We start from the raw sequence: 57239 nt of genomic DNA, 5'->3' as shown, positions 1-57239 counted from the left end.
GGCTCGGATCCACGCGCACGCCGCTCCCCCGTCCTGACCGGGAGCGGCCGGACCGCCGTTATGCTCGGGCCCGATGGACATCCGCGTGCTGGGCCCGGTCGAGGTCTACGACGGCGACGTCGAGATCCCGATCGACGGAGCGCAGCAGCAGTGCGTGCTCGGCCTGCTCGCCGCGCACCTCGGCGCGTACGTGCCGGTGGACCGGCTGATCGAGGCGCTGTGGGAGCGCGACCCGCCCAAGACCGCCAGGACCATCGTCCAGCTCAAGGTGTCGCAGCTGCGCAAGACCCTGGGCGGGCGCATCGCGAGCACCACGGCGGGCTACGCGCTCGCCGTACCGGAGGAAGAGGTCGATCTCGGGCGATTCCGCACGCTCGCCGCGCAGGGGCGAGCAGCACAGCCGCGGGACGCCGCCGGCGCGTGGGAGCGGGCGCTGGGGCTGTGGCGCGGGCAGCCGCTGCAAGGGCTCGGCACCGACTGGGTCGAGCGGCGGGTGCGCCGCCCGCTGCTGCGCGAGCGGTGGGACCTGCTGGAGGAGCACGCCGCCGCGCTGATCGAGCTGGGCCGGCACCGCGAGGTGCCCGCGCTGCTGCAGGAGCTCAGGGACGAGGAGCCGCTCAGGGAGACGCCGCACGCGCTGGCCATGACAGCGCTGTGGCACGACGGGCGGCCGGCGGAGGCGCTGGAGCTGTTCCACGACGTGCAGCGGCTGCTGGCGGGCGAGCTGGGCGTCGATCCCGGGCCGCGGCTGCGGGACCTGCACCAGCGCATCGTCGAGGGCCACCGGCCCGTGGTGCCGCGCCAGCTCCCCAGGGACGTCCCCTGCTTCGTCGGCAGGCAGGCCGAGGCCGAGCGCCTGAGGCATCTGCTGCACGGCGGCCGCGTGGCCGTGGTGACCGGCGCGGCCGGCATCGGGAAGTCGGCGCTGGCCGTGCACGTCGGCCACCAGGTGGCCGCCGAGTACCCCGACGGCCGGCTTCACGTCGACCTCAACGGCTATGGCCAGGGCGAGCCGCTGCCGCCCGAGCGGGTGCTGCCCCGCCTGCTCGGAGCCCTCGGCGTGCCCGCCCCCAGCGGCGCCGCCGAGCAGCTCGACCTCTACCGCTCGACGACGGCCACCAGGCGCGTGCTGGTCGTCCTCGACAACGCCGCCCACGCCGAGCACGTACGCCCGCTGCTGCCCGGCGGCTCCTCCAGCGCGGTCATCGTCACCAGCCGCGACACACTGCGCGGCCTGGCCCTGCAGGGCGCGCAGACCGTACGGCTGGGCACGCTCACCCCTGGCGAGTCCCGCGACCTGCTGGCCGACCTCGTCGGCCCGGACCTGATCCAGGCCGACCCGGCGGCGGCCACCGAGCTGGCCGAGCTCTGCGGCCACCTGCCGCTGGCGCTGGCCATCGCGGGTGCGAACCTCATCGGCCGGGCCGGCCTGCGCGAATACCTCGCGGAGCTCCTCGACGACCGCCTGAACACGCTGGCCGTCGAAGGCGACGCGCAGGCGACCGTGGCCACGGCCTTCGCCGGCTCGTACGCGGCGCTGACGCCGGACGCCCAGGTGCTGTTCCGGCGGTTCGGGCTGGTCCCCGGCTGCGACTTCACCGCGAGTTCGGCCGCCAGGCTCGCCGGTACGGACCCCGGCACGGCCAAGCGGCTCCTGGCCAGGCTCGCCTCGGCCCACCTGGTCGAGGAGCACGCGCCGGGCCGCTACCGCCTGCACGACCTGGTCCGCCTCTACGCCCGCGAACACTGCACGGACGCCGCCGACGACCCGGCCCCGTTGCACGCGTACTACCTGCACACCGCGCGGGCCGTCGCGCCGCTGCTGGCGCCCTCCATCGAGCTGCTCCCGCTGACGGGCGAGGACCCGCCGCGCGACGCGGAGGAGTTCGCCGACGCCGACGCGGCGCGCGCCTGGTTCCAGGCCGAGCAGCACAACCTGCTCACCGTGATCGACCACGCCCGCGGCAGGCTGCTCTGGCGGCTGGCCGAGACCCTGCGCGCCTTCATGTACGGCGCCTACCAGCCCGACGTGATCATCACCGCGGCCCGCCGCGGCCTGGCCGCCGCCGAGCGGGCGGACGACCGCGCCGGCCAGGCCAGCATGCACCACACGCTGGCCAACGCCATGTTCGCGCTGAACGAGCCGCGGCCGGCCGTCCGGCACTACGAGATCGCCTCCGACCTCTATGAGGAGGTCGGCTGGGGTACCGGCACGCTGCTCACGCTGACCAACCTCGCGGTGGCACGCTCCAGCCTCGGGGATCTCCAGCAGAGCCTGGAGAGCCAGGAGCGGATCATCCGGCTGTGGGAGAAGTTCGAGCCGTCCACGAAGCTGGCCGTGACCCTGGAGAACTACGCCATCAAGCTCCTGTGGGCCGGGCGTCCCCGCGAGGCGCTGGACCGGCAGCTCCGGGCCGTCCGGATCAGGGAGGAGCTCGGCGGGCAGCCGCCCTGGCAGGCCAGGGCGTACACCATCCTCGGCGACATCCGCGTGGCGCTGGGCGAGCTCGCGCCGGCTGTCGAGGACTTCGAGCGGGCGCTGGCCGTCGCCAAGGACCTCCAGCTCGCCGCGACGCTGTCCAGCGTGGCCTTCGCGCACCACCTGCGCGGCGACGGCGCCCGTGCCGCCGAACTGGCGCGGCGGGCCGTGGACATAACCCGGGCGCGCCCGCCGGCCCACGAGCACGAGGAGGCGCGCAGCACGCTCGCCCGCGTGGACGAGTCGCTCGACCTCGGCGAGCGCGTCGGCATGCTCAACGAGGTGCTGGCCGTCTACCGGGACCGCACCTACCCCTACCTGGAGTCCCGGGCCCGGGTGTGGCTGGCCGAGGTGCTGGTGGACGGCGGCCGGTGGGACGAGGCCGCCACCGTGGCCGGGCAGGCGCGCGAGGCGGCCGTGCGGTACGGGCTGCGGCTGCTCGAAGGCCAGGCGCTCACGCTGCTCGCCCGGCTCCACGTACGGGATGGCTCGGCGGGCGAGGGGCGCGACTGCGCCAGGCGGGCTCTGGAGGTGCACCGGGAGTTCGGCCACCGCCTCGACGAGGCCGCAGCCCTGGCGGTGCTCGACGAGGCCTGACCCGCCTCACCGGCGACCGGCGATGGCCCGCGGCTCTGCGCCAGGCCTGACCCGGCTCACGGGCGGGGCGGCCCCGCAGCTCCGCACTAGGCCTGACCCGGGTCAGGGTGGGCCGGCCAGCAGGGTCGCGAACGTGGCCTGAAGCTCCGCTCCGGGATCCACGCCGAGCTGGTCGGCCAGCAGCCGGCGGGTGCGTTCGTACAGCTCGAGGGCCTCGGCCTGCCTCCCGAGCCGGTAGAAGGCCGTCATCAGCAGCGACACCAGCCGTTCCCGCTGCGGATCGGCCGTCACGCTCGCGCGCAGCGGCGCCACCGCGAGCTCCGGCCGACCAGTCCTGAGCCGCCTGCGGGCCAGCTCCTCGACGGCGGCCAGCCGCGCCTCGTCCAGCTCGACCGCCGCCACCTCCAGCGCCTTGCCGCCCCCCGAGCCACCCAGCGCCGGGCCGCGCCACAGAGCCAGCGCCTTGTCCAGCAGATCGGCCCCGGCCTCGTCGCCGAGGCCCGCCGCCTCGGCGGCCAGGCGGCGAAAGCGCAGCGCGTCGACGCGCTCGGGGTCGGCACGCAGCACGTACCCCGAGGCGTCCCGTTCCAGGCGCACGCCCGGCAACGTCCGGCGCAGCCGGTAGACGTGTCCCTGCACGGTCATCCGCGCGCTGTCCGGGGGAGTTCCCTCCCATACGGCGTCGACCAGCCGCTCCACCGGGACCGGACGGTTCAGGTCCAGCAGCAGCGCGGCCAGTACGTAACGACGCTTACGCGGCCCGATCTCCAGGCGGCGTCCCCCGACACAGGCGTCGATGGACCCGAGCAGGCAGTACTCCAAGTGATCCATCTGTCCCAGGATGCCCGGAACCGCTAAAACCCCGCTAAAGACGGCGGCGGCGTACTCGCACCAACAGAACGCCAACGGGCTCTGCCAGGGTCTTTCACTCACGATCCACGCCTACACAGGAAGAGACCCAAGTTGATCACGAAGAAGGCCGCGATCGCCGTGCTGGCCGGCTCGCTCCTGGCGGGCCCGGTGGCCGCCGTCGCCCTGACGCAGCCGGGCGCGGCCACCATCACCGGCGCCATCACCGGCACCCACACCGCAGCCGCGAAGGACCGGCTCGGGCCCGGCGAGTGGCTGCTGCCCGGGCAGTCGCTGACCTCGGAGGGCGGCCGGTTCAAGCTCGTCCAGCAGGCGGAGGGGAACCTGGTGTTCTACGAGGGCACCAAGGCGCTGTGGACCTCGCCCACCTCGGGCAAGCCCGGCGCCCGCGCGACCATGCAGAAGGAGGGCAACCTCGTCGTCTACGGCGCCGACAACAAGCCGCTGTGGTCCACGCCGACCGCCGGCAACCCCGGCGCGTACCTGCTGCTGCCCAAGGAGAGCGGCAACCTGGTGATCTACAGCCGGGACAACCGGCCGCTGTGGTCGTCCAAGGCGTACATCGGCAAGCTGCCCTCGGGGCACGTGCTCCGGCCGGGGCAGGCGGTGCAGTCGAGCAACGGCCGCTACCGGCTGATCCAGCAGGACGAGGGCAACGCGGTGCTGTACGACGGGCAGCGCAGCCTGTTCACCACGCCGACGGCCGGTCACCCCGGCGCCCGGTCGATCATGCAGGCGGAGGGCAACTGGGTGGTGGTGGACAGCGGCAACAAGGCCCTGTGGACCACCAAGACGGCCGGCAACCCGGGGGCTTGGCTGGCGGTCAGCGATGACGGGCGGATCATCATCTACTCCCGCGACAACAGGCCTCTCTGGACCAGCCGCTGACCTGATCCCGGTCTCGCCGCCTTCTGGGGGTCTGTCCGGCGGTCACGGGTTTTCCCATCCGATGGCCCAGAAGGCGGCGTAACGGCGCCCGGCCCCGCACACCTCGTGACCGTCTCCCTGGACAGGGCCCGGCCACGTGCGGGGGGTGGGTTGCCCGCCGTAAGCGTAAAGGCTGGAGGAGAGCACCACGTGCGGCGGGTGGACGGGCCGCCGTGAGCGGAGAAGCTGGAGGAGAGCACCACGTGCGGCGGGTCGGTGGCCCGCCGTGAGTGGGAAAGCCGGATCTCCGGAAGAGTGGCAGGCTGGAAGGATGCGCCTAGCCACGTGGAACGTGAACTCCGTCAAGGCCCGGCTGCCCCGCCTGCTCGAATGGCTCGCCGAGGCGAAACCCGACATCCTCTGCCTCCAGGAGACCAAATGCTCCGCGCAGGCGTTCCCCACGGCGGAGGTAGCAGAGCTGGGGTACGCCGCCGCGGCCCACGGCGACGGCCGGTGGAACGGCGTGGCGCTCCTCTCCAGGGTCGGCCTCGACGACGTGACCCGCGGCTTCCCCGGCGAGCTGAACGGCGTGGAAGCCGTGGCCCCGGAGGCCCGCGCCATCGCCGCCACCTGCGCGGGGCTGCGCGTCTGGTCCCTGTACGCGCCGAACGGCCGCACCGTGGACTCCCCGCACTACGCGTACAAGCTCGCCTGGTTCGCGGCGCTCCGGGACGCGCTGGCGGCCGAGACGGCCATGCCGCTGGCGGTGTGCGGCGACTACAACGTCGCCCCCACGGACGCCGACGTCTGGGACCCGGCGCTGTTCGTCGGCGCGACCCACGTCACCCCCGCCGAACGCCGGGCCCTCGCCGACCTGCGAGCCCTGGGGCTGCACGACGTGGTGCCGACGCCGATGAAGGGCCCGCACCCGTTCACGTACTGGGATTACCGGGCCGGGATGTTCCACCAGAACATGGGCATGCGCATCGACCTGGTCTACGCGAGCGCGGACGTCGCCGGGCGGGTGCGGTCGGCGTACGTCGACCGCGAGGCCCGCAAGGGCAAGGGCCCTTCCGACCACGCCCCGATCGTCGTTGATCTCGGACCATAATTCAAATCACAAACCGCGTCCGTCCGAGTATCCTGTTTTCTCAAATGTCTCGGGGGATTGAGTAGCTTCACGGCCCACAGGGGGGATCTCCGTGGAACCTGCAGACGGTCGCGTCATTCTATTCATCATCATCGCTCTCGCCGTGTTCGCCCTCGGCCGCCGCTTCCAGACGATGATCATCATGCGTCAGGTGTGGAAGCAGAGCGCCAAGCAGGTCACAGCCAGGAAGGCGGTCGCGAACAGCGCCGCCAAGGCCATGATCGGCATCAGTTTGCTCGCGATATTCGTGGTCTGGCTGGTGCTCAACCTCAACCGCGTAATGTGAAAAGCAATCAATGGCTGATTACCGCGCAATTGCGCGGCCGTCCGCAATCCTCCCGATGGCCTATTTGCGGCGATTTCGCAGGGCCCAAGCCGTCAGCACGGCCGCTCCGGCGGCGGCCAGGCTGACGGCGCGCGTAAGACGTACCGCACGGCGGATGTCCTTGACGTCGGGCTCGGGCCCGTCACCCATGGTGGGCCGGTGCTCGGTCCTGCCCTGGTAGACGTTCGTGCCGCCCAGGGTGACGCCGAGCGCTCCGGCGAAGGCGGCCTCGCACCTGCCGGCGTTCGGGCTGGGGTGCCGGTGGCCGTCCCGCCTGAGCACCGCCAGCGCGCGGCCGGGGTCCGGCCCGGTCAGGACCGTGAGCAGCCCCGTCACCCTGGCCGGTACGTAGTTCGCCACGTCGTCGAGCCTGGCCGCCGCCCAGCCGAACCGTTCGTAGCGGGGGGAGTGGTGGCCGACCATGGCGTCCAGCGTGTTGATCGCCCGGTACGCCAGCAGCCCCGGCACGCCCGCCACCGCACCCCAGAGGAGCGGGGCCACGACGGCGTCGGAGGTGTTCTCGGCCAGCGACTCGACCGTGGCCCTGGCGAGTTCCTTGGCCTCGAGGTGGGAGGGGTCGCGGCCGCAGAGGTGGGGGAGGCGGGCCCTGGCCCGTTCCAGGTCGCCGCCTTCGAGGGCGTCCGCCATGTACTCGCCCTCGCGGGCGAGCGTGGTGCCGCCGAGCACGGCCCAGGTGGCGACGGCTGTGACGGCCGTACGGGCGTGGGGGATCCGCTGGGCGAGCACTCCGAGCGCGGTCGCGCCGCCGACGCAGATGGCGACATGTGCGACTCCGTGCGCCTTCTTGTCCGCGTACAGGGACTTCTCCACCCTCGCGGCGACACGCCCGAAGACCGCGACCGGATGGGCGGCGCTCCGCGGGTCGGCGATCAGCCGGTCGAGGGCCACCCCGAGGGCGATCCCCAGCGGGTCACACCAGATGGGCATGGAGCTCGTCTTCGTGTACGTCCAGCCAGGCCGCCGCGCGGCGGATGCGCTCGCCAGCGCCGCCCGCCCACATCTTCGCCCAGTTGCCGCCCGCCGAGGCGCGGGTGCGCATGACGTCGTAGGAGCGGTGGAAGCGGAGCCTGGCCAGTTCGAGGAGGCGGCGGCGGTCGCGGGGCGGCACGCCGTACGCGTCGCAGAACAGCCTCAGCCGCTCGCCCACGTCGAGGTTGCGGAGCAGCGGGGACCGGTCCACGGGGTCGGCGATGGGAGCCCAGTGGCGGAGCGTGGTGACGATGTCGAACAGCCGCGTGGTGGGGCGGGCCAGATCGAAGTCGATCAGCGCGTGGGGCCTGCCCTCGCGAAATATCACGTTGGCTGGCGTTAAATCACAATGTCCGATGATTTCTGGCGCTTTGTCATCATTCGATCCGCCTTCCCACCCCTCCAGGGACAGCGGGAACCCGACGGTCGCGTCATGAAATTCCCGAAGCAACACCGCAAGCCCGGCCAGCGCCTCATCACTCACGCACTCAAGCCGCAACCCGGTCGTACCGGGCAGATACGTCAGGATCTCCCGCCCGAGCCCGTCCATCCCCACCACCCGCGGCGCCCCTCCGAACCCACGGGCCTCGAGGTGCCGGAGCAGGGCGTGCACGGCGGGTGTCGACGTACTGGCCGGTCTACGCACGGTGTCACCGACCCGCACCACCCCGTCAGTCACGTCCCCGCCCTGCAACGGAATCTCATGCAGGAGCGTCGCGACCATGCCACGAGAGCTTAGACCCTTTTGCCCCACCCCCGCCCACCCTTTCCTCCAGCTCCAACCTTCCACCCACCCTCCACAACAATCTCCCCCACCCCTCCCCACCAGGCGCCCCCTCTTGCCCCTCCACCCACCGCACCAACCACCCGCCCCATCCCCACAGCCACCTGCTCCTGCGCCGCGGGCTCCTGCGCCGCGGGGTGCTGCGCGGCTGGGCGCCGTGCTGTGGGGACCTGTGCTGCAGGGGCCCTGTGCGGCCAGGCGCTATCGCGCGGGCCCCTGGGCCACGGGGTCCTGCGCAGCCGGGCACCGTGTCGTGGGGTCCTGTGCCGCGGGGTTCTGTGCGGCCAGGCGCTGTCGCACGGGGTGCCGCGTTACGGGGTCCTACGCGACCGGACGCTGTGCCGCGGGGCGCAGCACCGCAGAGTCCTATGAGGCTGGGTCTTCAACGCCACCGCCGGCGCGATGCTCGGCGAGAACTCCTTCGACCTCCTCCCCAAACCCCTGGCGGAGGCGTTCGGCGTACCCCCGCCGATGCTGATCGTCGCCCCAGTGTTCCCACCCATCCCTATCGCCGAACACTAGATGACCATGCCCGATGCCCACGTCGCCCGCCACCACGTCACCCACCACGTCACCTGTCCCCACGCCGATGTCGGCCTCCCCACCGACGCTCCAATCGCCCCCAGCCACCGGACGGCCCCGCGCCCAGACGTACACCTCCCCGAGGCTGGCCGCAGCGACAGGATTAACCGCTCACGACTTCCCGAACGGTCACATTCCTCTACGACACGCCCGCCGCCGCATCCCGACCTTCCTGCTCCTGGACGCGTCGCTCCCCTGGCCTCCCTCATCACCATCCCGGACAGCACCCGGAGCGCCTACCCCGGTCTTTTAGCCGGTTTCCTCCCGTATCTGGCCACCTCCGATATCGTCCCAGAGGCCCCCACACCCTGCTCGGCCACTGGTTCGACCCTGACTCCTACCACCTTGGGGGCGCTGTTCATGGTGGGTGTGATCGGCCTGACAGACTGACACGAGGAAAACGTGTGCGTGACATGTCGCCGGATCATGCACAATAAGGCGGGAGCGCCCTTAGCTCAGCTGGATAGAGCACCGGACTTCTAATCCGACGGTCGCAGGTTCGAATCCTGCAGGGCGCGCTTTGATCATGTCCTGACCTGTGGTTATGCGGGATCGGATGCGTTCTAGAATTTTCGTCTAGCGGTTGCGTGCTCCATGCGTGCTCGCGCGCACCAACCCCGCACACACCATGATCAACATCGGCCTTCTGGGGCTACCTTGGCAAAGGAAACGGCCCCGTCCCGCCGTGCGAATACGGCGATCACGGGGCCGGTTCCTGATGTAGCGGGTCAGGCCCGCAGCGGGATCACCTCTCCCGGCTCCTCCGGGTCCTCCTCCTCGGCGAGCAGCAGGGCTGCGGTCTTCTCCGCGGCCGCCATCGCCACCTCGGGGAAGACCGAGGTGTAGGTGTCGGCCGTGAAGGAACTGGAGGTGTGCCCCAGCGTCTCCTGCACGACCTTCATCTCTACCCCGGCGGCCAGCATCAGCGAGGCTGCGCCGTGGCGGAGATCATGGAGACGGACGGGCGGTAGGCCGGCGAGGTAGGCCAGCCACAGGAACTGGTCGGTGACGTGCTGGGGATGCAGCCGATCTCCATCCGGTTGGGTGAAGACGAACCCGGTGTCCTTCCACGCCTCGCCAGTGGCCAGTCGTTCCTGGAGTTGCCGCTGCCGGTGGGTACGCAGGGTTGTGGCGGTTTCGGCGTCCAGGGCGATGGTGCGTACCGAGGCGTCGGTCTTGGGCGTGCCTTCGTGGACCTGCCCGGCCAACTGCACCAGTTGCCAATTGATCGTGATGGTCTGGCTGTCGAGGTTTACTTCCTTCCAGCGCAGCCCGCACGCCTCTCCCCGGCGCAGCCCGCGCAAAGCGATCAGCCGATACAGGGCGAAGAGGCGGTGCCGCTGGGCCTCTTCCAGGAACAGCCGAGTCTGAGCCGGCGTCCAGACCATCACCCGCGAAGGCCGGGGCGTGCTGGTGTAGGCGTCGACCGGATCCACCCGCCTCCCGCCACGGCACCGCTTCTCTGCACGCAGGCGCTCGTGGAAGGCGACCTGCCAGTCCTGAACCCGGTCGTCGGTCCACACCAACGCTTTGGGCCGGGTCTTGGCCGGCAACTCCAGCACGGCGGCGGGGTTGAAGTCGAGCAGCCGGTCTTGCCGGATGGCCATGTTCAGGGCGTGCCGCAGGGTGGCGCGGATGCTGTGCATGGTGGCGACGCTGACCGGACGCCGATACTTGACGCTGGCCCGCACGCTCGGGTCAGGGCTGGCGCGGCGTTCGGCGATAGCGTCGTTGAACTCTTCGATCTGCTCGAACATCACCGCGATGTCGCTGACCTTGAGCCGATCCAACGCCAGCCGCCCAAGATAGGGGCTCAGGTACAGGCGGATGTGACCCTCATAGGAACGCCGGGTACTCTCCTCGATCTTCCGCTTACGCTGCAGAAACTCCTCCAGCCACTGCTCCACGGTGATCTCCTGGCTCAGGTCCAGCCCGGTTTTGACCTTGCGGCGGACCGCCTCCATGTTGGGCAGCGTCTTGGTCTCGGCCAGCGTGCGCTTGATCAGATCGGCGATCTGGGCGCGGGTGGCGGGCTCACGCGGCCCGGCCAACGCCAACAGGGCCCGTACCTGGGCGAGTTCAGCTTCGGCATCGTCTTGGCTGGTGAAGCCGCCGCGCCGGAGCGGGCCGCGGCGCTTGCCGTCGGGGGTGGGTGGCAGTTCGATCTGGTAGTGCCAGATGCCGTGCCGGTGGTTCCAGCCGCCGCTGGGGCGGCGCAGCTTGGGGCATTTCTGCCCGAGTTCCTTGCCGTCACCGTCGCGGCAGGAGCAGCGTTTGAACGTGCTGCCTTCAGCCATCGGTTGTCCTGTCCTCCTCGATGATGGTGTGATCGCCGAGCAGCGCGAGCAGGGCGGCGGTGGGCACCAGGTACCTTCTGCCGGCGCGGATGATCCGGCAGGGGAACTGGCCGTCCCTGGCGAGCTGGTAGGCCGTGGTGCGTCCCAATCCGAGCGCCCCTCCCGCGGTGACCACGTCGACCACAGCCGGCAGTTGCTGGATCTCGGCCAACGTCAACGCGCGCCTCATCGCCGGCCTCCAGGCCGACAAGGGCGCGCGACTGCCGTGGGCCCGCCTGGCACGAGCACGGATGGGGCGGTGCGGGTGATCGGGTGAGCGTGATGCCCACCGTCGCCCACTGCCCCGGGTGCGGTGCCGGGCACGACGTATCGACGCCCACCTCGGCGGCGGCACTCAAGCCCGATTCGATCGCCGCTACGGGAGCCACGCATCGCATGGCGCTGTGAGGCGCCGCGACGATGATGAGCAGCCCGTCGGGGGCGCCAGCGTGGATCGGGAGGTTGTGCGCTCGGGGATGGTTGCGCACGGCGGATAAGCGAAAACAAGCCCCATCTGGTGACCGGCCCTGACCTGAGGTGCTCAGCAGACTCTTGATCGCGTTGAGCCAGCCGAGGCGAGCCGCTCGGCGGCGCATGCCAGGGCCTGTTCTGGCTGAGGTCGTTGGGCCTGATGGGCGTGGTGGATGACGGACTTCGAAGGGTGATGTGGTTGGGTCGTGTCATGGTGATGTGGCCCGATCATCCGAGTCACCTGCTTCCTGTCACTGTTTAAATACCTGTCTCCAGGCGCGAATCCGGACACGAGTGCAGGTAAAGAACGGACAAGATCGCGCTCCGTAACCCGGTGTATCTCTTTACGGCGGCCTGCTGCTGCCCATGTACTCCGTTACAGCCCGAGACTACGTATCTCATTCGCCGGCGCCTGGTGGTGCCTCACAACCACCGATCACCTCATAGATCGGGGCGGGTTGAGCGTTCGACTCGCAGGCGCCCTTGACGCTAACAAGAGGGCTCGCATTAGGAGAGCTCCAGTCGTTTCGAGTCCAACATGTCCACTGATGGGCGATATATGGCTGGTGCTCGATGTGCATCCGGCTCCTCGATAAGAACCTCCCATCGCCCATTGTTTAACGCGCGTTTGTGCTGGTCAAGACGATATCTGCGGCGAGAACCTTGCAAGGCGTTCCCGCTCTTCAGATGCGGGTGCTCCGGCCTGGGCCGTGGTGTGTCCGGGGCAGGTCGGGCGCCGGCTAGCCGTTGGGATCATCGGAGTCCCTGAGGCCCGGTTATCCCCTGGCGGCACGTGCCTCCCGCACAGCCCTACCGGTGCGGGGGTCTACGTGTGTTCCGGTGCTGACCGTGGTTTCGGCCAGCTGGAGGTCAGGTGTGCCGGCGCGGCATGCGCATCCGGTGCACTAGTGGGATGCCGAGGCGGGCGGCCACGGTTCTCTCCAGGGTGGCGACGACGTGGCCGGGTGTGGCGTCACGCAGTGGCAGCACCCAGTACTCGACCCACTCCTCCCGCTTCAACTGGCTGCCGTTGATGTGCTGGCTGAGCCTGGTCGCGGCGGCCCCCCGGTTCAGGGCCCGGGTGGGGGCGGTCTTTCCGCAGTAACAGGCGTTGCCGTCACGGCTGACCACGATGTAGATGGCCTTGTCCTCGTACCCGGAGTCCTCGCCGATGGGGATCGGCTCGGGCTGCGGTTCGACGAGCCACTGGCCAGCGAGCCGGGCGAGCATGGCGTACCGGTTGTCGGTCATCGGGACGACGCCGGCCCAGCTGGTGTTGGTCATCAGCGCGGCTCACCCTCGGAGATGCGGGCTAGATGGATGAGTCCAAGGGGTCTGGCGTGGATCAGTGGTCGTAGCGGGTGAGTGACCTCTTGATCGGTTGGCCGGTGTAGTCGTTGTGCCAGATGGCCGCGGTCAGGGCCAGGACCTTGACGAAGATCCGGACGGTAACGCTGGCTGGGGTGCGTCCCCCGTGTCGTTCGAGGTCAAGCTGGCCCTTGAACGTCTGGTTGATCGACTCGATGGTCTGGCGCAACGGCTTGAACAGGTGCGCGCCGGCTCGTTCGGCCTCGCCGGCGCGGGCAGGACGCAGCAGCCTCACCCCACGCTCGGCCAGTTCCCGCTCGAAGACGCGGCCGTAGAACTGCCGGTCGGCGATGAGAGTTGGGTGCGGGTGCTCGGCCAGCGCCCGAGGTGCGGTGGCCAGCATGCCCAGCAGCACCTCGCGCTCATCGGCCTTGGCGCCGCTCAGCGCGAACAGCACCGGCAACCCGCCCAGGGTGCATACCAGATGCAGGCGCAGCCCCCAGAAATACCGGGAGTGACTGGCGCAGTAGCCGTATTCGGCCCATCCGGCCAGCGCGCTGCGCCGTGCGGTCTCCACCGAGCGGCCGCACTCGACCGGCGTGGAGTCGGTCACCCACACCTCATCGCTCCACAGCGAGGTGTCGCAGGCCAGGACCCGGATGACGGCTATGACCAGCCCGATCGACTTACGCAGTCGCTTGCCGTAGCCCGACTGCTGAGGCAGGCAGGGGAACATGCCGCGCAGTTCGGCGTGCGCGTACCGCAGCCATCGGCGCTCGCAGTGATAGCCCAGCAGCCCCGACAGCACCGCCAGTGTCACCAGTTCGGCATCACTCAACGTAGGCACGAACCCCACTCGCGGTCGCCACGGGGCCAGCTCCGGCGCGCTCTTCAGCAGATCATCGACCCTCACATAGAGTGCGGTTGCGAGGGTGTCCAGTTCGGTCGTCACAACCCGAGAGTGGACATCCTCGCCCTATCTCCGCAGCTATGCCTTGGACTCATTCATCTAGGTCCTTGTCCATGTAGTTGAGCTGCTTGAAGGACGGCTCGACGAGGGGCCAGGGCAGTTGGTTGGTGGTGCCGTTCTTCCTGCGCATGGCGATCAGGTCGTCGAGGTTGGTGGCGGCCGTTGCAACGGACGCCTGGAAGGTTGTGAGGGCCTCGTCCTCGAGTTCGGTGTCAGTGGGGTCGTTCTGATAGCCCTTGGGGTTGAACCCGTGGTTGGCGGCGAGGCGCAGGTGGGCGTTGAAGTCGCTGCCCTTCCAGTCGTCGCGCTCGACGAGGTGGCCGTCGACCCACCACCGCGGGCGCAGGTTGGCCCGAATCCGCTTGATCGCGTCGGCGAGTACCTGCCGGCCCTCCTTCTTGTCGAGGACGGTCTTGATGACTGTGCCGACGCCGGTGCGCATGACCTTGATGCCGCCGACGATCTGCTCAGCAGAGCCGCCGGGAGCGAGGAGGTAGCCGCTGGTGCCGAGGGTGACCATGGCGATCACGCCGAGGAGGAGCCGGGCGGGGATGTCGTCGTTGTCGGCGCGCTCAAGGAGGTCGTCCACGGCCTGGTCGTTGTCGATGTTCTCGACGGTTGCGGATGTATCGCCCGGCGATGGCGGGGCGGGGTGGGCGGGTGCGGTGGCGAACACAGTGCAGGCGGTGGTCTTCGACTACAAGGCCGTGTTCGAAACGGGGACGACAAGACCTCACCCGGACATGGTCCGGCTGCTCCGCGTTCTCGATCAGCAGGGGGTGGCTTGGGTTCTGATGACGACGCGATCGATCGACTCCGCCGCGCTCTGCTCTGCGGCCGGGCTGCCACAGCCTGCACTCCACCTCTCGCAGGAGGACATCCCCGGCCGCAAGAACCGGGGCAGCGGACTGTGGCTCGACCAGGCCGCTGAACGGCTCGGCCTCCGCAAGAACCAGTTGGTGATCGTCGGTACCACGGAGTGGGACTGGATGACCGGCATCAACGCCGGGGTGCTCTATATCCACGCCCGATGGGCGAGCGCTCTCGGTAGGACGATCGACGCCCTGGGCGCGGACGACCCGGCCCAGCTCTACTGGTTGCTCGACCGGCATCTCCTCCACGAGCCGGAGTGGATCTTCGCTCTGGACGACATCGAGCACCGGCTCCGGGTGCGCTCGCTGTTGCAGCCCGCCGAGACGTTCCCCGGCACCAGCCCCTCCTCCTTCGATCTGAAGACCGTCTTCACCTACGACAAGGAGGTGTCCGTCGGTGACCGGAGCGCCCGCGACATCCTCATGCTGCACCTGCTTTGCTCGGCCTATCTGGACGGCTCGCTGCCCAACCGCGCCTGGTTCTGCGTCTACCCCAGCAGCACCCCCGGCCGGGTGAACGACCAGCTGGGCGAGTTCCTTGAGGTCGCCAAGGTCATGGTGGGCTGGTACTACAAGGGAGACCTGCTGGTCCGGGCAAGCCAGGCGATGGACACCAGCCTGGCCCGGGCCGCCGGGCGGCACGACACTGTCTCGATCACCACACAGGCGACCACCGTCCACCTCAACCCGGAGTATCGGAGCACCGTCGTGGGAAAGACGGTCATCGTCTTCGACGACTTCACCACCGAGGGCATAAGCCTGGACTGGGCCAGGAACCTGCTCGCCAAGGCTGGCGCCGGCCAGATCATCGGCGTGACCGTCGGCAAGTACCGCAAGCCCTACACCCTGTTCACCCCGCGGCCGGGCGTCACGATCAATGCCTTCGCCCCCAACGCCTTCACACCGGCCAACTTCACCACCGCGTACCTTTCCCCCGGCGTCGGCACAGGACCCGGCGATCTGCTCCGCGAGACCATGAGTAAGCTCATCGCGGGTGAGACCGGCATGCCCGACAGCGGATGCCGCCCCGCCAACCAGCCGAGGGTCGCAGTTCCCAGCACCATACCCACGAACGTGCCGGCTACCGGGAGCCGTCCCGTACCCGCTGGCCGCCGCGAACCGATGCGCACCTACAGAAACGGGCGCCAGCGCCACATCGGCGACATCCTGAACCAGCTCGCCGCTGACCAACTCGTCACCTGGCACGGGGAGTATCTCTACCGCGTGGGGAAGAGTTCCAGCACCGCGCTGTGGTGGATCTCCCGCTGGGGCAGCCCCGCGCAGTGGTACGACAGCCGGGAGGCCGAGGAGTTGATCAGCCAGGTGTGCGAGGACGAAGGCATCATCTGGGAGCCCGTGCAGCCGAACTACGGTGAGAGCGAGCGGCTTGAGGCAGTACAGCGCATCGAGCGCCGCCGGGCCGCAGGGAACTGAACTGGCTCTCCACTGCCTGGGTTCCGTTCCCGACAGGGTGCCTCGAGATGGGCACGGACGGAGCCTGAGGGACGAGGGCAGTCGATGTGCGGTGGGTGGGACGGAGTTTCCGCTACAGGTCGGCGATCGGGATCTGGTGGTACGGCTCCTCGGCCTGAGCCGGGCCGGCGGGCGCCGAGTCCAGCTGCCCCAGGACGTCATCCAGCGTAGCCACCACGACCGCCCGGCCGGCGGAGACCATCTTGGCGGCCCAGGATTCCTGCGCGACTAGTGACCGCAGCAGGAAGACGTGCTTGCCGTGCTCGTACGCGATCCTCGCCTGCATCTTGGCGCCAGAGGTCCTGGACGCCTCGATCACGATGCTGCCCAGGGCGCTGCCGGACGTGACCACGTTGCGTCTGGGAAAGGTCCACCTCGCGGGGTTCGACAAGGGCCAGAACTGGGAGAACAGTGCTCCGCCCTCGCGGACGATCCTCTTGGCCAGCGTCTCATTCGCCGCAGGGTAGACCTTCGACGCGATGCCGTGGACCAGGACCGCCACCGTCCGGCCCCCGGTGTCCAACGCTGCCATGTGCGCGGCGGAGTCGATCCCCAGCGCCAAGCCGGAGTACACGGCGACATGCGCCGCGACCAGACCCTTCGACATCCGCTTCGCGCGGCTGATCCCGTCCTCGGTCGCAGCGCGCGTGCCGACGACGGCCACGGAGCGGCGGTCGGCGTCCGACAGAGAGCCCAGGTAGAAGAGGAAGGGGGGCCTATCGGGGACGAGCCGCAGGTTCGCAGGGTAGGTGTCGTCCAGCACGGTGACGATCCGCGCGCCGGCCAGCTCCGCGGCCTCCAGCTCGATGGCGACGCGGTCGCGGGCCTGCACGAGATGACTGAGGGCGGTGCGCAGGATCGGCAGGCTCTCTCGGGCCGCATCGGACTGCTCCTGGATGTTCCCCTCGAGCGTTGCCTCGATACTTGCTGCGCTTTCGCAGGTGCGGGCCAGCAGGCTCCAGTCCACGGACTTGTCGTTGACGCGAAGCGCGCACAGCGCCAGCAGGTCCCGATGCGTCTCAGAGAGCTCGCCGGGCAGGCTGCCCTGTCGGGCGGCGGCAGCAGGGAACGTCATGATCATTCCTTCTACTCGCGGCCCGAAGCTGTTCGAAGGGCGGTGCGGTACTACCTGGGCCTGCTGCCATCATGGCTTACCCCGCCCACGGGGCTCCAGCCAGCGCAACCCGACCCGGCCGGTCACCGCGCATTGCGCAGTTCGCTGGCGTACCCACGCCGACTGGTCTACGTCCTCGCGGATCAGCGCCGGCGCAGGCGACCCTGTTACCGATCATGGAGATAATCGGATGCCGATCTGGTCGACCGCGTGCGCCGGTCCAGCCGCAGACCTCCGCCGTGTGAGACCAGCCCACGGCCGTCGGCGGACACAGTGATCTTGCTGCGGGAAGCGGTAGAGTTCACTCGGAAAGTGCCTTCTGATCTGGGGTGGACGGGGCCTTAGACAAGTCGGATCCTCCCAGCTCAAGGGCACTTTTCTTATGTGAACAATTAGGTCGGCTCAAATTCGCCGTGAAAGCCGCAGGCTAGATATCTGCATCGAGATGCGCCGTGGTGTCTGAACGGGCGGGCGCCTGAATCTCTCCTGGCTGGACCGCTAGATCGTTTCATGCTGGTCGACCGTGGACTGGATCGAGCGGTCGCTGAGAGCCGGCGCTGGACGACAAGACGCGGCGAGCGCGCCCGCTTCGCCGCGGGCGCCGAGTTCGTCCAGTAGGGTCCGGTACAGCTTGGCCCACACTCGCGCGGCGCTCCACTCGGTGAAGTGGCGGTGCACCGTCTGCCAGGGGCGCCGAAGACCGGCGGCAACTGCCGGCAGGCGTATCCGGCAACGTCGCCCCGCCACCTTGCGGTCGCGTCGGCGCCGGCGAGACCACCCGCTTATCGGGCACCAGTCGTTCCCTTCCTCTCCGTTCGTGTGGCGCAACTGAGGCCCGCGCCGATCAACAGCGAACAGTCATTTGACATGTTCCATTCATGCCTTTATTAAGCTGATACGCTGAGTCCCGTCATCAATTCTACGAGCTCTTGCATCAACTCAGGTCCAGATAATCCGCATGCTTCATGTGCAACAAGATCGATTGGACGCTTGAAATACCGTCCTCTTCTCGGATTTAGAAGCGTAATTTCTTCGATGTGAACGCCTGAAGCATAATACATGGCGGCATACGTCAGTACTTGACGGAAATCTGAGGATCGAAATGGCCGCGTGACAGTTTTGACTTCAATCAGTTCATGATCGCGCCTGATGTCTGCGATCGCTCGATCGACAATGCCACATCCAGGCACTGAAGGACTATAGACGAAACCCAGATCTTTTGCCGCATATTTCCTTATTGTTCGGCAGATTCTATAGGCTTCATACCATTCGCTAGCTGCTAAATACTCGACGGCGTACTCGCCCCGCGGCAAGTTGGCAACGAACGCTCCTGCATCCTTCTTGAACGCTTTTGGGGCAAAGTAAGGCAGTGGAGTGGGTCCTTCCGCCGCCATAGTAAATGCGACTTCTGCGATTATAGCGTGCCGGTCGGCGCTTCCGGATGCGGCTACGGAAGCGCCTAGGGACTGTTGCTGCGAGTTGGACCAGCGTACGGCCTGTTCGAGAGTGGGAGCAATCTGACGCCAGATCGACGCATGCCCAGCAAATAGCTTTGCGGGTATCAAATCGGCACCTCCCAAGAAGCAGAAGACTGTATTTTGGCGGCGACCCAATCCCTCACTAGCCTATCGAAGGGGCGAAATGCTTGTTTGTTAGCGTCCCTCCAATGCTTACCCTCATCACCCAGAGAGTAAGAGCCGATGACGAAGGCTCGTTTGACCCAAGGCTCTGCCGCCGCCACATAGTTTTTCAGATCACTGAGCCAGTATGCTGCGCGCCATCGCGCCATTATTAGGACAATGTCCCGCTTGATGTTCGGAGCTGGTCCGCTGCCAAATCCGTGATTATCATTAAACAGCTTGATAAATAGCTGCTCGTTAGCGACCGACCGGTGGCTGGCGAGGACTCTGATCATGAATGCTAAGTTCAAGGCAATGTTCGCTATGTAGTGCGAAGTAGTAATAAGATGTCGAATCCTCGCGTGGGTAGCTTCCGTGAACTCGGGTTCGGAGACTTCGTCGAGAGTGTTACGCACGGCAATCATAACTTGTGGGATTACAGGCGCAAGAATGTCGATGCTATCGAGCAGAATTACAACAGCTTGTTTCCGAGTGTCTGCATCCATGAATTGGAGCGCGCGTATCAGACGTCTCGATAGTGCTGCATGGATTCTCCCCTTTGCAAGCTCTGCGCGCAAAAGGGAGAGGATGTCGAACTCGTGAAGTTTTTCCTTGAGGTGAATATAGTCGTCTCTAGCGGTAGGAGAGTATGGATCGAAGTGGATGTGGAGCCCAAGAAATCTTGCTGCGCTGCCTTCCGGGGAATCCGTCGGATCGAGCGTCGATAGATATTCTGATGAAGTCATAATTCTAGTCTTGCCTTTTTGTAACGAAAGACCCTCATTGACGAGCAACTTCTCTGACATAAAGCCAATGGCTCGATATGCGGTTTCCATGTCGTTGACAAAGAAGCGATAGTCATCAGCAAAGCGGCAGAAGTTGGCCGTATTTGAATTTGCAGCCAATAGATCATCGACTCTGTCGAGAACCAGTTCGGATAGGAGGCGGGCTGCTGGCCCTCCCACTGGCAAGCCGTACGACGCGCTGCGGGAAAGTTTGGAGAGAATCGCCATTATATGGCGAGTATGCGTGCCTCCTGAGTCTACCTCTCGCAGGGCATTCTCAAGGCGATGATGATAGATCCGTGAATAAAAGTCTGCAATATCGACGGCGACAACATAACGAAATGCCTCAGCGCGTTCTCGGGTTTCTTTTTGAAAGGCGCTCCATCCATCTGCTGCGAAGAGGCTTCCATCTCCGTTTGGCTGGTACCGGTAAGAGAACACATGCTTTTCTGTGGCAGGTATTCTGTGCGCCTCGACTGCCGGGGCGATATCGATGACCAGACTCAGCAGATAGGCATTCCATTGAGGGTCCAGCTGCGTTGCCCAGCGAAACCCCGTATATCCAACCGGCGCGAGTGTGGAGTAGCTTACAATGGGATCTAGATTCAGGTAATTTTCGAAGTTTCCCGCGATATCGGCGAGCAGGGCGGATACTTCTGCGCGTCTATCATGAATCATATGGTTCTCAATGGGGAAAGGGAAAACGTCGGTGTCTCCCCAGGCCCCAATATTGGTCACAGCGCTGGCGAATGTCTTGTTGCCGATCAGTGGCATGGTTGTTCCCCTCGGTGAACGCTGGTATGGAGCGTGCCAGGATCGTGGGCCATCAGTCAACGCATCATCACAAGAGCAGGCTTACAGGATTCTGAGCGTGCCAGGCGGGCAGTATGGGCGTCGGGCCAGTGGCGCGCGCCCTGCAGCGCCTCGCGTTTCAGGCTCGCGTTGAAGGACTCGGCCGCCGCGTTGTCGGCGCTGGTGCTCACCGCGCCGCGCGAGCGGGTGACGCCGAGCCGGCGACAGGCCCGCGCGAACTCCGAGAGCAGTACTGCGCACCGTTATCGGTGTGAAACACCGCGCCGTCCAGACGGCCGCGAGCAATGCTTGAGATCTGTGGATCACCGGGAAGGGGTGTACCTTCCCGGTGATCATGTGAATCCACAAGCATGACCGACGCGCCAACGTCGGCCGGAAAGGCACACCCGTGCTCACGGTAGTCCCTGATCCCGCCGGCGGCGACCACGCCGCCGCCACTGCCGCCCCGACGCCGGCCTTCATCGACGAGCTGGTACGCCAAGGCGCCCGCCGAATGCTCGCCGAAGCGCTCAAAGCCCAGGTCGACGCCTACATCGCCGCCTTCGCCGACGAACGCGACGAGACCGGCCGCCGTCTGGTCGTCCGCAACGGTCACCACGCCACCGTACGCAGACAATGTCGATGTTCAATATGACTTCGCTCCTGGCGGATTCATGCGGACAAGTTCGCTAGGTCATGCGTGATCGTGAAGAGGCATCTATGGGATAGAAGACACGGCTTCGAGCATCTATGAGGCTCGCTCCGACGCGGATCTTCAGTGCCTGCTGCAGGTTGGTCCGCGTGTGATTCATTGCCCCGACGTGCAGGCTCTCGCCGTATTGGTACTGGAACGGATTGGCTAGACGGGCTCTTCGTTAAGTCAGGCGTGCACGCCGAGTTTGGCGCGTGGGCGCAGGTTTGGGGTGACGACGTCCCATCGGGGTGAGCCGGTAACGGGCTACGACGAGGTCTCTTCTCTATCCAGCCCAGGCTGGTTCAATTCCCCATGCCCATGAGGGAGGATGGGCGCATTGGCACGTATCAGGGGAGGATCTCGCCGTTGGCTGAAAGCCACCGTTGACTCCAGTCGCTCGTCACAAGCAGCAAAGGGCATCTCATGGAGATCGAGGACATCAAGCCCTGGGACCCGAACGACTTCCCTCCGGGTCGGACCAGCCGAGACCGGTGCACATGGGGAGGGAACGGACCCAACGACCCTTGCACCGAAGACATCAAGTACACCGTAGTTGACAGCATCGGCCGACGCTGGTCCAGCTGCGAGTCGCACCTGAACGCCTATTGGAGGTCTCGGCAGATGGACGATCTCTAATGCGCGCGTTGGGGCAGTGGCCGTAGCGAAGCATCCGCACCCCGTATCCTTCCCGATTCAACATCACGACGTGAGGGCATTGAGAACAAGGGATCTGGAGCCCGCCACCCCTGATGAGATTGACGCGCGGCCTGGTAGAAGCGATCTCGCTCTCATCGAAGCGCCGGATCGCTGATTCCCCAACGCGTCCAGTCGAGAATGAGCCCTTATGTGAAGAACACGACTTGGTCGGCTGCCGTGTGCCCTTCTCACGGCGCAATGTGCGCGGGTTCGAAGCCTGACATCTATGAGAACGGGGCCATGTACGGGCGGTCTCTGACCCGGTCATAGATGCGGCGCAGCCACGGCTGCGGAACCGGCGCCAGTCGCTCCAGCGTGCTGAGGAACACTCGCCCATCGGGACGGAAAAGAGTGTGTGGCAGCAGCGGGGGTGGATCGTCGCGGCGAACGTCGGCAGGCATCCCGCGCGCCGCGGGCATGAGCCGTCGATCTTCGTTGAAGGCCATGTACGTCCACACGTCCGTGGCCAGCGGCACCACCGTTCCTGCGGCACACGGCCATACCGCGCCGGTCTGCGGATGCTTCGGCGTCAGTGCGATGTCCGTGATCGCGGGGGACAGGCGGGGCCCGGCCAGGACGAGGTGTCGTTCCGGTGGCCCAGGTGGGAGCAGGCTGTCGATCGCCCGGCGAAACGCCTCTGCGACAGGCCCGTCAGGGACCTCCACCTGCTTACCGTTCGAGGCCACCAGCAGGTGCGCCAGTGCCACCGCGACGGCGGCCTCCCATGGGGACTCCAGCGATCACGTGGATCAATGGGCGGCGTGCTCGGCATCCCCTCCCAGTCCATCACCCGCTGGACGGGGTCGTCGACGGCGACAGGACGTACGGCGTCCGGCTCCAGCCACACCACCTGCCAGAACCCGCAGTCGTCGACGCGGGTCGCCACCGGGCGGCCGCACCTCGCGCAGGCCAGGTTGGAACCGTACTGGCCGTCCCAGCCACAGCAGCAGCCGCCAACCTCTCGGGGATGAAGACGGTTCCGCGGACGTCGCCTGGTGCGATCCCGATCCTGTTCGGGGGTCCCGTGATGCAGTACGTCTGCAGTCGCACGCCATGCTCTTCCGGCTCGGGCTCCAGAGGTTCCCGAGGCCGGCCGTCTCCAGGGTCCACCACGTACGTTCCTGGCTCCAGAAGACCGGGGAGCAGACCATGGCCGTACTTCTGGCCAGAGTGATCGGGAAGCGCCACCCGCGCCACCCTCGCGGTCATCACGGCGCCGCACCCCGCACAGGCGAAAACGACCAAGCAGCCTCCTTCGTCGGAACGTGCGATCATGGTGGCGCAAATCCCGCCTTGTGTGGAAGCGTTCGCGATCTCGCGGCCGATCGCAAACTCGCCGAGGTAGGTCACTGTGACGCGGACGCTCTGGAAACTTTCCTGCGTGAACGGCCCGCGTTCGGTCCCGGCTCCACTTCGTACAGATGCGTCCGGAGCGTTCCCGGCACATGCTCACGGCGTGACGAAGCTGGGCCCGGTACTTCTTCAGCGTTGAAACTTGGCCTATCCGAGCCTCGAACGCTTTAGCGACGCCGTCAGCATCAGCTCGGCGGCGTTGTTCCTGCGGCGGGAAACCGGTGGAGAGCAGCGCCGGTGAGGTGGTTGCGGGGGAGTCGCGCATCCAGTTCGATGCGGCTGCCCGTCTACTCGGGGCGTGCCTGGCGGCCTCGCCCCTCCACCACCGGGCGTGCGAGCAGCTTGTCGATGCTGCGGCGTTCGCGTTTGGTGGGGCGGCCGGCGCCACGGGCGCGGATGGCCACTGTTACGGCCTCCTCGCGCGGAGGAGGAGGGCTCTTGTCGGCGCAGCACTCGGTGGCCACGGCGGCGCCGACGCGCTTGGTGATGATCCGGGAGACGACCACGATGCGGTTCGCGCCCCTCGTGCCGCAGCCGGACCTCGTCACCGACCCGGACGACGTGTGCGGGCTTGACCCGTACACCGTTGACTCGGACGTGACCGCCCCGGCAGGCGTCGGACGCGATCGAACGAGTCTTGGTCAGCCGCACCGACCAGATCCAGCTGTCCACCCGAGCACTCAGCTGCTCACCTGCCACCCCGACATGTACTGAGACCACCGCACCGCCAGCATGCATGCCGTTCCTGGCCAAGAGCGAGCTGCGCGCCGACGACCCTCAACGGTGAAGACCGCGCTGACCTGAGCGTCGACGTGAGTCTGCCCCCCGTAAGAGCTTGAACTGCCTCGCCGCCGTCAACGGCTTCGGTGGCTCGCGGCGAACCCATCGGTAGGGACGGCCGGTGCTGGTGGTGATCGAAGAGGCGCACACGTCCGTCTTGCCGGCCAGCGCGGGCAGGGGGCGAGCCGTACTGGACCAGCTGCGGGTCATCAGCCGGTGTGGCCGCAGGCCTTGACAGGCCTGGCTCTGGCGCCGCAAGCCCGCCACCACCAAGCCGCAGGCCGGATCGGACCTACGGATGGTGTGCCCCTTCTACTGGGCGAAGGCATTCGTAACGGCGAGGTAGGCCAGGCGGGGGAGCGCGGTCGATCATCGTGCCATGCGTCCCCCTCTACTGAGGGACAGAACTCGCGCACGCCATGCACGGCCCACATGCCCGTGAGCTGGGCGGACGCAATTTTCGGCAGGCGCAATCCGGCCACGGATCGGTGCGTGCTTTCCGCTCGCCCAGGCCGCCGAAGCGCATCAGGCACTTGAACGACGGGATGTCCACGGAAAGATCATCCTCACCACGTTCTGATCCCGGTTGCCACGGTGCTGAACACGTGTTTACTATAGTAAACGTGTGTTCAGCCACTTCGGCGGATCTGACCGCCCAGGCCAAGATCCGTAACGCCGCCATCGCGCACTTCGCCCGCGACGGCTTCCAGAAGACGAACCTGCGCGCCATCGCGGCCACCGCGGGGGTGAGCGCCGCCCTGGTCATCCGGCACTTCGGCAGCAAGGACAACCTGCGGAGCGTCTGCGACGAGCACGTCCTGCAGATCCTGGTGCGGAGGGCCCGGACCGTGGCCGACCTGGTCGGCGTGCGGGATCTGTCCCAGGAATATCTGTCGGACTCGGAGGAGTACCGCCTCCATGTGCAGTACATGGTGCGCGCGATCGAGGAGGACTCCTCCGCGGCCACCACGTTCGTCAACACGCTGGTGGAGGAGACCGAGCAGCTCTTCCGGGACGGGATCGCCGGCGGCTCGATGCGCCAGTCCTCCGACGTGCGGGCGCTGGCCGTGCTCACCGTGCTGGTGAGCCTGGCCACGCTGACCATGGCGCCACCCCTGACCCGCGCGCTCGGCTTCGAGCGGATGGGTCCCGACGTGCTGCGGCGCATCGGGCTGCCCATGCTCGAGATCTACACCCACGGCTTGTACGCCGACGACACCATGCTCAAAGCCGCCCAGGCCGCCTGGGAGGCCCAGCGGGGAGACGATCTCTAGCCCTCTCCTCATCACCACATAAGGACACCCATGATGACTGAGACCGATGCCATCTCCATGGCCGGATTGGTCAAGTCGTTCGGCCCGGCACGGGCACTGAACGGCCTCGACCTCGTCGTACGGACTGGCGAGGTGCACGGCTTCCTCGGGCCCAACGGCGCGGGCAAGAGCACCACGATCCGGATCCTGCTGGGCCTGATGCGCCTCGACGCGGGCACCGCCCGGCTGCTCGGCGGCGACCCCTGGACACAGACCGCTGAGCTGCACCGCCGCCTGGCGTACGTGCCCGGCGACGTCACCCTGTGGCCCAACCTGTCCGGTGGCGAGGCCATCGACCTGCTCGGCCGGCTGCGCGGCAGCCTCGACCGGCGGCGCCGGGACGAGCTGATCGAACGCTTCGACCTCGACCCGCGCAAGAAGGGCCGCACCTACTCCAAAGGCAACCGGCAGAAGGTGGCCCTGGTCGCCGCGCTGGCCTCCGAGGCCGAGCTGCTCATCCTCGACGAACCCACCTCCGGCCTGGACCCGCTGATGGAGGAGGTCTTCCGGCAGACGATCCAGGAGGTGCGGCGCGCGGGTGACCGTACGGTGCTGCTGTCCAGCCACATTCTCTCCGAGGTCGAGGCGCTCTGCGACCGGATCACGATCATCCGCGACGGCCGTACCGTCGAGACCGGCACCATGGCCGAGCTGCGGCACCTCACCCGCACCTCCATCGACGCCGAGCTGGCCGCCCCACCGGACGGGCTGGCCGGCCTGCCGGGCGTGCACGGCCTGCGCGCCGACGGCGGCCGGGTACGCTTCAGCGTCGACGCCGCCGCGCTGGACCTCGCACTTCGCCACCTCACCAAGGTCGGCGTGCGCAGCCTGGTCAGCCGGCCTCCGACGCTGGAGGAACTGTTCCTGCGGCACTACGACCGCGCGACCGTGAACGTCAAGGGCCGGCACACGGAGGCAGGACGATGAACGCGTTCGCCGGCACGGGAAAGCTCATCCGCCTGGTGCTGCGGCGCGATCGTGTGCTGCTGCCGCTGTGGGTGGCCTTCATCTGCATGATCCCGGTGGTGTTCGTCGGCGCCTTCACCGGCGCGTACCCCACGGCCGAGGCCCGCCAGCACTACTACGAGACCAGCGTCCACACCAGGGCCTTCACCATCGCCTACGGCGTGCTGAACGGATCCAGCCTCGGCGAGCTCGTCGCCTGGCGGTCGGGATTCGTCACGTTCATGGTCGCGCTGTTCGCCCTGCTCACGGTCATCCGGCACACGCGTACGGAAGAGGCGGCCGGGCGGCGCGAACTGGTCGGGGCCACAGCGGTGTCCCGCCACGCCGACCTGGCCGCCACCCTGATCGTCACCTGCGGGGCCGCCCTCGTCCTGGGCATAGCCTCGGCGGTGGCGCTGATCGGCCAGGGCCTGCCCGCCGCCGGCTCCCTGGCGCTCGGACTCGGGTTCACGGTGGCCGCCTGCGCGTTCGCCTCGATCGGCGCGGTGACGGCGCAGCTCACGACCAGCGCGGGAGGCGCGCGCGCCATCGGGATCAGCACGCTCGGCGCCGCGATCCTGCTGCGCGGCGTCGGCGACGTCGCCGCGCAGTCCGGTGACGGGCCCGCCTGGGTGTCCTGGATGACGCCGCTCGGCTGGGCGGAGGCGCTGCGGCCCTACAGCGGCGAACGCTGGTGGGTGCTCACGCTCGCGGCCGGCGCCGTGCTGGCGCTGATCGTGCTGGCCGTGGCGCTGTCGGAGCGGCGCGACCTCGGCGCCGGCATGTTCCAGGCCCGCCTGGGCCCGGCCGCCGCCGGACCCCGCCTGCGCAGCCCGCTGGCGCTGGCCTGGCGGCTGCACCGCGGGCCGCTGATCAGCAGGCTCGCCGGACTCGCCCTGGTCGGGCTCGTGGTCGGCGCGATGTCGGCGAGCCTTGGGACGCTGATGGACAACAGCGGCGCCGCGGCCCGAGAGGCGCTGGCCCGGCTCGGCGGTCCCGGCACGCTCGTCGACCAGTTCCTCGCCCCCATGATGACCATGCTCGGCCTGGTCAGCGCCTGCTTCGCCATCCAGGCCGCGCTGCTGCTCAGGAACGAAGAGCGCGACGGGCGGGCCGAGCCCCTGCTGGCCACCCCGGTGCGCCGGCTGCGCTGGGCGGGCAGCCACTTCGCGTTCATACTGCTCGGCCCGGCGCTCGGGTTGATCGCCTTCGGGACGGCCGCCGGTCTGGCGCACGGACTCAACACCGGCGACGTCGCCCGTGAGCTATCCCGCCTCCTGGCCGCCGCTCTCGTGCAACTCCCTGTGGTGTGGGTGTTCACCGGAGCCGCGTTCGCCCTGTTCGGGCTGCTGCCCCGGCTGGTCGCCGGCACGTTCGCGGTGGCCATGGTGAGCATGTTGTTCGGCTGGGTCGGCCTGGAGTTGCAGCTCGACCAGTGGGTCATCGACCTGTCGGTCTTCGAGCACGTACCGAAACTCCCCGGCGGGGTCATGACGGCCACGCCACTGATCGTCATGACCGTCGTCGCGGCGGCCCTCGTCGCGGCCGGCCTGGCCGGATTCACCCGACGCGACATGCCCACCACCTGAGCCTGGAGGACATCATGGGAGTGACCCTTCCCACCCTGACCCCGCTGCAGGAAACCCTGTGGGTGACGTTGTGCGGCCGGGCGCTCGACAGCCGCCTGCCACGCCCCATACTCGGCGACCGCATAGCCTACGAGATCATCCACAAGACCGGCTACGACCACCGCAAACTCCGCTGGAGCGCGGCCTCGGCCATCGACGTCGCCCAGCGCGCCAAGAAGCTGGACGAGGTGGCCCAGCAGTTCATGGCCCGCCACCCCGACGCGATCGGCATCGACTTGGGAGCCGGCCTCGACACCCGAGCCCTCCGCATCGACCCTCCACCCACAGCGGACTGGTACGACCTCGACTTCCCCGAAGTCGTGGACGCCCGGCACCGGGTCATCCCCGATCGGCCGCACACGCACACGATCGGCGCGGACCTGACCGAGCCCGGCTGGCTGGAGGCGCTCCCCGCCGACCGCCCCGCCGTGATCGTCGCCGACGGCGTGCTGCCCTTCCTCTCCCAGGAAGAGATGATCACGCTGCTGGACCGTCTCACCAGCCACTTTCCCAGTGGGGAGATAGCGTTCAACGTCTACACCAGATTCACCGTCTGGGCAGCGAAACACTACTCCGGCAGCCGGTTCCTGGTCCCGCTCTTCAAGTCCCCCGGCTTCGACCGCCTCGACCCCGTACGGTGGAACCCGCGACTGACCCTGATCCGGCACATCCTGCTCACTCGGGAGCCCGAGGTCGACCAGTTCCCTCCGGCCCTGCGCCTGTGGACCCGACTGTCGGCGCTCAGCGCGGCCTTCTCCAGGCTGGGCACCACGGTCGCGCACTACCGTTTCTGACGATTCCGGCCGGCGACTCACGCCGGGCCGGGCAGGTCCATCGCCGCCAGCCGGGCCGGGTCGACCAGGGCCGCGATGCCCGTGATCCGTCCGTCGGCGACGATGAATATGAGGACCGATAGTGAAGTGCCGTCCTCGCGCCAGGAGAGCATCCCGGGCAGGCCGTTGACCAGCACCGCCCGCCCGCGTGGCCGAGCCGGAGAACAGCTGCGCGCGGCCTGCGATCTCGGTGGCGCCGAGGGCGACGACCACGCCGCCGAGGGTGTCGACGGTCAGCTTCACCTCGGGGTCGAGCACGCGCAACCGCGCGGTGGCTCGACCGAGCACAACGGCACAGCGAACGCGCCGAGCTACCGACACTGGCCGCCACCTGCCCGGTGCCGGTTCGCCTCGTCACCGGCGAATTCGATCCGCTGATCGACGCCACCCTCGACGCCCGGGTGACCGTCATCCCCGGAACCGGCCATCATCCACAGCTCACCCATCCGGCCCACGTGGCCGCCGTCGCAAAAGCAAACGTCCCGATCTGCTGATCCCAAAAACTGGGGAGAACCTCGCGATCGAGATTGTGGATGCTGCGCTGAGATCTCGGCGATTCTCTGCGCTGGACATCCCGAAATACGCCGGTAACGCTGACTTCTGCGCTGACTTTGAGAAATGAGGATACGGGTGAATGGAGAACAAACGTCTCGTTCGCGTGTGATGACTTGGAGAGACTGGGCCGCTGGCGCGGATATGAGCCGGGAGATCGACAGGGGGGATCTCTGCGCCAGCGCACGTGTGCTCGATCTCGGCGTGGCCGTGCTGGAGGTGAAAAGGTTTCATCCGGTGACGGCTCAACGCGAGCCGTGCCGCGCGGGCACCGAGCATGAGGACGTGGTCCATCTCATTGTGCCGCTGCACGGCACCGTGAACGCGACCTGGTCGGGGCTGCAGGACACCGTAACCGTCGGTGATCTTTACGCGCACGACCTCGCCGGGCTGGAGGAGATGAGCTTGCAGACCGACGGACGTGATCATCTGGAGTTGGTCATGCTCGCCATCCCGAAGCCGCTGCTGCCGCTGCGCGGTGACGTGATGGCTGCTCTCCTCGGGCACGGCGTGTCCGTCGACGGCGGAATGAGCGGGCTGCTCAAACAATTCATCGAGGAACTGTCCGACGAGAAACTGTCGCTCAACCCGGCGGACGGGCAGCGGCTCGGGATGGTGCTGGTGGATCTCGTGGCCGCGTGCTTCTCCAGTCTGCACGAATCCGAGCAGGGCCCCCGGTCGAGCTCCCAACGGGAGGCCCTTGGCCTGCGCATACGTGCCTACATTCAGCGCCATCTGCATGATCCCGAGCTCAGCCCGCGGACGGTCGCGGCGGCGAACCACTTCTCGGTCAGCTACCTCCATCGGCTGTTCCAGGAGCAGGGCGACACGGTCTCGGCGTGGATCCGCGACCAGCGCCTCGGGCGCATACGCCGTGACCTCGCCGACGCCGCCCTGGCCGACGTGCCGATCCACGAGATCGCTGCCCGCTGGGGGTTCGGCCGGCCGGGCGACTTCAGTCGGGCCTTCCGCACGGCCTATGGCGTGTCGCCGCGCGAGTTCAGGTCCGGAACGGCGTGCCGCTCCTGAGCTTGGCGACCGGCCAGACGGCCAGGAAGACCAGGGTGTCGCCGTCATAGTCGCCTCCACGGTCACCCGGTCGCCGTCGGTACGGGATGCGTGGAAGGTGACGCCGACGTCAAGGGTGAACAGGCGGGGAAGTCCTCGGCGGAGAAGCGTACGATCGCCTTCCTACCCACCATATGGTCACTCGCCTCGGGCGCGACGGCGGTGGCGTTTCCTTGGGGCGACAGCCACTCGGCGTCCTCGGTGAAGACCGCGGCGATGCGATCGGGGTCGTTGCTCGCGAGCGCCTGGAAGGCGTTCTGGATGATGTCGTGGCTCATGGCTCCACTGCCACCGTCACCGCGCGCCAGCGTCTTGAACGAATGCCCGGTCGATGGCCTCTTGGCATGGGGTCATACGATCCGGCGCGCACGAGCATGGGTGGGAGGTTGCGAGGCCGCCGCGGCCCAGCCGGGTGGCCGGACGTGTCCAGCCCACAGCCGCCTTCAGTGCCTCACGGGTGCGGGTCCAGCCGACGCCGAGCGCGCCGAGTCGGTCGGCCACGGCCGGCGTCTGCCAGGGCGAGCGAAAGTCACGCCAGCCCTGTAGCGCCGTCCGGCCGGGCAGAGGACCGGGGCGAGGCGCGGTCTGAGGCCGGAACACAAGCCATCCAGGGCGTTGGCGGGCACGGCCAGGCGCTCCCGGAGGTGACGGTTCGGTGCCACCTCCGGGAGGGGGCGTCACGGCCCACACCGCCGCTCCCGGCGATAGGCGGTCACTCGATCATTCGGTTTCTACCAGTATCGGAGGTCGAGATCGCTGGGCTCCACGGCATCGTGTAGACACACTGCGAAATATTCGTGGATTCTACTACGGCAGCCGCCATTCGCTGTGTGAGCTGGGATGACGCGCGGCTGGTCGATGCCCTCTTCTGATGGGATTCCCGTACAACGAGAGCAGCCGCTCGTGATCATGTCTGTGTGACGAGAACAAGATCCAAAGCGGCTGCTGCCCTCATCGTAGAGGCCCGGCGTGTGCAACGGAACCTCGACGACCTCATGACCGCGCTGGCCCCGAGGTTCCCCAGGATCGAACCGCGGCTGCAGGCTGCCAAGTACGTCCGAGCCGTCATGTCCGAGCTGCCCAGGCGCAATGGCTGGACGATCGCCGAGTGGATCGGCGACCGCCGCCCGGACGCCACCCAGCGCCTGCTGAATCGCGCCCGGTGGGACACCGCGGGCGCGATGAGCACCGTCCGCCGCTTCGCCGTCGCCCGACTTGATGCCGCCGCCCGATCGGGCAGCCTGACCGTCGGCGTGCTGGACGAGTCCGGTCAGGAGAAGAAAGGCGTAGCCACGGCGGGCGTGAAACGCCAGCACATGGGCTGCGCGGGCGGCATCGACAACGGCGTCAACACCGTCTACCTCGCCTACGTGCGTGCCAGGGCGGGGCACGCGCTGATCGGCGCCCGGCAATGGATCCCCGCCGAGCAGATCAGCGACCCGGTCACCGCGATCACCACCGGCCTGCCCCTGCACCTGACCTTCGCCACCAAGGGCGAACTGGCCATCGACCTGCTCGGCGAGGCCTACGCCGACAACGTGCGCCTGGACTTCGTGACCGGGGACGAGGTCTACGGCGCCTGCACCAAGTTGCGCACCTTCCTGGAAGAACGCGGTCAGGCCTACGTGCTGCGCATCCGCGCCACCTTTACCCTCACCCTCGGCGGCGGCACCTGCCTGACCTGCGCCCAGGCCGTGGCCAAGCACCTGCGGCAGAAACGCCGGTGGACCATCCGCTCAGCCGGGGCCGGCTCCAAGGGCGAACGCACCTACGCCTGGGCGTGGATCGCCACCGCCAGCTCTGCCCACTTCCTGCTGGTCCGCAAGCACCGCACCACCGGCGAGGTGGCCTTTCACTACTGCTTCGTACCTGCCGGCCAGCCGGTCACCCTGGCCCGGCTCGTCTCCGCCGCCGGGCTGAGATGGCCGGTGGAGGAAAGCTTCCAAGCCGGCAAGGACCTGTTCGGCCTGGACCAGTCCCAGGTCCGCCTCCACCAGGCACTGCTGCGACACCTCGTGCTGGTCATGGCCGCCCTGGCTGTCTGCGCGGTCACCGCCGCTGCAGCCCGGCACGGAACCGACACCCAGGTCAACCGCCCCACTCATCCCGACGAAGCACCGCCCGCCGACCCTGGCCTCATCCCGTTGACGGTTGCCGAGGTCAAGGGCCTGTTCAACGCCGTCACCGGCCGCACACCGACGCTGGAACACGCCGCCCACTGGTCGGCCTGGCGACGCCGCCATCAAGCCCACGCCCGCTGGTTTCATCACCGAGCCCGCCTGAGCACCGCATATATCCAGCTCAACTAACGAATGGCGGATGCCGTACTAGCCAGGAACATGCGTCCCGGTTCTTTGCGAGCACTCGCGGGCCGGGATAACGCACTGAATCAAAATCCGTTATCGCGGAAGAAGTGCTCCATCAAGTGCCAGAACGACCGGAAGCGGGTGGCATCGAGCTCGTACAAGGAGTCAAAGTACCACGCTTCCCATTCATCGTTCGAGGTGACAATGTACGGATTGAGCAGATAAACACTACCCTCGACGTTCTCGGAAATGCACAACGTGTGCGGCAGAAAGTCTCCCACCTCAAAGAAATCCCGATCCTGAGGTGCGTCGTAGTCGAAGAAATAGTCGGCGGGCAGTTCCGGGACCGGGGAGTCAGGCGAGGGACCCCATGTGTTCGCGAGGTGCGGATCCACGTCGCGCGTCCACCCGACCTCGGCGATGGGGAGAAGGTGAACACTGGTAAAGGAGTTCACGTCCCAGCCGTTGCTTACCTGGAGGAACTCTCGGTAGCTCGGTGGCAAGCGGCGGCCGAGGCGCTCTTCCTGACGGAGGAGCTCGGCTTCACTGACGGGAGCCGCTCCCAGCCATCCGGTTGGGTGCGGCGAAGATCCCCTACCGTTGTGGAGATCGTGGTCTGTGCCACTCACGACCTGGAGGCGTTCAGCCCATGCGTAGCGGGGGGTGTTGAGGCCGTTCATTGGAGCGCATTCTACGGCAAGCTGTGAATAGATACTGCCGCAAGCGGCCGAAGGGGTGAGGGAGGGCCACAGGGCCCTCCCTCGGATGGATCGGACTGACTACACGATTAGGGCTGGATCAGCACCCAGAATTCGTTGTCGCCGCCGACCCGGTAGTGTGAGAAGAAGGATCGCAGCACATGACCATGGTCGATATTCTGCTGGTGATCCACGGCGCGTACCGAGAAATGCCCCTTCGCGTGCAAGGCGCCTTGGATGGTACTGGCGAACGGATATTCGTCGCAGGAATTGGTTAGGCCTCGAGGCGGGCCGCCGTTGTAATATGGCTCTCCGTCTACGCCGAGGCGGGCCCGGACCAGGACCTCGGTGTCGACGCCGTTGGGGCCGCGCTGCCGGACGGACGCTTGGTGCTGACCTCGTGGACGTGGCATCGCGGCGAGTGGGACTCCTGGGAGAGTCTCGGGCTGCTGATCTGTGACCAGGAGAGGTGCATCCCACCGCGGGACGGAAGCCCCCTCATCCCGCAGCACGACTTCGCCCGTGGAATGTCGCTGGCCCTATCCGCGCGCCCCGGCGGCGGGCTTGTTGTCGCCACTGCCGATCAGGTGGACATCGGCCGGGGGCTCACGCCGGGTACGACGACGTGATCTCCTTGATCTCCTGCACGGACTCCGGCTGTTCGCGCCCGGTCACCCGGAAGGTGGCGCGGGTCCCCTCCGAAGGTTTCGCTCCCGGGCCGCAGACCCTGTCCGTCGCGGTCGGCGCTGACGACCGTCCGGTGGTCGCGCGGATGGACAGCAGAACCGGCGAGGTCCATATGGTCTCGTGCGAGGACCCCGCCTGCGCGCGCCCGCGCGTCACCCGGCCGGTGGCGCCCCAGACGATCGAGCCGGCCCAGGACAGCCCGCGCCACGCCGTGGCGGTGGCGGTGCGCCCGGACAGCCGGCCGGTGCTGGCGTACCAGGACATTCAGGATTCGGCGGTCAAGTACGTTGATTGCCGCACTTGGGACTGCGCGCAGTACGTCACGGTCACGCTGTCCGGTGAGTCGTACGCCCCGCCGGTGCCGGTGATCGATCGGGCGGGGCGCGTCCTGGTGGCCTACCAGGACGCCCGCCGTCCGTATGTCATGCTCGACACCTGCACGGATGGCCATTGCTCACGTACCGCGGTGGCCGGCGTGCGCAACGGGCCTGGCGATGGCCTGGCCATGACGCTCGACCGGGCGGGACGGCCGATGATCGTCTGGACGGACGACAACGGCTCGTACTTCTCCGACAGCAAATGGTCGCTGATGGTCACCACACCGCTCAATCTCACCCCGTGAACCCGTCACCGCATCATGCGTTTGGTCGACAAGGCTCTTGAGTGGTAAGGCAAGTCCCAGCGCCGCTGAGGCGACGATGGGTAAGGTGGGCCGGTAGGGTGCCATCGTGCTCGGTGCGTGCTCGTACGCCCCGTCATAGGCCGTCAGAACCCGGCATTGCCTGACACGCAAAACGCATTGAGGTGGCACGAACCGTCACCCACTTCTGATCCGACGGTCGCAGGTTCGAATCCTGCAGGGCGCGCTTCTCCACCTGCGGAAACTCCAGCCGCGTCCGCGGTCGGCGACGGCATGGGGCAAACGTGAGGCAAACCTGAGTCACACGCCGAGCTCCTGCCCGAGCTTGGATGCTGCTCTTAGCACCAGCCGGGCCGTTTCCCGGGCGGCTTGGTGGGCCACCTCCGGCAGCACCGAGACGTAGGTGTCGGCGGTCAGCACGATGCTGGCATGCCCCAGCATCGTCTGCACCACCTTCAGGTCGGTGTGCGCGGCCAGCGCCAGCGTGGCGGCGCCGTGCCGCAGGTCGTGCAGCCGGATGGGCGGTTGTCCGGAGGCGGTCACCGGCCGGCGGAACCGGCCGGTGAGGTAGTCCGGCCGCAGAGCCGCACCCGTCGCGGTGGTGAACACGTATCCCGACTCCCGCCAGCGTGTGCCCGCCCTCGCGCTCAGCTTCTCTTGCCGTTCGCGGTGCCGGGTCAGCACCCGTACGGTCTGCGCGTCCAGGGCCACCTCCCGGCAGCTGGCGGCGCTTTTCGGCGGGCCGACCACGACCTGGCTGTCGGCGTGCACTCGCTGCTGCGTCACTGTCAGCTCCGCTGCCTGCAGGTCGACGTCCGTCCAGCGTAGCCCGGCCAGTTCACCGCGGCGCTGGCCGCGTAGCGCGGCCGGCCACCAGGCGGCGTACAGGCGGTCCTGCGCGACGCCGGTCAGGAATGCCGCGAGTTGTTGTTCGGTCCAGACCGCTACCGCTGGACGTTCTCCCGTTTGCTGCCAGCGGGCCGTCCGCCCGGCGGTCCAGACGATCGGATGCGGTCGGCGGGGATGGGGGAGTTCGGCTCCGTTGGCCGGGTTGACCGGGATCAGCCGGGCGCGCACCGCCGCGTTCAGCGCGGTCCGCAAGGTGGCGTGGATCCGCACCACGGTGGCCGGCGACAACCGGCGCCCGGTCGGCGAGGGACGGGACGCCAGCGTCGCGAGCAGTCCGTTGACGTCGCGTGAGGTGAGTTGTTCGATCAGATCGATCACGCCGTGCTGATGGAGCGGATCCGCTTGAGGATCTCCGATAAACGCGTGCTGGCGCTGGTGAAGGCGTTCTTGAAGGCCGGGGTGATGCATCACGGCTTGTTCAAGGACAGCTTCACGGGCGCTCCCCAGGGCGGGAGTGCGACACGAAGGGTGCACGTTGTGAGTGGGTCACGTTGGTTGGAGGTTCGGCTGATGCCGGGAACGTGATCTCGGGCCAGTGTCCGAGTGGCCTGTCCTCGCCTTGGCATGCGTCGCTGGTAACGGCGGGGTGTGGAGCCCAAGGGAAAGCCGAAGGGCCCCCGCGCATCACGGGAGGCCACGGGCGAGAGGAAGATCGGACGGGCGAATAGGGTGAACCTTCGTTGATGCCTCGTGACTGACGGGCCCTCGCGGATGTCTGCTGTGGTGGGGGTGCAGGGCCTGGCCGCTGGAAAGCGGCGGATGCCGGCGGGGATATTCCTTTCCCGCCGGGTGGACACCATCGGCCCCGGGGTCAAGAAGGCGCCCACCCCGATCGCATCTCATGCGTGTGCAACGTGGGAACCCCGTTGCGGTCCAGCCGGTGGCTGGTAGGCCGACCGTGAGGAAGGCGTAATGCCGCAGCGGGAACAGGATGGTCCAAGAAGCGAATGCCGGTGCGCCGAAGGGCGGCGGGAAAGTGGCACGAGATGATCGCTCCTCCATCGCGGTCGTGTCGTATAACCGGCCGGATACGGGCCTGGGTGGCCCGCCTCGAAAGAGGGCTGACGTGGACCGGGTGGGTCTGCGAAGAGAACGGACGACGAGGCGTTGGAACCGAGGGACAAGTTGGACGCTGGGACGCCGCCGATGGCCATGGCCGAGGGCGGGGTTGGGGCGAACGGACCTGAGGACGAGAGCCTGGAGTGGAACGCCGTGGATTGGCGTGCCGCCGAGGATCGAGTACGACGACTGCGGCAACGGATCTTCGCGGCGACGCGGGCCGGGGACCACAAGCGGGTCCGCAGCCTGCAGAAGCTGATGCTCCGAATCCTGTCGAACACGCTGATCAGCGTGCGGCAGGTGACCGAGCGCAATGCTGGTCGTCTCACTCCCGGCGTTGACGGGCGGATCGCTCTGTCAGCGGCGGACAAGGAACTTCTGGTGATCGAGATCCATGAGTCACCACGGCGGGCCCGGCCGGTGAGACGGGTGTTCATCCCGAAGGCGAATGGGAAACTGCGCCCACTCGGCATCCCGTTGATCGCCGACCGCGCCCAGCAGGCGCGAGTGCGCAATGCGCTGGAGCCCGAGTGGGAGGCCCGGTTCGAGCCCAAGAGCTACGGGTTTCGGCCAGGCCGGGGATGCCATGACGCGATCGAGGCCATCTACCAAGTCGTCAAGGGTCGCGACCCGAAACGGCAGTGGATCCTCGACGCCGACCTGCAAGGAGCGTTCGACCACATCGATCACGACTACCTGCTCGGCCAGCTCGGCGCATTCCCCGGCAGGGGAATGGTCCGGGCCTGGCTGACAGCGGGCGTGATGGACCAGGGCCGCCTCGCGCCGACGCAGGAGGGCGCCCCTCAAGGGGGCGTGATCAGCCCCTTGCTGATGAACATCGCCTTACACGGGATGGAAACGGCGGCCGAAGTGCGGTACTTCACGCGCAGTCGAGGCGGGATCGAGACCGCGCCTGAATGTCCGGTACTGGTCCGCTATGCCGACGATCTGCTGGCGTTATGCCACAGCCGGGAGCAAGCGGAGCAGGTCAAGCAGCGGTTGACCGAGTGGCTGCGGATCCGCGGCCTGCTATTCAACGAGGCCAAGACCCAGATCGTCCACGTCAACCAGGGGTGCGACTTTCTGGGGTTCAATATCCGCCGCTACCACGGCAAACTCCCGCTGATCAAACCCAGCCGTGACGCCGTGAGGCGCATCCGGGAACGACTGCGCACCGAGGTGCGGGCCCTGCTGGGCAGCAACGCCGCCTCGGTGATGCGCACGCTCACCCCGATCATCCGGGGATGGGCGGCCTACTACCGCAGCCAGGTCTCCAGTGAGGTGTTCTCCGCGCTGGACGACTACATGTGGAAGCTGCTCTACAAATGGGCCAAGCGGACACACCCGAACAAGTCCAGGTGGTGGCGGATGGACCGGTACTTCGGCCGGTTTAACCGCTCCCGCAACGACCGGTGGGTCTTCGGTGACAAGGACACCGGAGCCTACCTGCCCAAGTTCGCCTGGACGAAGATCGTCCGGCACGCGATGGTGGCCGGGGCCGCCTCTCCAGACGATCCCGGCCTGGCCCGCTACTGGGCCGACCGTCGCGGCAAGAAGCACAATGGACCGCTCAGCGTGCTGCTGCTCGCCAAGCTGAAGGCCCAGCGAGGACGCTGCCCGCTCTGCGGCACCCTGCTTCTGCACGCTGATCGTGAGCCACAGTCCCCTCGCGAATGGGAACAGTGGTTGCGCGGCACCCGAATGGCGATCAGCAAGCTCAACATCGCCACCGGGAACAGCCCGGACGATCAACGCCTCATCCACACCGCCTGCCGGACCCGGACCGCCCGCCCGGCAGCACCAGCACTGCTCCTTGCGGCTTCAACGCCAGCAGGACCTGCTTGAGCCGGATGAATAGAAATGTTCCAGTCCGGTTCTGAGGGGAGGGCGGCGCGGTAACGCGCCGTCCTTACCCGACTCTTGTCCCCGCTGCTGGCCAACATCGCCCTGACGGCGCTGGATGAGCACTTTCACACCCAGTGGCACACCTTGATGGGCACCGACTACCAGCGCACCAAGCGCAGGCGAGCCGGGCAAGGCAACTGGCGGTTGGTCCGTTACTGCGACGACTTCGTCGTCATGGTGTTCGGGACAGCCGAGCAGGCTGGGATGCTGCGCGAGCAGATCGCAGAAGTCCTTGCCCGGCTTGGCCTGCGCCTTTCAGTGGACAAGACCCGTGTGGTCCACATTGACGATGGGTTCGACTTCCTCGGCCAGCACATCCGCCGCCAGCGGAAACGCGGCACGAACAAGCTCGTCGTCTACACCAGACCGGCCCGCAAAGCCGTCCAGGCGATCAAGGACCGGATCTCGGAGCGGACCTACAGGCACACCCTCAACCAGAGTCTGGGCATGCTCCTGGCGAGCTTGAACCGGATGCTGGCTGGATGGGCGAACTACTTCCGCCATGGCGTGTCCAAGAAGACCTTCGCGGTGATCGACCACCATGCGTGGCAGCGGATCGCGCGATGGCTCCTTCGCAAACACCGGATACCCCGCAGTCAGCTGCGGAGATTCTGCGACCAGGGCTGGCGATTCGCCGAAGGATCGGTGGCCTTCCGCGGCGCATCCAGCGTCACGATCGTCCGCTACCGATACCGCGGAGCGGCCATCCCCACTCCGTGGACCATCGAAGCGGCAGCCGCCAGCTGACCACTGGGCAAGACACGTGGAGAGCCCGTTGCGTCGAGAGACGCACGGCGGGTTCGGGACGGCGGCTCGGGGAAACGGACCGGTGGCAACACCGACACCGCGCCCTGGGCCGACCGCACAAGCGCAGTTCCTGTTGTCGTAGAGATGTGACTGCGCGGTCGTGTGCGTGACAGGGGCATGTTGGGTGGTGGGCCGGGGTATGCCAGCCGGCCGAATGTTGCCGCACATGTTGCGGGGGTCACTCGAAAGAGTGGTGACGTGACATAAGTCACAAGGCCTATCGGGTCTGGTAAGGGTCGTTTCTACAAGTCGATTGACATGCAGTCCGCCGCTCTGTGAATCGCGAAAGCGACATTCCGTGATGTTCGTGGCGAATCAGTAGGTATTGACCATGTGGTGATCGTCGATCAAGATCCAGGCTGATCGTCTTTATCAAGTCCTTATGGCGCGAGCGGGCCCGGTCGCAGGGGTCTGCGTCAGCGTGCCTTGAAGAGGTGGCGACATGCGGCTCTGGCGGCGGTTACGAACCATGGCGCTGGCCATCGCGGTGGCGATGGCCATGTTGATCTCAGGGTTGGGGGTGCCCGACAACCTCGTCGGCCCGGCCGCGGCGTCGGTGTCCGGGCCGGAGCCCGAGACGTCGGTGGAGGGCCGCCCGGTCCCGAAGGCGAAGGTGGCCGAGGGGGTGGAGGCCTCCCAGCCGAAGGTTGAGCGGCAGCAGCCGGTATGGCCGAAGCCGGGAGCGGAGGTGGTCGACCCGCCCGCCGACCACAAGCTGGTCGCGGCAGGTGATCTGCCGGTCCGCATCGCCACGGTCAAGGGCGCTGCCGATGCCGGCAAGGTGAAGGTGGAGACGCTGCCTACCGAGACCGTGCGGAGGCTGGGCGGGATCGGCGTCGCCGCCCGGCTCACGGGCGACACTCCCGGCAAGGTACGGGCGGAGTTCTTGTACGCGGGCTTCCGGGATGCCTACGGCGGTAACTTCGCCGCCCGGCTGCAGGTGCTGCGGCTGCCCGCCTGTGCGTTGACGGTGCCCAGGCCGCGGGACTGCGTGGTGCGACCGCAGCAGGTCAAGGCGCACAACAACATCAAGACGGGTACGCTGACGGCGGAGATCGACACCGACCCGGCCACCGGCAAGGCGGCCCCCCTCTCGTTGCCCAAGAGCGCCGACGGCAAGGGCGGCAAATCCGATGAGCGGGCGGCGCGGGCGTTCGAGTCCGGGTCGGTGTATGTGCTGGCGTCGGGGATGACCGGTCCGGACGGCAACTTCGGTGCCACTGACCTGAAGCCGTCGGGTACCTGGCAAGCGGGCACCTCGGGCGGCGGCTTCTCCTACGACTACCCTCTCCCCGAGGCACCGTCGCCGGTGGGCAACGGGCCGAACCTGTCGCTGCAGTACGACGCCTCCTCTGTGGACGGACAGGGCAACTGGACGAATAACCAGTCCGGCGCGGTCGGGATCGGCTGGAACCTGTCGAGCGGGTTCATTGAGCGGAAGTACCGCCGGTGTACGGCCCGGAACGAGTACGACCCCGACACCGCTGAGCTGATCTGGTACGCCGACGAGAACGGCCCCTACGCTTCGGCGGTGTGCTGGGAGTCGCCGGATGAGCTGGCGACCGACGTCACCAAGGATTACACGCAGTCGGAGCTGGTGCTGAACCTGGCCGGCCGGTCCGCTTCGATCGTCAAGGATCGCACGTCCGGGTCGTGGAAGACGGTGCCGGACCTTGGGTGGAAGGTCGAGCAGCTGACCGGCGGCGCGGACGGGCTGGAGTACTGGAAGGTCACCTCCTCCGACGGGCAGGTGCACCGCTTCGGCTACACCAAGGACGCCCAGTGGCAGCTGCAGTACATCGGCAACCAGCGGGGCGAGCCGTGCTCTGACCGGTACTTCAACGACATGATCCCGCCCACCTGCGCGGGTGTGTGGCGGTGGAACCTGGACCAGTCGGTCGACGCCAACGAAAACGTCATCGACTACACCTACGAGCGGGAGACCAACTACTTCTGCATGCCCGGCTGCGATTATGAGGTCTACCGGGTGCTGCCGTACGACCGGGGCGGTTTCCTGAAGCAGATCAGTTACGGCCACAACACGCAGGTGAGCGGGAGCACCCCGACCGCCCGGATGACGTTCACCACCTCTGATCGCGGCGGCCTGGACGTGCCGACCGACCTAAATTGTGGCCCCACCTGCACCACCAATGACGCGATCGCGTTCTACTCCACGCGCAAGCTGGACTCGGTGCTGACCGAGTCCCGCAACCCCACTTCCGGTGCATGGGAGCCGAGCGCCCGGCTCGACTTCCGCTACCGGTGGATCTACACCCGCACCGACTTCGGCCCCGCCTACGACCCCGTGCTGTGGCTGGACAGCGTGCAGCAGACGGGCCTGGTTGGAAATACACAGACCACTGTGCCGCCGATCGCCTTCGACGCGGCCATGGTGGCCGGGCGGATGGACTACGACAATATGTCGGACTGGACCGACTTCCTGTCCTGGCGCATGGTGCCCCGAGTGGTCGGGATCGGCAACGGCATGGGCGGCCGGATCGAGGTCACGTACGGCCAGGCCGACCCATGCGGCGGCGGCAAGGGCCGCGACGGTACCAACTACCTGTCCGACGCGACCGGAGACTGCTACAAGGTCCTCTACGACGAGAACCCGGAGAGCGGCTACGAGAGCTGGGGTCGCTTCTTCAAACAACTGGCCACGAAGGTGGTCGAGCGTGACCTGGTCGGCGGCTCGCCGGACATGGTCACCAGCTACGACTACCTGGGCAGCCCGCGCTGGACCGACCGCGTCGCCTACGCTCAGCCTGACCTGGCCCCGGCCAGCAGCGACTGGCGCGGCTACGAGACGGTGCGCACCATCCGAGGAGCCGGCTCCGCCCCGAGCGACTACAGCGTCACCTCTGAAACCTTCTATCGCGGCATCAACGGTGCCACTATCACCAACTTCGAAGGCAACACCGTCGCCGACTCGGGCGCCCTGCAAGGTCAGCTGCTACAGAAGCAGACCTGGAAGTTGACCAGCACAAACCCGCGTACTTACGCCGAGACCGAGTCCACCCGCTATGAGTACGAGGTCAAGTCCACCGGCACCGGCCCCGGCGTGCTCGATCCCGCCTTCGTTTTGCAGACTCGTGAACGGTCGCGCGAACAGGTCACAGGCGGCAGTTGGCGATATGCGGACAAGAAGATCGCCTACAACGCCGACGGATTGCCGGTAAGAGTGAATGACCTAGGCCAGGACGGGGTCTCGACCGACAACTCCTGTACTGCCACGACATACGCACGCAATGTCGCGGGAGGCCAGTACTTCACCAAACTTCCATCCGTAGTCGAGCGCAGAGCAGGTGACGACTGTGTCGCCGGTGCGCTGTACGGCAAGTCGGTCTTCCTTTATGACGGCGGATCAGATCCGGCGACCAACGCGCCCAGCGATGGGAACGTCACGGAGACTCGCCTGCACTTCAACGCCACCGGCAGTTCCGTTACGAAGGGCACTTTTGACGAGTACGGGCGCACGCTGACAACTACCGATCCCTTGAACAAGGTCACCACCACTTCCTATGACCCGCCTGTCGGATGGCCGCTCAATGGGGTTACCACAACGAACCCTCTCGGGCAGAAGACGACAACAAAGTATTCCTACGGTACCGGGTTGGTGATCTCGGTACTCGACGCCAATAGAAGACTGACGGAGATCGACCACGACGGCCTCGGCCGATCGGTCAGGTTGTGGGGCACGGGCGAGCCGAGAAGCGGCGGGACACCCACTGCCACTGTTGCTTACGACATCCCCGTCGCGGGGAGCGCCAGCCAACCGAACGGTCCCATAAAGACCGTCATGCGACAGCTACTGTCTGGTACCGGGGGCGCGGCGAAGTACACCGAGTCGCACACCTACGAGGACGGATTCGGCCGGATCCGTGAAGTGCAGACGCCGTCACCTCAAGGAGGCCGCACCATCGCGGTCACGGCCTATGACGCCCGAGGTCTGACGTATGTCAAGGCTCTGCCAGCGTACAACGGTGGCGCCCCCGGGAGCGGCTTGCTCAACCCGGCTTTCGAAAGCCTGCCGCAGTGGACGAAAACGCTCTACGACGCGCTCAAGCGTCCGATCGCCAACATCGACATGAACCTTGCAGTCGAATTCCGGCGGACCACCACCAGCTATCCCGGCATGGACCGCGCCGAGGTGCAGCCATCGGTGGGCGGAAAGGTGGCAACCGTCCTGGACACAGCAGGACGCACGATCAAGAAGGAAGAATGGCTCGACACCTCCACACATCACGACACGACCTATGCGTACAATCTGGCCGGAAAACTGACCAGGCTCACCGACGCCAACGGCAATGTTCGCACCTTCTCCTACGACTGGCTCGACCGGCGCATCGCCACCACAGCTCCGGACAGTGGTAGTGCCTCCACCGGATATGACGCCGCTGGACGAATCCTGTGGAACATTGACGGGAACAACACTAAGACCTCCTACACCTACGACGACATAGGTCGCAGAAAGACTCAGTGGGCTGGAGAGGTCGACACCGGTATCAAGCTGGCCGAATGGTTGTACGACACCCTTGCGCAGGGCCAGGTTACCTCCAGCACTCGCTATGCTGGCGGCCGTGCCTATACCAAGGCTGTTACCGGTTACGACAGCTCTTACCGCCCTACCGGCACCAAGGTATCCATTCCAGCCGCTGAGACGGGAATCGCAGGTGACTATGTCTTCGCCATAACCTACGACAGAGCCGGCAACCCACTGACGCGCACTCTGCCTGCTGCGGGAGGTCTCCAATCAGAAACCCTCACCTATGGTTACTCGGACCTGGGGATGCCCAAGGACGTTTCGTCGGACCTGAACGGCGGCACGGTCTACGTCAAAGACACCTCCTACGGCTCCACCGGCCGCATTGCCGAACGCTTATATGGAAGCAACGGTCAGCTCAAACGAACCTTCACCTGGGATCCCGGGACCGGTTGGCTGGGCAAGCTGACCACCACCGCGAAAGCGAACACACCGAGCCCCGTTACTGCCCAGGATGACGTATTCAGCTACAACCGGGCCGGTGAGATCACGCAGGTTCTCGACGCCACGTCAGCGACCGGAAGTAGCCCCGGCCAATCAGAGTGCTTCGGCTATGACGCTCTAAGTCGGCTCGCCTCGGCCTTCACCACAACACGGGCCGACTGTGCCGCCGGCCCTGACGGTCAAGGCATCGACCCTTACCGTCACACGTACGCATACGACGCCGTCGGCAACATCGCTTCTCTGACCGACAGTACGGAGACGGCTACATACCATTACCCGGCGCCTGGATCCTCGGCGGTACGTCCCAACGCAGTCACCTCCGTCGCGCGACCGTCCAGAACTGACACCTATTCCTATGACAACGCCGGCCAGCTCATCAGCCGCACCGTAAACGGCAAGCAGACGACATTTACGTGGAACCAGACAGGGCAGTTGGAGAGGGCCGCCGTTGATGGCGTGGACACCTCCATGGTCTACGATGCCGATGGCGAGCGGCTCATCCGGCGTGAAGCAAGTGGGACCACTCTTTATCTGGATGGGATGGAGGTACGCGCCTCCGGCACAACGAAGGCGACCCGCTACTACGCCTCGCCCGACGGCGCCGTCATCGGCATTCGCACCACTAACGGTTTCCAGTGGGCGGCCTCCGGCCTGCACGGCTCGATGCAACTGGCCATCGACGACACCACCGGCCAGGTCGCACGGGAACGCTATCTGCCCTACGGCCAGCGCCGGGGCGTGGACGATCTGCCCTCCACTGACCGCGGCTTCCTCGGCAAGGTAGAAGACGCCTCCACGGGGCTGAGCTACCTGTCCGCGCGCTACTACGACCCCGCCACGGCGAAGTTCATATCTCCCGACCCTAAATTCGACACCGAAAACCCGGAGCTGACGAGCCCGTACGGCTACGCAGCCGACAATCCTGTTGGGCAGTCCGATCCGGACGGTCTCGACGTCGACGCTGGCGGTGGCAGTGGCAGTTATGTATCAGCCATCGAGATCATCATTGGAGCGCTTCCGAACGATGCGGTCAGGGCGAAGTTCATAGAGCGCTGGCAAGCTCGTGCCGCCGACCATTTCAGAACATATTCGGAGGCCATGAACGATGATCGCCTCAGGACGCAGCAGGAATTCTTCCTCGCCATGTCCATCTGTGAAGAAATAGGCTTTACGTCCTGTGGGAGGAAGGCCACAGATTTCTTCTTCAACGGCATATGGGCGCGCCATGACCTTGATGAGCTCATGGGTAGCGACAAGGGCAAGGCCAGCGGCAAGGCCAGTATGTTCAGCAGATTCCGCATCACCCCGGGGAAGAACATCAAGATCGACGTGCCCAGTGCGGCAGGCGGAAGGAGCTACATCACTTACATCATCCGCAATAGTGCGGATAAAGTAGTATACATAGGCAAGGCCAGCGGCAAGGGAACGCCTCAGCAGGTGCTCAATGCGCGCTTCAAAAAGCAAAAGAAGGGGCATGACCACTACTTCCCAGAGTTGGGAGACAAACAGCCTGAGATCATCGACGTCTATACTTCCAGGGACGCCATGTCCGGTGGTGAGCAATTCTACATAGAAGCTTATAGAGAAGAAGGGGCTGACCTAAGGAACAAGATCGAGGGTATGAGCTGGGACCGCCCGGACCGCCGGAAGAGGTCGCTCACGAAGCTGGACGCGTTCTTCCTTGAGAAGGTGTTCAGGCAACAGATAGAGTAGGTATGGTGGAAGTATTTATCAGCTGGCTGGGCGGCGCGCAGGTAGGCAAGGCCGATATCGAAGATCTGATCGAGGATATCCTCGGCGATCAGGGTGAGGTGACGGGAGGAGGCGAAGGTGATACCGGCGGGAATATCGACATCGAGATATTCGAGGACGCCGACGCCGAGCGACTGGTGTCCGAGATCGTCAAGGCGATCTCGGGCCACCTCCCGAAGAACGCCTACTACATTTTTGCCGATGACGAGGAGAGGCATCTGCTGCGGGAGCAGTTGCCTGGCGCGGCCCAGGTGCCGATGCAGTTGCAGGCGGCCAGCGATGGCATCTGCGGTGGCCTCAACAGGGCGCTCGATGCCGCTGCGCGAGCCAGAGGTGAGACCATGCCATTCAAATGTGCGTTCGGCATGGTGGAAGGTACAACGGTGATCTCCCAGTTGGTGGGGCGTCTTCCCGTCGAGACGGTGCGGGAACGACTCGAATCCTGGGTGAACGGCGAGGCCTCTGCCATGATCAGGCAACCGCTCGGTCTCGTCGGCGCCACCGCTTGGGAGGCCCATTACAACGGTGCTCCCATCCTGCGTGTGCCAATTCCGTGACCAGACCGATCCGGGGTCGGACCGGGCCTCTCTGGTAGGGAGAATCTTCGGCTGACGCAGACCTTGCCCTTACGGCCGGTCGGATTCACACCTAGCGGATCACCATCGATCGGTACCGAACGGAACCGGGCCCGTACCTCTTGGGATGCGGGTCTCCGCTGGTGAGCATGTGCTGTGTCAGGTGGGGACGATGAGACCTGCGGGAAGACGACTTCGATCGCTACAGGGAGCTTGTGCCGAGCAGAGAGCGTTCTGCTCGGCTGCGAGCAAGGCGACTGTGCGCCTGCCGAAAATTCCATCCATGCGTTCAAGCCGCAGGTGAGTACTCGTGGAGGACGCCGCCGAGCCGGTCGCGTCGGCATACATTCAGGTCGGTGATTTGCTCGGGATCCGTGATCGGATCGGGGACGGTGCGCAGCGGCGCTGCTTGGTTTAGGGCTTGATGGGCTCGGTGCTGGTTGTAGAACCGTTCGTACTCGCGCAGGGCGTGCCGCAGATGGCGTTCGTTCCATACAAGGCAGCGGTCGAGGAGTTCGTGGCGGCACGACTGCATCCACCGCTCCATGATCGAGTTCATCCGCGGCATGCGGACACCGGTGAGCACGGTCTTGATGCCGACGTCGGCGAGGATATCGTCCATGAGGGCTGGGAACTTCTCATCCCTGTCTCGGATCAGATAGCGCGCCCGGCAGCCCGCATCGCCAGATTCCTGATCGCCTGGGTGACCCAGCTCATGCTCGGGTGCGCGGTGGTGCCGAGCACACGGACACGCCTGGTGGCATGCTCGATGACCGCCAGGATGTACTGGCGTTGCCCGTTCAAGGTGACGGTCTCGATGAAATCGCAGGCCAGGGGGGCGTCGGCTTGCGAGCGTAGGAAGTCGGCCCACGTGCTGGACGCCCGCTCGGGCGCCGGATCGAAACTTTCCTGCTTGAGGATCTCCCACACCGTGGACGGTGCGACTTTGATGCCGAGCGTGGTGAGTTCTCCGCGAACCCGCCGATAGCCCCAGCCGGGTTCTCGCGGACCAGACGCAGGATGAGGGCACGGATGGAGCGCACCATGGGCGGGCGCCCGGGCCGCTTCCGCCGGCAGGTACGCGAGTGACGTCGTTTTCATCAGATCGCGGTGCCAGCGCAGGACGGTGTCCGGCTGGACGAAGAGCCGCAGTTGGCGCAGGGTCTCGCGGGGTAGCGAGGTCAGTAGGGCGGTGAGAAAGGCATGGTCCTCGGGTGCGAATCTGACTCTGGTGTCGGTGCCGAGTTGGCGCTCGAGGACGGTGATCTGGTGACGCAGGGCAAGTATCTCCACGTCCTTGTCTCGATCGCCCATAGGCAGCAACCGCAGTGTGGCGAACGTGTTCATGACGGTGAGGTAGGCCAGGCGAAGGAGCACGGCCGATCGTCATGCCGCACTTGGTTCCGTCTCCTGGGTGGCCGGAGCTCGCGCCGCCACGCGAAGCCTTTGCAGGGTTATGACCTGGGCGGATGTAATTATCGGCAGGCGCACCGCTGAGGAGCGCAGATGGCGGCGTCAACGTCCATCGCACTCGGGCCTGGGAGAGCAAGTTGGCCCAGGGCATCGGCCAGGCCGTCATCAGCCGGAAGAGGGCGGCTCGATAAGCAGAGGCCTGTTCCGATGATGATCGCCGCGAAAGCCTCGGTTGTAGTCCGCTGCCAGCCTGTGCCGCTCGAATATTGAGCTATGGGTCCTGAGCTGCGGTTAAGCGGCGTGGTGGTATTCGCTGATCATGCTGGCAACGACGGGTTTTCGGCGGACGATCCGCTGGTCGTTGAGGTCGGTCACGTCGTGAGCGGGCTGCGCTGCGATGTCCGGGGACGTTGCTGCCGGGACTGGTGCGGCCGGTGCCGGTTGTAGTGGATCAGATACTCCTGGAGCACGCGGGCCAGGTGGCGTTCATTGAGGATCAGAATCCGCTCCAGAAGTTCACGGCGCAGCGTGCCGATGACGCGCTCGCAGATGGCGTTCATCCTCGGCGTCCGCGGCAGCGTGGTGATGATCCGCAGCCCTTCAGCTGTGAAGACCTCCCTGAACGCCGAGGTAAAGAGCGGATCCCGATCGTGGATCGGGAACCGTAGCCCGGTGATGCGGTCGCCCAGGTTCATCGCCAGGTTGCGGGCTTGCTGGGCCGCCCAGGCCCCGGTCGGGTGTGCGATTACGCCGGCCAGGTGCAGTCGTCGGGTGCCGTGCTCGATGAAGAGCAGCACGTAGAGCCGTTTGAGCGTGATCGTCTCGACCGCGAGGAAGTCACAGGCGATGATCGCGTGGGCCTGAGCGGTCAGGAACTGCCGCCAGGTCGGCCCGGCTCGGCGGGGTGCCGGATCGATACCGGCGGCGTGCAGGATCTCCCACACTATGGAGACCGCGATGCTGTAGCCCAGCCCGGCCAACTCGCCTTGGATTCTGCTATGCCCCCAGCTCGGGTTCTCCCGCGCCATCCGCACAATCAGTGCCTTGACCGGTCGGCGGGTGCAGGGCCGTCCCGGACGCCGCCTGTCTGTGAAAGTCCATTTACGCGCCACGAGACTGCGATGCCGACGCAGGATCGCCGCCGGGGTGACCGGGAACACCTCCGCCCACCGGCGGCGGTGTATCAGTCGCGACAACGCCGCAAGCCAGAGACGGTCGGCGCCACCCTACCGAGGCCGGCTGCCGAGCTGACGGCGGAGGACCTGGTTCTGGTGACGGAGCGCCAGTACCTCAGCCTCTTTGGTCAGCCCGTCGAGTACCTTGCGGCACCGCGTTCATGCTGGACGGCCCGCGCCGGCGCCAGCAGATGGTGGCGCACGTGCTCGGCCAGATAGCCATCGAGTGGGACACGGGCCGACCCCGGGTGTCCGCGTACGCGACGGTCTGGCACTGGTACCAGGCCAACCCCGCTCAGGGCGACCTGCGGCCGGCGGGCTGGACGACGATCGGCCTGGTGGAGGACGACTTCGAGCAGTACGACGGTAGGTGGCTGATCGCCCGCCGCAAGGTGAGACCGGTCGCCGGCCTGGTGGCCACCGGCTCCCCGCCCCTGCCTCCGTCCGCCGCCGAACCCCCTGCTCGGTGAGCGGGCGCGCGAGTTCTCCTTTGGCGTCGTCGAGCAGAGAACCGCCGCGCGGCCGCCTCCATACCTTCTCGCCCTCGGCATAGACATCGAAGTCGTCGGCCACGAGGCCCTGCCCACCCGTTCCGAAGCCGTGATCCACGAGGGAAAACGACGAGCGTCTGGCCTGGCGCGCCGCTGACGCCCAGTCTCTCCCGGTTCAGTGACAGGCCACCGACCTGGGGGTGGTCGATGTGCTTGGGGGGTCCCTTCGCAGGTGTTCACGTCGTGGCGGGCCCAGAGCCTGCTGAAGAGAGGGCTGGCGGGGGAGAGCTCGCCGACGAGTTCGATGAATCGGGGGTCGTCCATGTCGGTGCCGACGGATTCGCGGAAGCCGGTGACCATGCCCTGCGCGGCGTCCTCCCAGTCCGGGTAGAGGGCCTGCTCGGCGGGGTCGAGGAACACGTCCCGCAGGCGGTTGCCCCCCGCCACGAGTCGCGGTGACAGAGCGGTCGCCAGCGTGTTGGCGGCGAGGACGTCGAAGTAGAGCTCCTCCACGTACGCGGGGAGCGGGAGCGTGACGACGAGCTTGGCGACGCCCGGAGGGACGGTCTCCTTCCTGGGCCGCCGCCGGGGTTGGCCGGCGCCGAGGCGCAGCAGGTACGCCGTCGCGTCGTCGTCGAGTTGCAGCACGCGGGCGAGGGCCTCGAGGACCTGCGCGGAGGGGTTGCGGTCGCCGCCCTGCTCCAGGCGCAGGTAGTAGTCGGCGCTGATGCCGGCGAGCATCGCGACCTCCTCCCGGCGCAGGCCCGGTACGCGCCGTACGCCAACGGAGGGGATGCCGGCCTGTTCAGGAGGTTGCCGCCGCCCCTGAGCATGCTCGGGGTCACCGACCCGGCGGACGTGGCCTGGCTGCGGGCGATGTTGCCGGATCAGCCCGTGCTCTGCTTCCGGCAACCGGTCCGCCTGGACAACCCGGCCGTGCGCACGATTCCGCAGACGCACATTCACTGCGTCGCCGGCCTACCGGAGGGCATCAAGCGGCGGCCCGTCCCAGCGATACAGCCCAACGGCAGCCCGGCACAGGTGCGGGAACTGGAGACGGGCCATGACTGCATGATCACCATGCCGGCCGAGCTCACCGATGCGGCTGAGGAAGGCCGAATCGCTCCCGCCGTGCTCGACCTCTCGGCAGACCGATGGATCCGTGTGACGACGCTGGCTGGCGTCTTGCTGGTCGCTCTGGTGGCGGCCGTCGTGCTCATTCCCATAGGGGGAGCGGGTGGCCGGCGCCGTTCTTCATCGCGGCGGTGTAGAGCGCCTGCGCGGCGGCGACATCCTGGACGGCGGTGCCGGTGGAGTCGAAGACCACGAGGTCGTCGGCGTGCTCGCGGCCGGTCTTCGTACCCAGGACGATTTCGCCGAGCTCGGCCTTGACCGGCGTCTTCGGGCGGTGGTGGAGTTCGCCGACTGCGGCGCACTGGTGGGTGACGTCGGTGATCAGGGTGGCGGCGGCGAGCAGGTCGTCGTGGAGTTCGCGTTTGGCGGGCGCGTCGGAGCCCACCGCCGCCACCAGCGTGCCTGGCCGTACGTCGCGCAAGCCCAGGTAGGGATCGGTGGAGGGGGTCAGGGTGACGACGACGGCGGCCTGCCGGGTGGCCTCGGCGGGAGTGCGGGTGGCCTCGGCGCCGTGTTCGGCGGCGAAGCGCGCGGTCTTGGCCGGGTCGCGGCCCCATACGAGAATTCGCTCGATCGGGCGGACCGCCCGGATGGCCGCGATGTGGGCGGCGGCCTGGGCGCCGGTGCCGAGCATGGCCAGGGTGGCGGCGTCGGGCAGTGCCAGGTGGCGTACGGCCACGGCGGTGGCTGCGGCGGTGCGCAGCCGGGTGACCGTGGCCGATTCCAGGAACAGCAGGGGTTGGCCGTTCGTGGCGTCGAACAGGGCGATGACGCCGACGATGCTCGGCAGGCCCAGCGTGGCGGGCCGGTCATAGAAGCAGGCGCCGATCTTGACAGCTACCACGCCGCCGAGCCCGGCGGCCTTGATGTGGAACTCGCCGGGCGGGCTGTCGAGGTGAGACAGGCGGCTGGGTGAGGTCTCGCCACGGGCATGGGCGGCGAAGGCGGCCTCGATGAGGTCAATGTAGTCGGAAGGGGTGAGCAGACGCTCGATCTCCGACTGCGTGATCATGTGCATGTCGTGAAGCCCTTCCGGGTGCCTGTGCATCTCGGACGGTACCAGTGGGATAATACATGTATATCCAGTAGGAAATGTTGACTTTATCGGAATGTGCTCGTAGCTTCGTGGGCATGAGCCAGGCCGCGAACCTGACCCGGCGCGCGCACGTGGACCACGGCCACGTCGCCAGCGCGCAATGTCACTGATCACGAAATCTCGTCATCAACCCTCCCTTCCTCTCGCCGAGGAGTGACCGCGTGATCGAGATCGGAGGCGGCTCATGACGCTGCCTGAAGTAGAGTCACCGGCCCGCCAGGACGCGCGGTGGCCGCTGGAGGTGGTGACGGCCCGTCGTCCGCTGCGGTGGCTGGGCGCCGCTTGCGTGCTCGTCGTGCTGGGGATGGTCGCCAGCGCCGTGGTCACCAACCCCGCGTGGGAGTGGCCCGTCGTCGGGCAGTACCTGTTCGCGCCGTCGGTGGTGCGCTCGGTGTTGCTCACGCTGGAGCTGACCGCGCTGGGCATCGCGCTCGGGTTCGTGATGGGCGCGGTCCTGGCGCTGATGCGGCTCTCGCCGAACCGGCTGCTGTCGTCGGTGGCCTGGGCATACGTGTGGCTGTTCCGGTCGGTGCCGCTCATCCTGCAGCTGCTGTTCTGGTACAACCTGGCGCTGCTCTACCCGCGGCTGTCGGTGGGGGTGCCGTTCGGGCCGGCGTTCTTCGACTTCGGGACGATGGACCTGATCGGGCCGCTGACCGCGGCGGTGCTGGGGCTGGCGCTGCATCAGGCCGCGTCCGCGGCTGAGATCGTCCGCGGCGGTCTGCTGTCGATGGATCACGGGCAGCGGGAGGCGGCGGCCGCTCTGGGGTTGCCGCCGGCGCGGCGGCTCTTCCGGATCATCCTGCCGCAGGCCATGCGGACCATCGTGCCCACCGCCTTCCTCAGCAAGGTTCTCTGATCCCCAAGGACGTCATGACATGCGCGCTTCGCTCGCGCGGGCCCTCGCCGTGCCCGCGCTCCTCCTGCTGACCGCGGCCTGCGGCGCCGAGCCCACAGTCACCGCGCCGTCCGCCGCCACGGCTCCCGTGGTGGCGGGCAAGAAGATCAACCTCAGCCCTGACCAGAACCGGGTACGGGCCGACAAGGTGAACGCGATCGCCGCCCAGGTGCCCAAGGAGATCGCCGCCGACGGCAAGCTCGCGGTGGGCTTCAGCGGCCAGGGCGCGGCGCCTCTGGTGTTCCGCGCCGACGACGACACCACCCTGATCGGCGTGGAGATCGACCTCGCCCAGCTCGTGGCCGACGTGCTGGGCCTGGAGATCTCCCCGCGGATCAGCTCGTGGGAGAACCTCTTCCTCGCCGCCAAGTCCGGCAAGGACGAGGTGGTCTTCAACAACGTCACGGTCACCGAGGAGCGCAAGGACACCTACGACTTCGCGACGTACCGGGTCGACCAGCTCGGCTGGCAGGTCCCCGGCAACAGCCCGATCAAGCAGATCGCCAAGCCGGCCGACATCGCCGGGCTGCGCGTCTCGGTCGGCTCTGGCACGAACCAGGAGAAGATCCTGCTCGACTGGGACAAGCAGAACAAGGCCGCCGGGCTGAAACCGGTGGAGATCCTCTACTACGAGAAGTACAGCGACGTGCTGCTGGGGCTCAAGTCCGGCCGCGTCCAGGCGTACTTCGGCCCGAACCCGACCATCGCCTACAACATCGCCGTCAGCGGCGGGTCCAGGATCGTCGGCACCTTCTCCGGCGCCGGGCCGGACCTGCAGGGACTCATCGCGGCCATGACCAAGAAGGACAACGGCCTGGTCAAGCCGCTCAACGAGGCGCTCAACACCGTGATCGAGAACGGCAAGTACAAGGAGGTGCTCGACCGGTGGGGCCTGGGCAACGAGGCGATCCCCGCGTCGCAGATCAACCCGCCCGGCCTGCCTCGGCAGGAGTCATGAGCGAGCTCACCGCGCAGGTGCGGCTCGTCCCCGTGTCGGACCCGGCCGCCGCGCCGCTGCTGGCCGGGCTGCAACTGGAGTACACCTCCCGGTACGGGCCCAACGACGAGCTGGCGAGGTATCCGGAGTCCGAGTTCGCGCCGCCGTACGGGGCGTTCCTGATCGTGGTGTCCGGCGGCCAGACCGTGGCCGGCGGCGCGTTCCGCCGCTACGACGCGGCGACCGCCGAGATCAAGCGCGTGTGGACACACCCGCGTCACCGCCGCGAAGGGCTCGGCCGCCTCGTCGTACGCGAGCTGGAGCGGGAAGCGCTGCGCCGCGGGTACGGCCGGATCTACCTGACCACCGGGCCGCGCCAGCCCGAGGCCGTGCGCCTCTATCTGGCCAGCGGCTATGACCCGCAGTTCGACGTCGCCGACCGTCCCACGCGGGGCCCGCTCGCCTTCGTCAAGGATCTGCACCTTCACATGTGAAAGGCCATGCCATATGCCTGTTTCCGCTCTCCTGAGACCCGCACTCGCCGTGCTTTTGCTGGCCGTCCTGACCGGATGTGCTGGAGGCGGCGAGCAGCAGAGCTCCGCGGCGGTGCTCGCTGCCGACGCGCCGCTGCCGACGTCCGTCCCCAAGGGCACCAAGCTGATCGTCGGAGACCCGCCCACCAAGGTGGCGTTGCAGCTGTCCGGTGAGATCGACAAGTTCTCGTTCGACATTGAGTGGGCCAACATCAGCGGCGGTCCGCAGACCAGCGAGGCGTTCCGGGCCGACGCGCTCGACGTGGGCGCGGTAGCGGAGATCCCGGCCATCCAGGCCACCTGGACCGGCCTGCCCGTGAAGATCGTCGCCTCCAAGTTCCGCAAGGACCCGCTCCATCACCCGACGTACGAGCTCGGCATCGCGCCGGGCGTGAGCGTGAAGACCCTGGTCGACCTGCGCGGCAAGAAGATCGCCTACAGCCCCGGCCAGGCTCAGGGCGCGCTCGTGCTCAAAGTCCTCAAGCAGGCCGGGCTGACGAAGGACGACGTCACCCTGGTCGAGCTGCCGAGCACCGGCGACGTCTATCCCAACGCGCTGGCCTCCAAGCAGGTGGACGTGGCTCCGATCGGCGGCGTGAACATCAGGCGCTACACCGCCAAGTTCGGCAGGGACGGCGCCACGACCATCCGCCACGGGCTCCGCGACGACCCGGGCCACCTGTACGTGCGGACGGTCACGCTCCAGGACCCGGCCAAGGCCGCTGCGATCCGCGAGTATGTCGCCGCCTGGGCACGGGCCTCGCGCTGGGTCTACGAGCACCCCAAGGAGTGGATCGACGGTTACTACGTCAAGGACCAGGGTCTCAGCGCCGAAGACGGCAAATACCTGGCCGAGCTGGCGGGCGAGCCGGACATCCCCGCCGACTGGTCCGAGGCCATCGCCCGGCACCAGGAGACCATCGACATCCTGTCCAAGGAGACCGGTAACCCGGTGCTGAAGGCCCAGGACCTGTACGACCTGCGCTTCCAGACGGTGGGCGCGGCCGCGGTCAAGGGTGGTGCGTGATGACGCTCGTCGCCTCCCGTCCGGCCGTGGCCGCCCGCACGCGCAAGCGTCGTCGCCTGCGGCCCGGCCCGCGGATCAGGTTCGGTTTCCTGGTCGGCCCGCTCCTGCTCCTCGCGCTCTGGGCGGCCGCCTCGGCGACTGGCCTGCTGGATCCGCGCTTCCTGTCCGCGCCGTGGACCGTAGTCACCACCGCGGCCGACCTGATCGAGTCCGGCCGCCTGCAGTCCAACCTGCTCGCGTCCGTCCAGCGCGTGGCACTGGGATTGGCCTTCGGCGTGCCGCTCGGCACCATGCTCGCGCTGGTCTCCGGGCTGAGCCGGTGGGGTGAGGCCGTGATCGACGGGCCCATCCAGATCAAGCGGGCCATCCCGGCGCTCGCGCTCATGCCGCTCCTCATTCTGTGGCTGGGCATCGGCGAGGGCATGAAGATCACCATGATCGCCCTCGGCGTGCTCGTGCCGATCTACATCCACACCCACAACGGGCTGCGCAGCATCGACAGCCGCTACGTCGAACTGGCCGAGACCGTCGACCTCAAGCGCGGCGCGTTCATCAGGAAGGTGGTCCTGCCGGGCGCGCTGCCGGGGTTCCTGCTCGGCATGCGCTTCGCGGTCACCACGGCCTGGCTGTTCCTGGTCGTGGCCGAGCTCATCAACTCCACCACCGGCATCGGCTACATGATGGACCTGGCGCGCACGTACGGGCAGACCGACGTGATCCTCGTCGGCATCGTCCTGTACGGCCTGCTCGGGCTCTTCTCCGACGCCGGGGTGCGGCTCGTGGAGAGGAGGACGCTGTCGTGGCGACGGACGTTGGCCAGCTGATCCGCGTCAAGGGCCTGACCCGCGTGTACGGCGATCGCGCCGTCCTGGACGGCCTGGACCTGGAGATCGCGCCGGGAGAGTTCGTGGCCCTGCTCGGGCAGAGCGGGTCGGGCAAGAGCACACTGCTGCGGGCCCTGGCGGGCCTGGACACAGACGTCGCCGGGGACGGTCTCGTCGAGGTGCCCGCGCAGGTGTCGGTGGTGTTCCAAGACGCCAGGCTGTTGCCCTGGCAGCGCGTGCTCGACAACGTGATCCTCGGACTCGACGGCGCCGTGGAGCGCGGCCGGGAGAGCCTGGCGGAGGTAGGTCTGGCCGGGCGGGAGCGTGCCTGGCCCAACGAGTTGTCCGGCGGCGAGCAGCAGCGCGTGGCGCTGGCACGCTCCCTGGTCCGCGAGCCCCGGCTCCTGCTCGCGGACGAGCCCTTCGGCGCGCTCGACGCCCTGACCAGGCTCAAGATGCACGGCCTGCTGCGCCGTCTGTACGAGGAACACCGGCCCGCCGTGCTGCTGGTCACCCATGACGTGGACGAGGCGATCGCCCTGGCCGACCGCGTTCTCGTGCTCGACCACGGCAGGATCGCCGCCGAGCAGCGGCTGGATGCCGGCCGGAGCGCCACCGAGATCCGATCCGAGCTGCTGCGGGCACTCGGCGTCGCCGAAATTCCTTCAAAATGAGTAGGGATGGTCGTCGTGAGCGGCGGAAACGTGGTGGCTTTGGTCGGCAACCCTCACATCGGGTCCAGGACCCTGGCGGTGGCCATCGAGGTCGCCGAGACGCTGACCAGGCACATCGAGCATGACGCTCCGGTAGAGCTCGTGGACCTGTCGGCCCTCGGCCCGCACCTGCTGTCACCCTCGCGGTCCCCGGACGTGGAGGTGGCGCTCACGGATGCCGCCAAGGCGTGACGGCGGCCTCAAAGGAAACGTGCAAAGGAAGGTCATCGTCGGTGCTCAGCCCCGTGCCGTCGCCTAGTCTCACGACCATGTCGATCGACGAGAAGGCCGCCCTGCTCCCCGACCCCGATCGCGCCGTGGTCGCGGTCGAACCGCCGGTCGCGGGGGAGGGGCACTGGGCGGGCGCGCCCAGCGCGGTGGCCGCGGACGGGCTGATCTATCTCGCCTACCGGCTGCGCCGCCCGGT

The 57239-nt window shown here is 67.2% G+C and carries 48 protein-coding genes, 1 tRNA gene and 6 pseudogenes; 29 read left to right on the top strand and 26 right to left on the bottom strand.

The features are described 5' to 3' along the window. Positions 1-73 precede the first annotated feature (73 nt). Complete coding sequence (locus ACWEPL_RS04470) at positions 74-3076, top strand: BTAD domain-containing putative transcriptional regulator (RefSeq protein ID WP_452435198.1); 3003 nt, start codon at positions 74-76, stop codon at positions 3074-3076. A gap of 102 nt (positions 3077-3178) precedes the next feature. On the opposite strand, the gene ACWEPL_RS04465 is transcribed toward ACWEPL_RS04470, so the two are convergent. Continuing rightward, the gene (locus ACWEPL_RS04465) at positions 3179-3907 is read right to left on the bottom strand and encodes an AfsR/SARP family transcriptional regulator (protein WP_452435197.1); all 729 of its coding nucleotides are present in this window, start codon (positions 3905-3907) and stop codon (positions 3179-3181) included. Between the two features lie 132 nt (positions 3908-4039). On the opposite strand from ACWEPL_RS04465, the gene ACWEPL_RS04460 reads away from it, so the two are divergent. The 3 genes from ACWEPL_RS04460 (at position 4040) to ACWEPL_RS04450 (ending at position 6249) form a co-directional block, all read left to right on the top strand. Further along, positions 4040-4834, top strand: coding sequence for a hypothetical protein (locus ACWEPL_RS04460; protein WP_452435196.1), 795 nt, complete (start codon positions 4040-4042; stop codon positions 4832-4834). 310 nt (positions 4835-5144) lie between these two features. After that, positions 5145-5924, top strand: a complete 780-nt coding sequence (locus tag ACWEPL_RS04455; protein ID WP_452435195.1) for an exodeoxyribonuclease III — start codon at positions 5145-5147, stop codon at positions 5922-5924. 91 nt (positions 5925-6015) lie between these two features. Next, entirely contained in the window at positions 6016-6249 is a 234-nt protein-coding gene (locus ACWEPL_RS04450) for a hypothetical protein (protein WP_350728071.1), read from the top strand. Positions 6250-6309: 60 nt separating this feature from the next. On the opposite strand, the gene ACWEPL_RS04445 is transcribed toward ACWEPL_RS04450, so the two are convergent. Together ACWEPL_RS04445 and ACWEPL_RS04440 are read right to left on the bottom strand one after the other, a co-directional pair. Next, positions 6310-7236: a cobalamin biosynthesis protein gene (locus ACWEPL_RS04445; protein ID WP_452435194.1), complete on the bottom strand. Its 927-nt coding sequence runs from the start codon at positions 7234-7236 to the stop codon at positions 6310-6312. Beyond that, on the bottom strand, positions 7220-8002 hold the full coding sequence (locus ACWEPL_RS04440; protein WP_452435193.1) for a phosphotransferase: 783 nt from the start codon (positions 8000-8002) through the stop codon (positions 7220-7222). The genes ACWEPL_RS04445 and ACWEPL_RS04440 overlap by 17 nt, the downstream gene beginning before the upstream one ends. A 1086-nt stretch (positions 8003-9088) precedes the next feature. On the opposite strand from ACWEPL_RS04440, the gene ACWEPL_RS04435 reads away from it, so the two are divergent. Next, a tRNA-Arg gene (locus ACWEPL_RS04435) sits at positions 9089-9162 on the top strand. Between the two features lie 210 nt (positions 9163-9372). Here the strand turns inward: ACWEPL_RS04435 and ACWEPL_RS04430 are convergent. The 5 genes from ACWEPL_RS04430 to ACWEPL_RS04410 all read right to left on the bottom strand — a co-directional run bounded on the left by ACWEPL_RS04430 (position 9373) and on the right by ACWEPL_RS04410 (position 14405). After that, positions 9373-10941, bottom strand: coding sequence for a tyrosine-type recombinase/integrase (locus ACWEPL_RS04430; protein WP_452435192.1), 1569 nt, complete (start codon positions 10939-10941; stop codon positions 9373-9375). Next, positions 10934-11170, bottom strand: a complete 237-nt coding sequence (locus ACWEPL_RS04425; RefSeq protein WP_452435191.1) for a helix-turn-helix transcriptional regulator — start codon at positions 11168-11170, stop codon at positions 10934-10936. Before ACWEPL_RS04425 ends, ACWEPL_RS04430 begins: the two co-directional genes overlap by 8 nt. 1151 nt (positions 11171-12321) lie before the next feature. Then, on the bottom strand, positions 12322-12735 hold the full coding sequence (locus ACWEPL_RS04420; protein ID WP_452435190.1) for a hypothetical protein: 414 nt from the start codon (positions 12733-12735) through the stop codon (positions 12322-12324). 61 nt (positions 12736-12796) lie between these two features. Beyond that, positions 12797-13711, bottom strand: coding sequence for an IS982 family transposase (locus tag ACWEPL_RS04415; protein ID WP_452435189.1), 915 nt, complete (start codon positions 13709-13711; stop codon positions 12797-12799). A 49-nt stretch (positions 13712-13760) separates the two neighbouring features. Beyond that, entirely contained in the window at positions 13761-14405 is a 645-nt protein-coding gene (locus ACWEPL_RS04410) for a hypothetical protein (RefSeq protein ID WP_452435188.1), read from the bottom strand. A 118-nt stretch (positions 14406-14523) separates the two neighbouring features. On the opposite strand from ACWEPL_RS04410, the gene ACWEPL_RS04405 reads away from it, so the two are divergent. Further along, positions 14524-16035, top strand: a complete 1512-nt coding sequence (locus tag ACWEPL_RS04405) for a hypothetical protein (protein ID WP_452435187.1) — start codon at positions 14524-14526, stop codon at positions 16033-16035. A gap of 112 nt (positions 16036-16147) precedes the next feature. Here the strand turns inward: ACWEPL_RS04405 and ACWEPL_RS04400 are convergent, their stop codons facing one another. From ACWEPL_RS04400 to ACWEPL_RS04380, 5 genes and pseudogenes are all read right to left on the bottom strand, one after another. Next, a complete protein-coding gene (locus ACWEPL_RS04400; protein ID WP_452435186.1) occupies positions 16148-17149 on the bottom strand; it encodes a DNA-processing protein DprA in 1002 nt (333 codons plus the stop codon). Positions 17150-17776: 627 nt separating this feature from the next. Next, positions 17777-17984 (bottom strand): annotated as a pseudogene (locus ACWEPL_RS04395) (IS5/IS1182 family transposase); the annotation flags it as partial. Between the two features lie 91 nt (positions 17985-18075). Continuing rightward, positions 18076-18582: a hypothetical protein gene (locus ACWEPL_RS04390; RefSeq protein ID WP_452435185.1), complete on the bottom strand. Its 507-nt coding sequence runs from the start codon at positions 18580-18582 to the stop codon at positions 18076-18078. Between the two features lie 167 nt (positions 18583-18749). Continuing rightward, a complete protein-coding gene (locus ACWEPL_RS04385) occupies positions 18750-20366 on the bottom strand; it encodes an RNA-directed DNA polymerase (RefSeq protein ID WP_452435184.1) in 1617 nt (538 codons plus the stop codon). A gap of 98 nt (positions 20367-20464) precedes the next feature. Then, a pseudogene (locus ACWEPL_RS04380) lies at positions 20465-20676 on the bottom strand (IS3-like element ISRhosp5 family transposase); the annotation flags it as partial. A gap of 189 nt (positions 20677-20865) precedes the next feature. Here ACWEPL_RS04380 and ACWEPL_RS04375 point away from each other — a divergent pair. Continuing rightward, positions 20866-20997: pseudogene (locus ACWEPL_RS04375) on the top strand (IS256 family transposase); the annotation flags it as partial. Between the two features lie 1001 nt (positions 20998-21998). Here ACWEPL_RS04375 and ACWEPL_RS04370 read toward each other — a convergent pair. Beyond that, positions 21999-22481: a hypothetical protein gene (locus tag ACWEPL_RS04370; RefSeq protein ID WP_452435183.1), complete on the bottom strand. Its 483-nt coding sequence runs from the start codon at positions 22479-22481 to the stop codon at positions 21999-22001. Positions 22482-23414: 933 nt separating this feature from the next. Next, positions 23415-23865: pseudogene (locus ACWEPL_RS04365) on the bottom strand (RNA-binding S4 domain-containing protein). A 511-nt stretch (positions 23866-24376) separates the two neighbouring features. On the opposite strand from ACWEPL_RS04365, the pseudogene ACWEPL_RS04360 reads away from it, so the two are divergent. The 5 genes and pseudogenes from ACWEPL_RS04360 to ACWEPL_RS04340 form a co-directional block, all read left to right on the top strand. After that, positions 24377-24487: pseudogene (locus ACWEPL_RS04360) on the top strand (zinc-binding dehydrogenase); the annotation flags it as partial. Between the two features lie 43 nt (positions 24488-24530). Beyond that, positions 24531-25181 carry a TetR/AcrR family transcriptional regulator gene (locus ACWEPL_RS04355; RefSeq protein ID WP_387582609.1) on the top strand — a complete coding sequence of 217 codons (651 nt, stop codon included), beginning with the start codon at positions 24531-24533 and terminating at the stop codon, positions 25179-25181. Between the two features lie 33 nt (positions 25182-25214). Continuing rightward, a complete protein-coding gene (locus ACWEPL_RS04350) occupies positions 25215-26147 on the top strand; it encodes an ATP-binding cassette domain-containing protein (protein ID WP_452435182.1) in 933 nt (310 codons plus the stop codon). Continuing rightward, on the top strand, positions 26144-27754 hold the full coding sequence (locus tag ACWEPL_RS04345; protein ID WP_452435181.1) for an ABC transporter permease: 1611 nt from the start codon (positions 26144-26146) through the stop codon (positions 27752-27754). Before ACWEPL_RS04350 ends, ACWEPL_RS04345 begins: the two co-directional genes overlap by 4 nt. Positions 27755-27768: 14 nt before the next feature. After that, complete coding sequence (locus tag ACWEPL_RS04340) at positions 27769-28587, top strand: class I SAM-dependent methyltransferase (protein ID WP_452435180.1); 819 nt, start codon at positions 27769-27771, stop codon at positions 28585-28587. A gap of 17 nt (positions 28588-28604) precedes the next feature. Here ACWEPL_RS04340 and ACWEPL_RS04335 read toward each other — a convergent pair whose 3' ends face one another. Beyond that, on the bottom strand, positions 28605-28763 hold the full coding sequence (locus ACWEPL_RS04335; protein WP_350727986.1) for a hypothetical protein: 159 nt from the start codon (positions 28761-28763) through the stop codon (positions 28605-28607). 201 nt (positions 28764-28964) lie between these two features. Here ACWEPL_RS04335 and ACWEPL_RS04330 point away from each other — a divergent pair, with 201 nt between their 5' ends. Continuing rightward, positions 28965-29120, top strand: a complete 156-nt coding sequence (locus tag ACWEPL_RS04330) for an alpha/beta fold hydrolase (protein ID WP_185067641.1) — start codon at positions 28965-28967, stop codon at positions 29118-29120. A gap of 202 nt (positions 29121-29322) precedes the next feature. After that, positions 29323-30207 (top strand): helix-turn-helix domain-containing protein, encoded by an 885-nt coding sequence (locus ACWEPL_RS04325; protein WP_363984030.1) that lies wholly within the window; start codon positions 29323-29325, stop codon positions 30205-30207. A 62-nt stretch (positions 30208-30269) separates the two neighbouring features. Here ACWEPL_RS04325 and ACWEPL_RS04320 read toward each other — a convergent pair whose 3' ends face one another. Beyond that, a complete protein-coding gene (locus ACWEPL_RS04320) occupies positions 30270-30524 on the bottom strand; it encodes a nuclear transport factor 2 family protein (protein WP_350727983.1) in 255 nt (84 codons plus the stop codon). A gap of 693 nt (positions 30525-31217) precedes the next feature. Here ACWEPL_RS04320 and ACWEPL_RS04315 point away from each other — a divergent pair. Beyond that, on the top strand, positions 31218-32555 hold the full coding sequence (locus ACWEPL_RS04315; RefSeq protein WP_452435179.1) for an IS701 family transposase: 1338 nt from the start codon (positions 31218-31220) through the stop codon (positions 32553-32555). An 80-nt stretch (positions 32556-32635) separates the two neighbouring features. Here ACWEPL_RS04315 and ACWEPL_RS04310 read toward each other — a convergent pair whose 3' ends face one another. The 3 genes from ACWEPL_RS04310 to ACWEPL_RS04300 all read right to left on the bottom strand — a co-directional run bounded on the left by ACWEPL_RS04310 (position 32636) and on the right by ACWEPL_RS04300 (position 34201). Next, a complete protein-coding gene (locus tag ACWEPL_RS04310; protein WP_452435178.1) occupies positions 32636-33232 on the bottom strand; it encodes an SMI1/KNR4 family protein in 597 nt (198 codons plus the stop codon). Positions 33233-33339: 107 nt separating this feature from the next. Continuing rightward, positions 33340-33663, bottom strand: a complete 324-nt coding sequence (locus ACWEPL_RS04305; protein ID WP_452435177.1) for a NucA/NucB deoxyribonuclease domain-containing protein — start codon at positions 33661-33663, stop codon at positions 33340-33342. A 193-nt stretch (positions 33664-33856) separates the two neighbouring features. Continuing rightward, positions 33857-34201, bottom strand: coding sequence for a hypothetical protein (locus ACWEPL_RS04300; RefSeq protein ID WP_452435176.1), 345 nt, complete (start codon positions 34199-34201; stop codon positions 33857-33859). On the opposite strand from ACWEPL_RS04300, the gene ACWEPL_RS04295 reads away from it, so the two are divergent. Then, positions 34182-34559, top strand: coding sequence for a hypothetical protein (locus ACWEPL_RS04295; RefSeq protein WP_452435175.1), 378 nt, complete (start codon positions 34182-34184; stop codon positions 34557-34559). The two genes, ACWEPL_RS04300 and ACWEPL_RS04295, sit on opposite strands and share 20 nt — an antisense overlap. A 318-nt stretch (positions 34560-34877) precedes the next feature. Here the strand turns inward: ACWEPL_RS04295 and ACWEPL_RS04290 are convergent, their stop codons facing one another. Beyond that, entirely contained in the window at positions 34878-35804 is a 927-nt protein-coding gene (locus tag ACWEPL_RS04290) for a tyrosine-type recombinase/integrase (protein ID WP_452435174.1), read from the bottom strand. On the opposite strand from ACWEPL_RS04290, the gene ACWEPL_RS04285 reads away from it, so the two are divergent. From ACWEPL_RS04285 to ACWEPL_RS04265, 5 genes are all read left to right on the top strand, one after another. Further along, entirely contained in the window at positions 35784-36011 is a 228-nt protein-coding gene (locus tag ACWEPL_RS04285; protein WP_452435173.1) for a hypothetical protein, read from the top strand. The two genes, ACWEPL_RS04290 and ACWEPL_RS04285, sit on opposite strands and share 21 nt — an antisense overlap. Positions 36012-36632: 621 nt before the next feature. Then, positions 36633-38390 carry a group II intron reverse transcriptase/maturase gene (gene ltrA, locus ACWEPL_RS04280; RefSeq protein ID WP_452435172.1) on the top strand — a complete coding sequence of 586 codons (1758 nt, stop codon included), beginning with the start codon at positions 36633-36635 and terminating at the stop codon, positions 38388-38390. A 75-nt stretch (positions 38391-38465) separates the two neighbouring features. Continuing rightward, positions 38466-39197 carry a group II intron maturase-specific domain-containing protein gene (locus ACWEPL_RS04275; protein ID WP_452435171.1) on the top strand — a complete coding sequence of 244 codons (732 nt, stop codon included), beginning with the start codon at positions 38466-38468 and terminating at the stop codon, positions 39195-39197. Between the two features lie 502 nt (positions 39198-39699). Further along, the gene (locus tag ACWEPL_RS04270; RefSeq protein ID WP_452435170.1) at positions 39700-45957 is read left to right on the top strand and encodes an RHS repeat-associated core domain-containing protein; all 6258 of its coding nucleotides are present in this window, start codon (positions 39700-39702) and stop codon (positions 45955-45957) included. Positions 45958-45959: 2 nt separating this feature from the next. Beyond that, entirely contained in the window at positions 45960-46553 is a 594-nt protein-coding gene (locus tag ACWEPL_RS04265) for a hypothetical protein (RefSeq protein WP_452435169.1), read from the top strand. Between the two features lie 307 nt (positions 46554-46860). Here the strand turns inward: ACWEPL_RS04265 and ACWEPL_RS04260 are convergent, their stop codons facing one another. From ACWEPL_RS04260 to ACWEPL_RS04250, 3 genes are all read right to left on the bottom strand, one after another. Continuing rightward, on the bottom strand, positions 46861-47193 hold the full coding sequence (locus ACWEPL_RS04260) for an integrase core domain-containing protein (RefSeq protein ID WP_452435168.1): 333 nt from the start codon (positions 47191-47193) through the stop codon (positions 46861-46863). Between the two features lie 32 nt (positions 47194-47225). After that, positions 47226-47918 carry a hypothetical protein gene (locus tag ACWEPL_RS04255; RefSeq protein ID WP_452435167.1) on the bottom strand — a complete coding sequence of 231 codons (693 nt, stop codon included), beginning with the start codon at positions 47916-47918 and terminating at the stop codon, positions 47226-47228. Positions 47919-48355: 437 nt separating this feature from the next. Further along, positions 48356-48964 carry an integrase core domain-containing protein gene (locus ACWEPL_RS04250; protein WP_452435166.1) on the bottom strand — a complete coding sequence of 203 codons (609 nt, stop codon included), beginning with the start codon at positions 48962-48964 and terminating at the stop codon, positions 48356-48358. A 356-nt stretch (positions 48965-49320) separates the two neighbouring features. Here ACWEPL_RS04250 and ACWEPL_RS04245 point away from each other — a divergent pair, with 356 nt between their 5' ends. Then, entirely contained in the window at positions 49321-49629 is a 309-nt protein-coding gene (locus ACWEPL_RS04245) for a nuclear transport factor 2 family protein (protein WP_452435283.1), read from the top strand. 297 nt (positions 49630-49926) lie between these two features. Here the strand turns inward: ACWEPL_RS04245 and ACWEPL_RS04240 are convergent. Together ACWEPL_RS04240 and ACWEPL_RS04235 are read right to left on the bottom strand one after the other, a co-directional pair. Beyond that, a pseudogene (locus tag ACWEPL_RS04240) lies at positions 49927-50391 on the bottom strand (helix-turn-helix transcriptional regulator); the annotation flags it as partial. Between the two features lie 475 nt (positions 50392-50866). Further along, the gene (locus ACWEPL_RS04235; protein WP_363983574.1) at positions 50867-51796 is read right to left on the bottom strand and encodes an ornithine cyclodeaminase family protein; all 930 of its coding nucleotides are present in this window, start codon (positions 51794-51796) and stop codon (positions 50867-50869) included. Positions 51797-52064: 268 nt separating this feature from the next. Here ACWEPL_RS04235 and ACWEPL_RS04230 point away from each other — a divergent pair, with 268 nt between their 5' ends. The 7 genes from ACWEPL_RS04230 to ACWEPL_RS04200 are packed head-to-tail and all read left to right on the top strand — an operon-like array spanning position 52065 to position 57004. Beyond that, on the top strand, positions 52065-52739 hold the full coding sequence (locus ACWEPL_RS04230; protein WP_452435165.1) for an ABC transporter permease subunit: 675 nt from the start codon (positions 52065-52067) through the stop codon (positions 52737-52739). A 19-nt stretch (positions 52740-52758) separates the two neighbouring features. After that, positions 52759-53736 carry an ABC transporter substrate-binding protein gene (locus ACWEPL_RS04225; protein WP_452435164.1) on the top strand — a complete coding sequence of 326 codons (978 nt, stop codon included), beginning with the start codon at positions 52759-52761 and terminating at the stop codon, positions 53734-53736. Continuing rightward, entirely contained in the window at positions 53733-54209 is a 477-nt protein-coding gene (locus ACWEPL_RS04220) for a GNAT family N-acetyltransferase (protein WP_452435163.1), read from the top strand. The genes ACWEPL_RS04225 and ACWEPL_RS04220 overlap by 4 nt, the downstream gene beginning before the upstream one ends. Positions 54210-54258: 49 nt before the next feature. After that, on the top strand, positions 54259-55275 hold the full coding sequence (locus tag ACWEPL_RS04215; protein ID WP_452435162.1) for an ABC transporter substrate-binding protein: 1017 nt from the start codon (positions 54259-54261) through the stop codon (positions 55273-55275). Beyond that, positions 55275-56099 (top strand): ABC transporter permease, encoded by an 825-nt coding sequence (locus tag ACWEPL_RS04210; protein WP_363983564.1) that lies wholly within the window; start codon positions 55275-55277, stop codon positions 56097-56099. Before ACWEPL_RS04215 ends, ACWEPL_RS04210 begins: the two co-directional genes overlap by 1 nt. After that, positions 56075-56773, top strand: a complete 699-nt coding sequence (locus ACWEPL_RS04205) for an ABC transporter ATP-binding protein (protein WP_452435161.1) — start codon at positions 56075-56077, stop codon at positions 56771-56773. Before ACWEPL_RS04210 ends, ACWEPL_RS04205 begins: the two co-directional genes overlap by 25 nt. A 15-nt stretch (positions 56774-56788) precedes the next feature. After that, entirely contained in the window at positions 56789-57004 is a 216-nt protein-coding gene (locus ACWEPL_RS04200) for a hypothetical protein (RefSeq protein WP_452435160.1), read from the top strand. Positions 57005-57239: the final 235 nt, after the last annotated feature.

The organism is Nonomuraea sp. NPDC004186 (assembly GCF_053603495.1).
Note: the sequence above shows the minus strand (reverse complement) of the source record. Positions and strands in the feature narration are given on the sequence as shown.

Coding starts and splice junctions, on each gene's coding strand:
- ACWEPL_RS04465 (WP_452435197.1), bottom strand. CDS start 3,907: ATGGATCACTTGGAGTACTGCCTGCTCGGGTCCATCGACGCCTGTGTC.
- ACWEPL_RS04385 (WP_452435184.1), bottom strand. CDS start 20,366: ATGCCACTGATCGGCAACAAGACATTCGCCAGCGCTGTGACCAATATT.
- ACWEPL_RS04420 (WP_452435190.1), bottom strand. CDS start 12,735: ATGACCAACACCAGCTGGGCCGGCGTCGTCCCGATGACCGACAACCGG.
- ACWEPL_RS04445 (WP_452435194.1), bottom strand. CDS start 7,236: ATGCCCATCTGGTGTGACCCGCTGGGGATCGCCCTCGGGGTGGCCCTC.
- ACWEPL_RS04255 (WP_452435167.1), bottom strand. CDS start 47,918: ATGAACACGTTCGCCACACTGCGGTTGCTGCCTATGGGCGATCGAGAC.
- ACWEPL_RS04345 (WP_452435181.1), top strand. CDS start 26,144: ATGAACGCGTTCGCCGGCACGGGAAAGCTCATCCGCCTGGTGCTGCGG.
- ACWEPL_RS04210 (WP_363983564.1), top strand. CDS start 55,275: ATGACGCTCGTCGCCTCCCGTCCGGCCGTGGCCGCCCGCACGCGCAAG.
- ACWEPL_RS04455 (WP_452435195.1), top strand. CDS start 5,145: ATGCGCCTAGCCACGTGGAACGTGAACTCCGTCAAGGCCCGGCTGCCC.
- ACWEPL_RS04220 (WP_452435163.1), top strand. CDS start 53,733: ATGAGCGAGCTCACCGCGCAGGTGCGGCTCGTCCCCGTGTCGGACCCG.
- ACWEPL_RS04405 (WP_452435187.1), top strand. CDS start 14,524: ATGACGACGCGATCGATCGACTCCGCCGCGCTCTGCTCTGCGGCCGGG.
- ACWEPL_RS04470 (WP_452435198.1), top strand. CDS start 74: ATGGACATCCGCGTGCTGGGCCCGGTCGAGGTCTACGACGGCGACGTC.
- ACWEPL_RS04430 (WP_452435192.1), bottom strand. CDS start 10,941: ATGGCTGAAGGCAGCACGTTCAAACGCTGCTCCTGCCGCGACGGTGAC.
- ACWEPL_RS04350 (WP_452435182.1), top strand. CDS start 25,215: ATGACTGAGACCGATGCCATCTCCATGGCCGGATTGGTCAAGTCGTTC.
- ACWEPL_RS04235 (WP_363983574.1), bottom strand. CDS start 51,796: ATGATCACGCAGTCGGAGATCGAGCGTCTGCTCACCCCTTCCGACTAC.
- ACWEPL_RS04440 (WP_452435193.1), bottom strand. CDS start 8,002: ATGGTCGCGACGCTCCTGCATGAGATTCCGTTGCAGGGCGGGGACGTG.
- ACWEPL_RS04325 (WP_363984030.1), top strand. CDS start 29,323: ATGAGCCGGGAGATCGACAGGGGGGATCTCTGCGCCAGCGCACGTGTG.
- ACWEPL_RS04225 (WP_452435164.1), top strand. CDS start 52,759: ATGCGCGCTTCGCTCGCGCGGGCCCTCGCCGTGCCCGCGCTCCTCCTG.
- ACWEPL_RS04390 (WP_452435185.1), bottom strand. CDS start 18,582: ATGGCGGCGGAAGGACCCACTCCACTGCCTTACTTTGCCCCAAAAGCG.
- ltrA (WP_452435172.1), top strand. CDS start 36,633: ATGGCCATGGCCGAGGGCGGGGTTGGGGCGAACGGACCTGAGGACGAG.
- ACWEPL_RS04310 (WP_452435178.1), bottom strand. CDS start 33,232: ATGAACGGCCTCAACACCCCCCGCTACGCATGGGCTGAACGCCTCCAG.
- ACWEPL_RS04270 (WP_452435170.1), top strand. CDS start 39,700: ATGCGGCTCTGGCGGCGGTTACGAACCATGGCGCTGGCCATCGCGGTG.
- ACWEPL_RS04230 (WP_452435165.1), top strand. CDS start 52,065: ATGACGCTGCCTGAAGTAGAGTCACCGGCCCGCCAGGACGCGCGGTGG.
- ACWEPL_RS04245 (WP_452435283.1), top strand. CDS start 49,321: ATGCTGGACGGCCCGCGCCGGCGCCAGCAGATGGTGGCGCACGTGCTC.
- ACWEPL_RS04400 (WP_452435186.1), bottom strand. CDS start 17,149: ATGACGTTCCCTGCTGCCGCCGCCCGACAGGGCAGCCTGCCCGGCGAG.
- ACWEPL_RS04300 (WP_452435176.1), bottom strand. CDS start 34,201: ATGTCCTGGTACGCCAGCACCGGCCGGCTGTCCGGGCGCACCGCCACC.
- ACWEPL_RS04260 (WP_452435168.1), bottom strand. CDS start 47,193: ATGGACGATATCCTCGCCGACGTCGGCATCAAGACCGTGCTCACCGGT.
- ACWEPL_RS04340 (WP_452435180.1), top strand. CDS start 27,769: ATGGGAGTGACCCTTCCCACCCTGACCCCGCTGCAGGAAACCCTGTGG.
- ACWEPL_RS04305 (WP_452435177.1), bottom strand. CDS start 33,663: ATGCCACGTCCACGAGGTCAGCACCAAGCGTCCGTCCGGCAGCGCGGC.
- ACWEPL_RS04320 (WP_350727983.1), bottom strand. CDS start 30,524: ATGAGCCACGACATCATCCAGAACGCCTTCCAGGCGCTCGCGAGCAAC.
- ACWEPL_RS04425 (WP_452435191.1), bottom strand. CDS start 11,170: ATGAGGCGCGCGTTGACGTTGGCCGAGATCCAGCAACTGCCGGCTGTG.
- ACWEPL_RS04265 (WP_452435169.1), top strand. CDS start 45,960: ATGGTGGAAGTATTTATCAGCTGGCTGGGCGGCGCGCAGGTAGGCAAG.